The sequence below is a fragment of the Herbaspirillum sp. genome (assembly GCF_017744395.1).
Taxonomy (GTDB): domain Bacteria; phylum Pseudomonadota; class Gammaproteobacteria; order Burkholderiales; family Burkholderiaceae_D; genus Herbaspirillum.
The window spans coordinates 861,966-919,636 of sequence record NZ_JAGIBI010000001.1; the positions used below are offsets into that span (position 1 = coordinate 861,966).

General features: G+C 62.9%; 53 protein-coding genes (1 of these 53 only partly in view). 27 read left to right on the plus strand and 26 right to left on the minus strand.

Features of this window, described 5'->3' with window-relative positions; all coding sequences use genetic code 11:
* Positions 1-29 precede the first annotated feature (29 nt).
* Positions 30-665 (plus strand): hypothetical protein, encoded by a 636-nt coding sequence (locus tag J7548_RS03835; protein WP_290970551.1) that lies wholly within the window; start codon positions 30-32, stop codon positions 663-665.
* Between the two features lie 81 nt (positions 666-746).
* On the opposite strand, the gene J7548_RS03840 is transcribed toward J7548_RS03835, so the two are convergent.
* The 4 genes from J7548_RS03840 to J7548_RS03855 form a co-directional block, all read right to left on the minus strand.
* On the minus strand, positions 747-2,096 hold the full coding sequence (locus J7548_RS03840) for an EAL domain-containing protein (RefSeq protein ID WP_290970554.1): 1,350 nt from the start codon (positions 2,094-2,096) through the stop codon (positions 747-749).
* A gap of 153 nt (positions 2,097-2,249) precedes the next feature.
* The gene (rlmJ, locus tag J7548_RS03845) at positions 2,250-3,137 is read right to left on the minus strand and encodes a 23S rRNA (adenine(2030)-N(6))-methyltransferase RlmJ (RefSeq protein ID WP_290970557.1); all 888 of its coding nucleotides are present in this window, start codon (positions 3,135-3,137) and stop codon (positions 2,250-2,252) included.
* A 267-nt stretch (positions 3,138-3,404) separates the two neighbouring features.
* Positions 3,405-5,141 carry a ClcB-like voltage-gated chloride channel protein gene (locus tag J7548_RS03850; protein ID WP_290970559.1) on the minus strand — a complete coding sequence of 579 codons (1,737 nt, stop codon included), beginning with the start codon at positions 5,139-5,141 and terminating at the stop codon, positions 3,405-3,407.
* 9 nt (positions 5,142-5,150) lie between these two features.
* Positions 5,151-5,504 (minus strand): LysR family transcriptional regulator, encoded by a 354-nt coding sequence (locus J7548_RS03855; protein ID WP_290970562.1) that lies wholly within the window; start codon positions 5,502-5,504, stop codon positions 5,151-5,153.
* 282 nt (positions 5,505-5,786) lie between these two features.
* On the opposite strand from J7548_RS03855, the gene modA reads away from it, so the two are divergent.
* From modA to J7548_RS03870, 3 genes are read left to right on the plus strand one after another with little or no spacing between them, the layout of a single operon-like run.
* On the plus strand, positions 5,787-6,545 hold the full coding sequence (gene modA, locus J7548_RS03860) for a molybdate ABC transporter substrate-binding protein (protein WP_290970565.1): 759 nt from the start codon (positions 5,787-5,789) through the stop codon (positions 6,543-6,545).
* Positions 6,546-6,570: 25 nt separating this feature from the next.
* Entirely contained in the window at positions 6,571-7,245 is a 675-nt protein-coding gene (modB, locus tag J7548_RS03865; protein WP_290970568.1) for a molybdate ABC transporter permease subunit, read from the plus strand.
* Between the two features lie 52 nt (positions 7,246-7,297).
* On the plus strand, positions 7,298-7,975 hold the full coding sequence (locus J7548_RS03870) for an ATP-binding cassette domain-containing protein (protein WP_290970571.1): 678 nt from the start codon (positions 7,298-7,300) through the stop codon (positions 7,973-7,975).
* A gap of 142 nt (positions 7,976-8,117) precedes the next feature.
* On the opposite strand, the gene aceA is transcribed toward J7548_RS03870, so the two are convergent.
* On the minus strand, positions 8,118-9,425 hold the full coding sequence (aceA, locus tag J7548_RS03875) for an isocitrate lyase (protein ID WP_290970574.1): 1,308 nt from the start codon (positions 9,423-9,425) through the stop codon (positions 8,118-8,120).
* A gap of 422 nt (positions 9,426-9,847) precedes the next feature.
* Here aceA and J7548_RS03880 point away from each other — a divergent pair, with 422 nt between their 5' ends.
* Positions 9,848-10,378 carry a PaaI family thioesterase gene (locus J7548_RS03880; protein WP_290970577.1) on the plus strand — a complete coding sequence of 177 codons (531 nt, stop codon included), beginning with the start codon at positions 9,848-9,850 and terminating at the stop codon, positions 10,376-10,378.
* 140 nt (positions 10,379-10,518) lie between these two features.
* Positions 10,519-12,747 carry an FUSC family membrane protein gene (locus J7548_RS03885; RefSeq protein WP_290970580.1) on the plus strand — a complete coding sequence of 743 codons (2,229 nt, stop codon included), beginning with the start codon at positions 10,519-10,521 and terminating at the stop codon, positions 12,745-12,747.
* Between the two features lie 4 nt (positions 12,748-12,751).
* Here J7548_RS03885 and rraA read toward each other — a convergent pair whose 3' ends face one another.
* From rraA to J7548_RS03910, 5 genes are all read right to left on the minus strand, one after another.
* Positions 12,752-13,243 carry a ribonuclease E activity regulator RraA gene (gene rraA, locus J7548_RS03890; RefSeq protein ID WP_290970583.1) on the minus strand — a complete coding sequence of 164 codons (492 nt, stop codon included), beginning with the start codon at positions 13,241-13,243 and terminating at the stop codon, positions 12,752-12,754.
* Between the two features lie 34 nt (positions 13,244-13,277).
* Positions 13,278-14,954 (minus strand): diguanylate cyclase, encoded by a 1,677-nt coding sequence (locus tag J7548_RS03895; RefSeq protein ID WP_290971606.1) that lies wholly within the window; start codon positions 14,952-14,954, stop codon positions 13,278-13,280.
* A 383-nt stretch (positions 14,955-15,337) separates the two neighbouring features.
* Entirely contained in the window at positions 15,338-17,923 is a 2,586-nt protein-coding gene (clpB, locus tag J7548_RS03900; RefSeq protein ID WP_290970585.1) for an ATP-dependent chaperone ClpB, read from the minus strand.
* 119 nt (positions 17,924-18,042) lie between these two features.
* Entirely contained in the window at positions 18,043-18,417 is a 375-nt protein-coding gene (crcB, locus tag J7548_RS03905) for a fluoride efflux transporter CrcB (protein ID WP_290970588.1), read from the minus strand.
* A gap of 63 nt (positions 18,418-18,480) precedes the next feature.
* Positions 18,481-19,461, minus strand: coding sequence for a LysR family transcriptional regulator (locus J7548_RS03910; RefSeq protein WP_290970591.1), 981 nt, complete (start codon positions 19,459-19,461; stop codon positions 18,481-18,483).
* A 225-nt stretch (positions 19,462-19,686) separates the two neighbouring features.
* On the opposite strand from J7548_RS03910, the gene J7548_RS03915 reads away from it, so the two are divergent.
* From J7548_RS03915 to J7548_RS03930, 4 genes are read left to right on the plus strand one after another with little or no spacing between them, the layout of a single operon-like run.
* Positions 19,687-21,183 (plus strand): efflux transporter outer membrane subunit, encoded by a 1,497-nt coding sequence (locus tag J7548_RS03915; protein WP_290970595.1) that lies wholly within the window; start codon positions 19,687-19,689, stop codon positions 21,181-21,183.
* On the plus strand, positions 21,180-23,405 hold the full coding sequence (locus J7548_RS03920; protein ID WP_290970597.1) for an FUSC family protein: 2,226 nt from the start codon (positions 21,180-21,182) through the stop codon (positions 23,403-23,405). The genes J7548_RS03915 and J7548_RS03920 overlap by 4 nt, the downstream gene beginning before the upstream one ends.
* A complete protein-coding gene (locus J7548_RS03925; RefSeq protein WP_290970599.1) occupies positions 23,395-23,595 on the plus strand; it encodes a DUF1656 domain-containing protein in 201 nt (66 codons plus the stop codon). The genes J7548_RS03920 and J7548_RS03925 overlap by 11 nt, the downstream gene beginning before the upstream one ends.
* A 58-nt stretch (positions 23,596-23,653) precedes the next feature.
* Entirely contained in the window at positions 23,654-24,640 is a 987-nt protein-coding gene (locus J7548_RS03930) for an HlyD family secretion protein (RefSeq protein ID WP_290970601.1), read from the plus strand.
* An 83-nt stretch (positions 24,641-24,723) separates the two neighbouring features.
* Here the strand turns inward: J7548_RS03930 and J7548_RS03935 are convergent, their stop codons facing one another.
* The 7 genes from J7548_RS03935 to J7548_RS03965 form a co-directional block, all read right to left on the minus strand.
* Positions 24,724-26,070 (minus strand): Nramp family divalent metal transporter, encoded by a 1,347-nt coding sequence (locus J7548_RS03935; protein ID WP_290970603.1) that lies wholly within the window; start codon positions 26,068-26,070, stop codon positions 24,724-24,726.
* A 35-nt stretch (positions 26,071-26,105) separates the two neighbouring features.
* Positions 26,106-26,558 (minus strand): molybdopterin synthase catalytic subunit MoaE, encoded by a 453-nt coding sequence (gene moaE, locus J7548_RS03940; protein ID WP_290970605.1) that lies wholly within the window; start codon positions 26,556-26,558, stop codon positions 26,106-26,108.
* 31 nt (positions 26,559-26,589) lie between these two features.
* Entirely contained in the window at positions 26,590-27,225 is a 636-nt protein-coding gene (locus J7548_RS03945; RefSeq protein ID WP_290970607.1) for a class I SAM-dependent methyltransferase, read from the minus strand.
* A gap of 1 nt (position 27,226) precedes the next feature.
* The gene (gene moaD / locus J7548_RS03950; RefSeq protein ID WP_290970609.1) at positions 27,227-27,484 is read right to left on the minus strand and encodes a molybdopterin converting factor subunit 1; all 258 of its coding nucleotides are present in this window, start codon (positions 27,482-27,484) and stop codon (positions 27,227-27,229) included.
* Positions 27,481-28,764: a gephyrin-like molybdotransferase Glp gene (gene glp, locus J7548_RS03955; RefSeq protein ID WP_290970611.1), complete on the minus strand. Its 1,284-nt coding sequence runs from the start codon at positions 28,762-28,764 to the stop codon at positions 27,481-27,483. Before glp ends, moaD begins: the two co-directional genes overlap by 4 nt.
* A gap of 161 nt (positions 28,765-28,925) precedes the next feature.
* Positions 28,926-30,386, minus strand: a complete 1,461-nt coding sequence (thrC, locus tag J7548_RS03960; RefSeq protein WP_290970613.1) for a threonine synthase — start codon at positions 30,384-30,386, stop codon at positions 28,926-28,928.
* A gap of 125 nt (positions 30,387-30,511) precedes the next feature.
* Positions 30,512-31,651, minus strand: a complete 1,140-nt coding sequence (locus J7548_RS03965; protein WP_290970615.1) for a helix-turn-helix transcriptional regulator — start codon at positions 31,649-31,651, stop codon at positions 30,512-30,514.
* A 294-nt stretch (positions 31,652-31,945) separates the two neighbouring features.
* Here J7548_RS03965 and J7548_RS03970 point away from each other — a divergent pair, with 294 nt between their 5' ends.
* The 5 genes from J7548_RS03970 to J7548_RS03990 all read left to right on the plus strand — a co-directional run bounded on the left by J7548_RS03970 (position 31,946) and on the right by J7548_RS03990 (position 36,145).
* Positions 31,946-33,487 (plus strand): hypothetical protein, encoded by a 1,542-nt coding sequence (locus tag J7548_RS03970; RefSeq protein WP_290970617.1) that lies wholly within the window; start codon positions 31,946-31,948, stop codon positions 33,485-33,487.
* Between the two features lie 32 nt (positions 33,488-33,519).
* A complete protein-coding gene (locus J7548_RS03975; RefSeq protein ID WP_290970619.1) occupies positions 33,520-33,933 on the plus strand; it encodes a YcfL family protein in 414 nt (137 codons plus the stop codon).
* Between the two features lie 70 nt (positions 33,934-34,003).
* Positions 34,004-34,615: a penicillin-binding protein activator LpoB gene (lpoB, locus tag J7548_RS03980; RefSeq protein WP_290970621.1), complete on the plus strand. Its 612-nt coding sequence runs from the start codon at positions 34,004-34,006 to the stop codon at positions 34,613-34,615.
* Positions 34,616-34,646: 31 nt separating this feature from the next.
* The gene (locus tag J7548_RS03985; RefSeq protein WP_290970623.1) at positions 34,647-35,504 is read left to right on the plus strand and encodes a hypothetical protein; all 858 of its coding nucleotides are present in this window, start codon (positions 34,647-34,649) and stop codon (positions 35,502-35,504) included.
* Positions 35,505-35,704: 200 nt separating this feature from the next.
* Complete coding sequence (locus J7548_RS03990; RefSeq protein WP_290970625.1) at positions 35,705-36,145, plus strand: surface-adhesin E family protein; 441 nt, start codon at positions 35,705-35,707, stop codon at positions 36,143-36,145.
* A gap of 76 nt (positions 36,146-36,221) precedes the next feature.
* On the opposite strand, the gene J7548_RS03995 is transcribed toward J7548_RS03990, so the two are convergent.
* Both J7548_RS03995 and J7548_RS04000 read right to left on the minus strand, forming a co-directional pair.
* On the minus strand, positions 36,222-37,532 hold the full coding sequence (locus tag J7548_RS03995) for a homoserine dehydrogenase (protein ID WP_290970627.1): 1,311 nt from the start codon (positions 37,530-37,532) through the stop codon (positions 36,222-36,224).
* Between the two features lie 65 nt (positions 37,533-37,597).
* The gene (locus J7548_RS04000; RefSeq protein WP_290970630.1) at positions 37,598-38,827 is read right to left on the minus strand and encodes a pyridoxal phosphate-dependent aminotransferase; all 1,230 of its coding nucleotides are present in this window, start codon (positions 38,825-38,827) and stop codon (positions 37,598-37,600) included.
* A 400-nt stretch (positions 38,828-39,227) separates the two neighbouring features.
* Between J7548_RS04000 and J7548_RS04005 the strand changes: the two genes are divergently transcribed.
* From J7548_RS04005 to J7548_RS04050, 10 genes are all read left to right on the plus strand, one after another.
* Positions 39,228-39,608, plus strand: coding sequence for an Mth938-like domain-containing protein (locus J7548_RS04005; RefSeq protein ID WP_290970631.1), 381 nt, complete (start codon positions 39,228-39,230; stop codon positions 39,606-39,608).
* 63 nt (positions 39,609-39,671) lie between these two features.
* Positions 39,672-41,396 (plus strand): glycosyltransferase family 39 protein, encoded by a 1,725-nt coding sequence (locus tag J7548_RS04010; protein WP_290970633.1) that lies wholly within the window; start codon positions 39,672-39,674, stop codon positions 41,394-41,396.
* Entirely contained in the window at positions 41,393-41,764 is a 372-nt protein-coding gene (locus J7548_RS04015) for an EamA family transporter (RefSeq protein ID WP_290970635.1), read from the plus strand. Before J7548_RS04010 ends, J7548_RS04015 begins: the two co-directional genes overlap by 4 nt.
* 67 nt (positions 41,765-41,831) lie before the next feature.
* Positions 41,832-42,953 (plus strand): DegT/DnrJ/EryC1/StrS aminotransferase family protein, encoded by a 1,122-nt coding sequence (locus tag J7548_RS04020; RefSeq protein ID WP_290970638.1) that lies wholly within the window; start codon positions 41,832-41,834, stop codon positions 42,951-42,953.
* Positions 42,954-43,081: 128 nt separating this feature from the next.
* The gene (locus J7548_RS04025) at positions 43,082-44,038 is read left to right on the plus strand and encodes a glycosyltransferase (RefSeq protein ID WP_290970642.1); all 957 of its coding nucleotides are present in this window, start codon (positions 43,082-43,084) and stop codon (positions 44,036-44,038) included.
* Positions 44,035-44,952, plus strand: coding sequence for a formyltransferase (locus J7548_RS04030; protein ID WP_290970645.1), 918 nt, complete (start codon positions 44,035-44,037; stop codon positions 44,950-44,952). The genes J7548_RS04025 and J7548_RS04030 overlap by 4 nt, the downstream gene beginning before the upstream one ends.
* A 26-nt stretch (positions 44,953-44,978) precedes the next feature.
* Positions 44,979-46,034 carry a bifunctional UDP-4-keto-pentose/UDP-xylose synthase gene (locus J7548_RS04035; RefSeq protein ID WP_290970648.1) on the plus strand — a complete coding sequence of 352 codons (1,056 nt, stop codon included), beginning with the start codon at positions 44,979-44,981 and terminating at the stop codon, positions 46,032-46,034.
* A 178-nt stretch (positions 46,035-46,212) separates the two neighbouring features.
* Positions 46,213-47,154: a polysaccharide deacetylase family protein gene (locus J7548_RS04040; protein ID WP_290970651.1), complete on the plus strand. Its 942-nt coding sequence runs from the start codon at positions 46,213-46,215 to the stop codon at positions 47,152-47,154.
* An 87-nt stretch (positions 47,155-47,241) separates the two neighbouring features.
* Positions 47,242-47,718: a peroxiredoxin gene (locus J7548_RS04045; RefSeq protein ID WP_290970655.1), complete on the plus strand. Its 477-nt coding sequence runs from the start codon at positions 47,242-47,244 to the stop codon at positions 47,716-47,718.
* Positions 47,719-48,109: 391 nt separating this feature from the next.
* Positions 48,110-49,786 carry a PhoH family protein gene (locus tag J7548_RS04050; protein ID WP_290970658.1) on the plus strand — a complete coding sequence of 559 codons (1,677 nt, stop codon included), beginning with the start codon at positions 48,110-48,112 and terminating at the stop codon, positions 49,784-49,786.
* Between the two features lie 76 nt (positions 49,787-49,862).
* Here the strand turns inward: J7548_RS04050 and J7548_RS04055 are convergent, their stop codons facing one another.
* The 7 genes from J7548_RS04055 to rpsF all read right to left on the minus strand — a co-directional run bounded on the left by J7548_RS04055 (position 49,863) and on the right by rpsF (position 54,888).
* The gene (locus J7548_RS04055) at positions 49,863-50,876 is read right to left on the minus strand and encodes an inorganic phosphate transporter (protein ID WP_290970661.1); all 1,014 of its coding nucleotides are present in this window, start codon (positions 50,874-50,876) and stop codon (positions 49,863-49,865) included.
* An 85-nt stretch (positions 50,877-50,961) separates the two neighbouring features.
* Positions 50,962-51,588, minus strand: a complete 627-nt coding sequence (locus J7548_RS04060) for a DUF47 domain-containing protein (protein ID WP_290970663.1) — start codon at positions 51,586-51,588, stop codon at positions 50,962-50,964.
* 213 nt (positions 51,589-51,801) lie between these two features.
* The gene (locus tag J7548_RS04065; RefSeq protein ID WP_290970665.1) at positions 51,802-53,256 is read right to left on the minus strand and encodes a replicative DNA helicase; all 1,455 of its coding nucleotides are present in this window, start codon (positions 53,254-53,256) and stop codon (positions 51,802-51,804) included.
* 135 nt (positions 53,257-53,391) lie between these two features.
* On the minus strand, positions 53,392-53,844 hold the full coding sequence (rplI, locus tag J7548_RS04070; RefSeq protein WP_290970668.1) for a 50S ribosomal protein L9: 453 nt from the start codon (positions 53,842-53,844) through the stop codon (positions 53,392-53,394).
* Between the two features lie 25 nt (positions 53,845-53,869).
* Positions 53,870-54,154 (minus strand): 30S ribosomal protein S18, encoded by a 285-nt coding sequence (gene rpsR, locus J7548_RS04075; RefSeq protein WP_006462643.1) that lies wholly within the window; start codon positions 54,152-54,154, stop codon positions 53,870-53,872.
* Positions 54,155-54,200: 46 nt separating this feature from the next.
* Positions 54,201-54,500: a primosomal replication protein N gene (gene priB / locus J7548_RS04080; protein ID WP_290970690.1), complete on the minus strand. Its 300-nt coding sequence runs from the start codon at positions 54,498-54,500 to the stop codon at positions 54,201-54,203.
* 22 nt (positions 54,501-54,522) lie between these two features.
* Positions 54,523-54,888 carry a 30S ribosomal protein S6 gene (gene rpsF / locus J7548_RS04085; RefSeq protein ID WP_290970694.1) on the minus strand — a complete coding sequence of 122 codons (366 nt, stop codon included), beginning with the start codon at positions 54,886-54,888 and terminating at the stop codon, positions 54,523-54,525.
* Positions 54,889-55,193: 305 nt separating this feature from the next.
* Here rpsF and lexA point away from each other — a divergent pair, with 305 nt between their 5' ends.
* Positions 55,194-55,853, plus strand: coding sequence for a transcriptional repressor LexA (gene lexA, locus J7548_RS04090; RefSeq protein WP_290970698.1), 660 nt, complete (start codon positions 55,194-55,196; stop codon positions 55,851-55,853).
* A 224-nt stretch (positions 55,854-56,077) separates the two neighbouring features.
* Positions 56,078-57,671, plus strand: partial view of a tetratricopeptide repeat protein gene (locus J7548_RS04095; RefSeq protein WP_290970701.1) — the 5' portion only. 383 nt of this gene lie beyond the right edge of the window; 1,594 of the gene's 1,977 nt are visible here — the first part of the coding sequence; its start codon is at positions 56,078-56,080; the stop codon falls past the right edge of the window.

Below are 57,671 nucleotides of genomic sequence, written 5' to 3' on the forward strand. Positions count from 1 at the left end.
CGGCGTCCTGGCCTGTCCCCCGCAATACCATGCCCATCTCCCCACCGCCTGCGCCCCGCCGCCCGCCAAGATGGCGACGGCGGCTGCTGGCGCCGCTGATCTACCTGGCGGCCTTGCTGCTGATCCTGGAAGAATGGCTGTGGGATGCCACCCAGGCGGTGCTCAGACGCATCCCCTCCTGGCCGGTGTGGATGCTGCTGCAGCGCTGGATCGGGCGGCTTCCGCCCTATGCCGCGCTGGTGGCGTTCCTGGCGCCGACCCTGCTGCTGTTGCCGGTGAAGATACTCGCCCTGCTCTCCATCGCCCACGGCCATCCGGCGCTGGGCCTGGCGATCGTCCTCACGGCCAAGGTCCTGGGCACGGCGCTGGTCGCCCACATCTACGCGCTCACCCGCCGCAGCCTGTTGTCGCTGGCCTGGTTCCAACGCGCCCATGACGCGGTCCTGGCGTTCAAGGACAGGATGATCGCCCACCTGCACGCCAGTCCCGGCTGGCAGCAAGTCCAGAAGCTGATGGCGAATCTGCGGAGCAAAGCGCGCGGCGTCGTCGACAGCGTGAAGGCGCGCCTGGCAGGATCGCCGCGCTCCGAAGGCGGACGGCTGCTGCGCCTGTTCCGGCGCCTGGCGGCGCGTATGAAGAAATGGCGCGATTCCGGTTCCCGCTGAGGCAGCCAAGCCAAGTGCACGGAAAAGAAAAGGCCGCCATGCTGATGCATTGGCGGCCTTTTCTATTGCTCCCGGAGACGATCAATCGTCGTCGTCATCGTCGATATAGCCGTTCGGCGGCGGCGCCATCTGCACGCCCGCGGCCTGGCCGACATTGTTGGTCGAGATGCTGTTGCCCCATTCGAAGGCGTATTTTTCCGCTTCGAAGAAATCGTCTGCGGACAGTTGCAGCTCATCGAGCAGGCGCTGCATCTCTTCCTGGTCCTGCTCGCGCTGCTCGGTGCACTCGACCAGCTTCAGCGCCATCCCGTAGAAGCCAGTACGGCGCAGCAGCGCTTCGCGGATCTCGGTGCTGACCGTGATCTGGCGCAAGACGCTTTCCATGCTCATGCCGAACAGCGCATCCACCAGCGACATGATGCCGACCGTAAACGCCATTTCCGACATCTTGCGGCGTCCCGGGCGGATCTTCGCGGTGACCAGTTCCAGCATCTTGCCGCGGGTGGCCGCCAGGATCATCAGCGGCGACAGGGTGTGGGTCTTGCCCTTGTCGGTATTGGCGAACAGCAGGATCTGCAGCCAGCGCTTGAGTTGGCGGCGGCCGAGCACGATCAGCGCCTGCCCCAGCGAATCGATGAATTTCTGGAAGCCGTAGACCGGGGTGTTCACCAGGCGCAGCAACGTCAGGCTCAGCGCCACGTCGCGCTTGATGTAGCGCACGATCTCGCCGTTGTCGACATTGCGCACCAGGAGCGTCAACAGGTGCATGATCACTACCTTCGAAGCCTCCAGCTTCTTGCCCTGAAGGACCATCGGCTTGGCGAAGTAATAGCCCTGGAAGTAATCGAAACCGAACGTGACGCAATCGTTGAACTGCTGCAGGGTCTCGACCTTCTCGGCCAGCAGTTCCTTGCCGGCGCGCTTGAAATGCACGGACAGCTTGAGCAGCTTGCTGGGATCGACTTCCATGACGTCGATCTTGATGATCTTGACCAGGGGCAGCAGCTCTTCGATTTCTCCCGATTCGGCCACCACGTCATCCAGCGCGAACACATAGCCCGCCTTGACCAGTTCGCGCACGCGCGCCACCAGCTCGGGGGTGACCCTGACGGTTTCCAGGATCTCCAGCACCACCTTGTCGGTAGGCAGGAAGTAGATGAAATCGCTCATCAGCACCGCGGCATCGACGTTGATGAAACCTTGCAGGTTGCCGATGACGTTGGACAGGCCCAGCTCCGAGGCGTGCGCGATCACCGCTGCCGTCGCGGTGACGTCATCCTTCACGTTGGCGGGACCGAAGGCGGCGCTGCGGAACAGCAGCTCGTAGCCGATCAGGTCCTGCTCACGGTTCAGGATAGGCTGGCGGGCCAGGAAGAAATCCAGGGCGAGATGCTGCGCAGGGTTGGATTGGTCGGATGGCTGGTCGGACATGGTTGTTATTTTAGGTGCCCCAAGCTTGGTGATGACGCTTCATTTCCGGCGATGCCGGACATTGTATGCCGGTTCGGCCTTGCCCCGGCCGGCTGATGCAAGGCCATCGAAATAAAATCACAAAAACTCACGAACAGGGAAGATGCCAGCATATCATCCCTCTCCGGATTCGAGGACGAAACCGGCGCTGTCGTCGGTGCCAAGCACATCGACCAGGTAAGGCATGACTTCCCGCAGCATCGGCTCCAGCGTCCAGGGCGGATTGAGGATGAACATCCCGCTGTTGTGCAGGCCGAAGCCATCGGGCGCCGGGCCATGGATGGCCAGCGTCACGTTCAGCCAGCTCTTGGCGCCCAGGCGCTTGAGCCGCTCCGGCAACTGGCGCGACTCATTCCGCTGCAGCACCGGGTACCAGACGGCATACATGCCGGTCGGGAAACGGGTCAGCGCATCGGCCAGCACCTGCGCCACCTGCGCGTAGTCGCGCTTGTCTTCATAAGGGGGATCGATCAGCACCAGGCCGCGGCGCGAAGGCGGCGGCAGCAGCGCCTTGAGCCCGGCGAAACCGTCGGCGCGATGCACCATCACGCGCTTGCCGCGCGCGGCGGGACGCTGGCCCTGCGCCAGGGCATGGGCTTCCAGCTTGCGAAAATTCTCTTCCAGCACCTTGCCCTCGGTGGGATGCAGTTCGAACAGGCGCAGGCGATCCTGCTCGCGCATCACCTTCTCGGCGCAATAAGGCGAACCGGGGTAGTAGCGCATCTTGCCGCTGGGGTTGAGCGACTTCACCAGGTCGACGTATTCCTGGACGACCGGCGGCAGGTCCTTGCGGTTCCACAGCGGCGCGATGCCGGTCTCGTACTCGGCGTTCTTGCTGGCGTAATCGCCATCGAGCGCGTAGACGCCGGCGCCGGCGTGCGTATCGATGACCATGTAGGCAGTGTCTTTCTGCCCGAGATAGCGCATCAGTTGAATCGTCACCATGTGCTTCAGGACGTCGGCGTGGTTGCCGGCATGAAAAGCGTGGCGATAACTCAGCATGGGAAATTGTGCTCTTTATAAAAAATGAAAATCGTACGAGTTGCCAAGCGGCTATCGCACGATGGAAGAAATCTTTGGCATTCTAACAAGGATACGATATCCGTAAACTGCGCGGGCTGTATTTGTTACAAAGAAACAGCGCTGCGCGGCAGCCGGATTGTCCATCCTTTCACCGATGCCGGCATCGTTTTCCGCCATGTCCGGCAAGGTGCAAGCACCGACGGCAAGACATCATGCGTGTTAATGCTTAACAAGAACTTACACGGTTCAATTTCCGGAACGATCGAGGCGGAAATAGGCATCGAGCAACGATGTCTTGTAAACAACCCCCAGCAGCCGGCGGTCTTCGGCATGCGCGATCACCGGCAAGCGTTCCCCCTGGTGGTCCAGGAAAAGCTGCAGCGCCTCGCCCAGCGACATGTCCGGCGTCACCTCATGCAGGAAATGGCTGCGCAGGAAATCCCGCGCCTGGCGGCCGGCATGGTCTTTCTTGTCCAGCAGCCAGGAGGTCAGGTCCTGCAGCGCCACCACGCCTTGGTAGCGCTCGTCGGCATCGACGATATAGATGTACTTGACCGGATACTTCAGGAACACCGCGCTCATCTCTTCCATCCCCGCGTCTTCCCGCAACACCGTCTGGGCCGGGCGGATCAGTTCGCTCATGTGGGTGCCGCGCAGGCGCAGGCGCTCTTCGGCATCGCGGTGGCGCTTGAGGGTGATTTCATACATCGAGCGGCCATCCAGGCCGCGGGCGACGACATAGGCCACCACGCAGGACAGCATCAGCGGCAGCACCACCTGATAGCTCAGGGTCATCTCGAAAATCATCAGGATCGCCATCAACGGCGCATTCGAGGCCGCCGCCAGGAAAGCGCCCATGCCCACCATCGCATAGGCGAACGGCTGCGACATATGGAAAGGCAGCAACGCCTGCGCCGCATCGCCGAACAGCAGGCCGACCGCCGCTCCGACGAACAGCACCGGCGTGAAGATGCCGCCCACCGCCCCCGATCCCACCGTGATCGCCGTCGCCAGTATCTTCACCAGCAGCAGCGTCAGCGCCGCCTGCCACATCCAATCGGTATGCAGCAGCGAATTGACCAGGCTATAGCCGTTGCCCCAGACCTCCGGCACCCGCACCGAGATCAGGCCCACCAGCAAACCGCCCAAGCCCATGCGCAGCGGCAACGGCAGGCGCAGCTTGCCGAATGCGGCGCGGCCGAACTCCAGTGCGCGCAGGAATTGCGGCGCCAGCAAACCGGCCAGCACGCCCAGCACGACGAACAGCAGGACTTCCCATCCCGCCACTTCCGGGAAGAAAGGCATTTCATAGGCCGGCTTGTAGCCCGGCAGCTCGCGCATGGTGATATTGGCCACCACCGAGGCCACCACCACCGGGCCGAAGCTCTCCATCACCAGCGAACCGAGCACGATCTCGGTGATGAAAAAAGCGCCTGCGATCGGCGCATTGTAGGCCGACGTGATGCCGGCGGCGGCGCCGCAAGCCACCAGCAGGCGCAACCTCGATGCCGGGAAATGCGAGAACTTGCCCACCAGCGAAGCGCACAGCGCCGCCAGTTGCACCATCGGCCCTTCGCGGCCGATGGAACCGCCCGAGCCGATGGTCGCCAGCGAGGAGATGCTGCGCAACAGCGTATGCCGCACCGGAATGGCGCCGTCGCCGATGGCCACCGCCTCCATGTAATCGCCGCCGGCGCCGGCCGGCACGCGCCGGGCCCAGACCAGGAACAGCCCGGCCACGATGCCGCCGGCCGTGGGCAGCAGCACGCGCATGTGCCAGGGCAAGCCCTTGGCGATCTCGACGAAACTGCCGCTATGGCCGGTCAGCAGCAATTGCAGCAACGCGATGCTTTCGCGGAAGGCGATGGTCGCCAGCGCCCCGACGAAGCCGGCCAGGGCGCCCCACAGCAGCATCGAATGATTTTCCGAGACGCGGCATGCGTTGAGCACCCGCAGACGGTATTTGAGCCAGATTTCCCGCATCGCCCGCGCCTATCCGTGATCGGCCATCAGCGACTGCAGGTAGCCGAGGTCGGCGGCAATGCTGGTTTCGGCCTTCTTCTGCATGCGCTGGTAGCGCGCCAACACCTCGCGCCCCAGTTCGGTCACCACCGCGCCGCCGCCGCGCGCGCCGCCGGTGGCGGTGCTCACCAGCGGGCTGGCAAAGCAGCGGTTCATTTCCTCGACCAGCAGCCAGGCGCGCCGGTAGGACATGTCCATCTCGCGCGCGGCGCCGGAGATCGATCCGGCACGCTCGATGGCTTGCAAAAGATCGGCCTTCCCCGGGCCGAAGGCGATGGTGTCGCCCTGCATCACGCGCAATCTGATGGTCTTGGAATAAGTCATGCGCGTGATTGTACAAGGGCCTCCCGGCGCGTCCAACACCGCAGTGCCGCAACGGCGCCGGCCAGGCAGGCAGAAGCTGCAGGCGGCCGACGGGACAGTCGCCCGCCTCCGGAGGCAGTACAGTTTTGCCCGCGGTTGACTGTCGCTATATCCTTGCGTATATTTCGACTCATCCACCAAGCGCGCGTCGGCCGTCGGTCCGCGCGCTTTTGCTTGCCTGCGGCAGCGTGAGGCGCCGATGCCACGCAGGCCATTCGATACCAGAACCGAGAGGAACCGCAGATGTTCAAGCGTACCCGCCTGAAAACCGCCCTTGCCGCCGCCCTGCTGCTGTGCGCCGGCGCCGCCCACGCCGCGGAGCTGGTGGTTTCTGCCGCGGCCAGCCTGACCAATGCCTTCAAGGAACTGGCGCATTCGTTCGAGCAGCAGAACCCAGGCGTGCAGGTGATCACCAACTTCGGCGCCTCCGACATCCTGATGCAGCAGATCGTGCGCGGCGCCCCGGCCGACGTGTTCGCCTCGGCAGACCAGGCCGCGATGGACAAGGCGGTCGCCGAAAAGGCCGTCAACCCGGCCACCCGCAAGAATTTCGCCGCCAACCAGATCGTGCTGATCGTGCCGCATGACGGCAAGCTGCAGCCGGCCGGGCTGGCCGACCTCAGCCAGCCCGGCTACCGGCGCATCGCCCTGGGCAACCCGGCCTCGGTGCCGTTCGGCCGCTACACCAAGGCCGCGCTGGAAAGCGCCGGCCTGTGGCAGCAGGTATCGGCCAAGGCCGTGATGGCGGAGAACGTGCGCACCAGCCTGGACTACGTGGCGCGCGGCGAGGTCGACGCCGGTTTCGTCTTCGCCACCGACGCCGCCGTGATACCGGACAAGGTCAAGGTCGCCGTCCGTATCCCGTCCGCCGCGCCGGCCACCTATCCGATCGCCGTCACTGCCGGCTCCCGGCAGAAGGAACTGGCCGACAAGTTCATCGGCCATGTGCTCTCGCCCGCCGGCCAGGCGGTGCTGGCGCGCTACGGTTTCCTCAAGCCCTGATCCGCCCCATCCGCGCGCACACGCCATGCATCCCGTCTGGACTCCGCTGCTGCTCTCGCTCAAGGTCGCCGGGCTGGCGACCTTGCTCAACATGGTGCTGGGCGTGGCCGCGGCCTACGGCTTGTCGCGCTGGCGCTCGCCGCTGCGCGACTTCATCGATTCCATCCTGACCTTGCCGCTGGTGCTGCCGCCGACCGTGCTGGGCTATTACCTGCTGGTGCTGTTCGGCCGCCGCGGCGCCTTCGGCGCCTGGCTCGACAGCATCGGCATCCAACTGGTGTTCACCTGGCAGGGCGCCGTGGTGGCCTCCACCATCGTCGCCTTCCCGCTGGTGCTGAAGGCTTCCCGCGCCGCTTTCGAAAACGTCGACCACCAGCTGGAAAATGCCGCCCGCGTGCTGGGCGTGTCGGAGGCCGGGGTATTCTTCCGCGTCAGCCTGCCGCTGGCGGCCAGGGGCATCGCCGCCGGCGTACTGCTGGCCTTCGCCCGCGCGCTGGGCGAATTCGGCGCCACGCTGATGGTGGCCGGCAACCTGCCCGGCCGCACCCAGACCTTGTCGGTCGCTATCTATGAAGCGGTGCAGGCCGGCGACGACGGCGCCGCCACGATGCTGGTGGCGATCACCTCCATCACCTGCGTCGTGATCCTGATGCTGGCCGGGCGGCTGCTGCCGGACCGCAAGCAGTTCACTTTGCGTTAAGCTTCTCCTGTCCCGCCATGCGCCCCGATTCCCTCATCCATCCCTACCTGCCGTGAGCGTCGAACTCCAGATCCGGAAGACATTGCGCGCCAGCGGCCGCGTGTTCGACCTCGACATCGCCTTTGCCTCCGACAGCGAGCGCATCGTGCTGTACGGCCCCTCCGGCTCGGGCAAGAGCCTGACCCTGAAAGCCATCGCCGGCCTGATGACGCCCGACAGCGGCCATATCCGGCTGGACGGCCGCACGCTGTTCGATGCCGGGCAAGGAATCAACCTGCGTCCGCAGGAGCGCAACGTCGCCTACCTGTTCCAGGACTACGCACTGTTCCCGCACCTGACGGTGGCGCAGAACATCGCCTTCGGCCTGGCCCGCGGCTGCTTCAACCTGCGCCATCCGGCATCGCATCCGGCGGTGCAGAAATGGATCGCCGCCTTCGGCCTGCAGGCGATCGCCGGCAGCCATCCGGAGCAGATTTCCGGCGGCCAGCGGCAGCGTGTGGCGCTGGCACGCGCGCTGGCGTCGGAACCGGACATCCTGCTGCTGGACGAACCGTTCGCGGCGCTCGATCCGTCGCTGCGCCAGCACATGCGGCGCGAACTGGCGGAGTTGCAGCGCGAACTCGGCGTGCATATGTTGCTGATCACGCACGACCCGGCCGACGCCGATGCCCTGGGCGACGCCGTGTTCGAAGTGCGCGACGGGCGCATCGGCGCGCGACGTTCGCCGTAATTCCCTTCTTCGCTCCCACCGCGAAAAAAAACCGCACCCTTTTGAGGTGCGGTTCCAAGATCGGGGGGTACCCCGTCCGGCTTGAACAAGCAAGCCGGTTTTACACAACACACAGTCAACTCAAGTCTATTTTCAAGCGGGCTCAGGCAGCCTTCTTTTCCTTCTGCTCCTCGAAGAACTGTTCATCTTCGGTCGAGCCGTGCAGCGCGGTGGTCGACGACTGGCCTTGCTGGATCGCCTGGGTCACGGCGTCGAAGTAGCCGGTGCCGACTTCGCGCTGGTGCTTGACCGCGGTGAAGCCCTTGGTGGCGGCGGCGAATTCGGCTTCCTGCAGTTCCACGAAGGCCGACATCTGGTTGCGGGCATAGCCGTGCGCCAGGTTGAACATCGAGTAGTTCAGCGCGTGGAAGCCGGCCAGCGTGATGAACTGGAACTTGTAGCCCATCGCGCCCAGCTCGCGCTGGAACTTGGCGATGGTGGCGTCGTCCAGGTTCTTCTTCCAGTTGAACGACGGCGAACAGTTGTAGGCCAGCAGCTTGCCCGGGAACTTGGCGTGGATGGCTTCGGCGAAGGTCTTGGCGAAGGCCAGGTCCGGCTTGCCGGTTTCGCACCAGACCATATCGGCGTATTCCGCATAGGCCAGGCCGCGCGAGACAGCCTGGTCGATGCCCGGATGGGTCTTGAAGAAGCCTTCGACAGTGCGTTCGCCCGACAGGAACGGCTTGTCGTTGGCATCCACGTCCGAAGTCAGCAGGTCGGCCGCCTCGGCGTCGGTACGGGCGATCACCAGGGTCTTGGTGCCCATGACGTCGGCCGCCAGGCGTGCCGCGTTGAGCTTCTCGACCGCTTCGCGGGTCGGCACCAGCACCTTGCCGCCCATGTGGCCGCACTTCTTCACCGATGCCAGCTGGTCCTCGAAGTGCACGCCGGCGGCGCCCGCCTCGATCATCGACTTCATCAGTTCGAAGGCGTTGAGCACGCCGCCGAAACCGGCTTCGGCGTCAGCCACGATGGGCGCGAAGAAGTCGATGTCGTTCTTGCCTTCGGACCACTGGATCTGGTCGGCGCGCTGGAAGGTGTTGTTGATGCGCTTGACCACCATCGGCACCGAGTTGGCCGGATACAGCGACTGGTCGGGATACATTTCGCCGGCCAGGTTGGCGTCGCCCGCCACTTGCCAGCCGGACAGGTAGATCGCCTTCAGGCCGGCCTTGACCTGTTGCATGGCCTGGTTGCCGGTCAGGGCGCCCAGCGCGTTGACGAAGGGTTCGTTGTTGACCAGGTGCCACAGCTTGTCGGCGCCGCGCTTGGCCAGCGAATGTTCGATCTGCACCGAGCCGCGCAGGCGGACCACGTCTTCAGCCGAATAGTTGCGCTTGATGCCCTTCCAGCGGGGGTTTTCCGCCCAATCCTTTTCCAGTGCCTGGATTTGCTGTTCACGTGTGCTCATGGTGATCTCCTTTTTCGTCAGTGTGGATGTGTTTAAAAACCGGGTGAAATCGCGAATTCCATGACTTCATAGTAGCCATCCATGTGCAGAGCAACAATGTCTTGTATAAGACATAGGTAAATTTTTTATATTAATAAAATCAAATACTTATTCTTCATATTTTGCGATACGGAACGAAATTTCTGGGAATGAAAAATACTTTTGATGCTGCGCACCCGCACTTTTCACAATACGAAATGAAAAATTCTCATCGTGAAATATCGCGGCTTTTCACAAGCCCTGCCGTGGCGGCGCCTCCGGCTCATCCATAATTAAAACGATCGTTCGAAATTTTTTGACGCCATATCTCTTCTCTTTCATAATAAAAGTAACTTGCCCAGGCAAGGCTTTCACTGACACCAGAGACGACAACCGGAGGAAACATGACGACAAGAGAAGAAACGCTCGCGCTGTGGCGCAAACAGGAAGAAGCGGTACGGGCCAAGCTGGCGCCGCCCGGGGTAGCCACCCTGGACGACCTGAAGGCCGGCAGCGGCATGGATTTCCTGCAGAAGATCTGGGACGGCCTGCTGCCCTCGGTGCCGATCGGCCAGACGCTGGACTTCATCCCGGTCGAAGGCGAACCCGGCCGCATCGTCTTCCAGGGCACGCCCGACAAGCGCCATTACAACCCGCTGGGCAGCGTGCATGGCGGCTATTTCTGTACGCTGCTGGATTCGGCCGTGGGCTGCGCCGTGCATTCGATGCTGCCGCAAGGCATGGGCTATACCACGCTGGAACTGAAAGTTAACCTGGTGCGCGCGCTGACCGAGAAAACCGGGCCGGTGCGCGCAGAAGGCAAAGTGGTCCAGGTCGGCAAGCAAGTGGGCATCGCCGAAGGACGCATCATCGATGCCGACGGCCGCCTGTACGCCCACGCCACCACTACCTGCCTGGTGTTTCCCCTGCCCTGAAGCGCCGGCCGCCGCAACGCATGACCGGCCGCCCGATTTCTTTTTTGCGGCAACGGGCCGGCTCGGTTGTTTAATCGCCGAAGAAAGCACAAAATAAACGCCTACCAAAATTGAACGGCGATTCAACGCCGATAGTCTTCATGCATTACGCCCTGGACATCCGCACATTTCTATTCAGTCATTATTTCTATACTGGGGTGCGGATCGCGATCGGGGTAGTCGGCCTCACCATGCTGGTGTACAACGTGGCCGACATGCAGACCACCATGACGGTGTTCCTGGGCGCGCTGTGCACCAGCCTGATGGACCTGCCCAGCCCCTTGCGGCACAAGTTCAACGAAATGCTGGCCGGCGTGCTGCTGTGCACCGTGGTGATGCTGGTCATCAGCCTGTGCGCCCCGGTACCCTGGCTGGTCAGCGCGATGATGGTGCTGGTCAGCTTCTTCGCCAGCATGATGGTGGTGTACGGCAAAAAGACCATGCCGCTGCAATTCGCCGCGCTGATGGTGATGACGCTGTCGATGGAAAACCAGGTGCCGATCGCGGACGCCTTCCTGCACGCGGGCCTGTTCCTGGGCGGCGGCCTGGGCTACCTGGCCTATTCGATGGCGGTGTCGTGGTTCCTGCGCCGCCGCATCAAGCAGCAGGTGCTGGCCGAAGCCTTGTTCGAGCTGGCGCGCTACCTGCGCATCAAGGCCGACTTCTATGATGTGCGGCATGACCTGGCCAGCCAGTTCAACCAGCTGGTGCGCCAGCAGATCGTCGTGGCCGACAAGCTGCAAGCCTCGCGCGACCTGATCCTGCGCGACCTGCACACCAAGCAGGACGGCCTGCTGGTGCAGGTGCACCTGTCCATGCTGGAACTCTATGAGCAGGTGCTGTCCACCCACGCCGACTACAGCTTCCTGCGCAACCACTTCGGCAGCGACGACGTGATGATCTTCCTGCGCGACCTGGCCAACAAGGCGGCCGAAGACATCGAATCGATCGCCTATGCCATCACGCGCAAGAAAGCCTCCGCGCCCAGCGTCAACTACAAGGCCGAACTGCGCGCCATCCAGTACGAAATGCAGCAGATGCAAGAGGCCGAGCCGAAACCCGGCTCGGAGGAAGCGCTGACGGTCCTGCGCGTGACCTACAACAAGATCCGCGACATCAGCGAACTGATCGGCCAGTTGCACCAGGCCACGCACAACCCGGTCGATCCGCTGCCCATCCTGCCCGGCTCGGACATGACGCCGTTCCTGACCCAGCAGAAGTTCAAGTTCAACATGCTGCTGGTCAACCTGCGCTGGCAGTCGCCGATCTTCCGCTTCGCCATCCGCGTGGCGCTGGCGGTGACCACCGGCCTGTGGATTTCCAGCCACCTGCCCTACATGGCGCACAGCTACTGGATCGTGCTGACCATCGTCATCATCCTCAAACCCAATTTCAGCGCCACCAAGCAGCGCATGGCCGACCGCCTGATCGGCACCGTCATCGGCTGCCTGATCACGGCGCTGATCCTGCGCTTCGTCCATAATCCGATGGGCCTGCTGGCGGTGCTGTTCGCCGCCAGCGTCGCCGCGCCGGCGTTCACCTATGTGAAATACCGCTACACCGCCATCGCCGCCTCGGTGCAGATCCTGATGCTGCTCAACCTGCTGCTGCCGGCCGGCCACCAGGGCGTGGTCAGCGAGCGCCTGATCGACACCGTGATCGGGGTGGTCATCGCCACCGCCTTCAGCTACCTGCTGCCGGCCTGGGAATACCGCGACCTGCCCAAGCTGCTGCGCAACGTGTTGAAGGCCAGCCAGCGCTACCTCACCGCCAGCCGCGATATGCTCGAAGGCAAGGTCAAGGACGATTTCTTCTACCGGGTATGCCGCAAGGGCTTCATGGACAGCCTGGCGGCGCTGGTCTCGGCGCTGGTGCGCATGATGGATGAACCGGTGACCAAGCACCGCGCGGTCAAGGAGCTGAACCGCTTCATCGTGCAAAACTACCTGGTGGCGGCGCACATTGCCGCGCTGCGCCTGATGCTGCGGCGCCACCAGGAAAACATGCCGCAAGGGCCGGTCAACAAGCTGATCGAAGACACTTACCTGGAAGCCAGCGAGCAATTGGCCGAAGCCCAGCGCATCCTGGCGCCGAAGTCGAAAAAACGGGGAGGCGCGGTCACGGTGTCGCCGCAGGCGCCGCAAGACAAGGCGCTTTCGGCCAAGATCGAACTGGTCGGTCCCGTTACGCCCGAGCCGGTGCCGGCCGAGGCCAGTTCATGGTCGGGCTGGGGCACGCTGCAGCGGCGCGCCAACCTGCTCAACCAGGACTTGCGCGAAATCGTCGCCCAGACCACCGCCATCGACGACATCCTGCGCCGCCAGGACTAGGGCCTCACAATGGTGTGCGCGATACCAGCACGCCATCCACATCCGCATAAATCCAGTCGCCCGGATGCACCGCCACGCCGGCGATGGTGACCTTCAGATCGGTGTCACCCGCCCCCTTGCGGAAGCTGCGCTGCGGATGCGCGGCCAGCGCGCGGATGCCGACGTCGCAGGCATTGAGCTCGGCGGTATCGCGCACGCAGCCGTTGACCAGGATGCCGGTCCAGCCGTTGTTCTGCGCCAGCAGGCCGAGGTTGCCGCCCACCAGCGCGCAGCGCAGGCTGCCGCCGCCGTCCACCACCAGCACATGGCCGTTGCCCGGGGTCTCCAAGGCGGCGCGCACCAGCACGTTGTCTTCGAACACTTTGAGCGTCCTGGCCGGGCCGGCAAAGGCATTGCGTTTGCCGAACGCGGCGAAGATGGGCGGCAGCACATGCAAGGCGCCGGTGGCCAGCTTGTCTTCATTGGCGTCGCACAGGTCGCAGGTGGAAAAGCTCATGGTGGTCTCCGTAATCAGGTTCCTGCCCGCATCGTCACACCGACAGAATGCGGTGCAGGCGCTTCTGGTCGAACATGCGCGAGTCTGCCATGCGCAACAGGGTTTCCACATCGAGGCCGTCTTCGGGATAAAGCGAGACGCCCACCGAGGCGTCCACGATGTATTGGTTGCCGTCGCGCCCGTCGATAGGCTTGTTGACGGCATGGCGGATCTTGTCGGCGAGGGTGCGCGCGACTTCGATCTCATTGACGCCATGCAGGTAGACCACGAACTCGTCGCCGCCAAAGCGCGCGACCGAATCGTCATGGCGCAGCGCATGCTGCAGGCGCGCGGCAATGGTGACCAGCACCTTGTCGCCTTCGTCGTGGCCGTATTCGTCATTGACCGCCTTGAAGCGGTCGAGGTCGATGAACAGCAGCGCGAAATGCAGCGGATTGGCTTGCGACGAATTGCGGCGGCGGAACTCGATCTGCGCGATCAGCGAATCGCGGTTGAGCACGTTGGTCAGGCGGTCGGTGCGCAGGTTGCGTTCCATTTCCTGGAAGCTTTGCGCCAGTTGCCCGATCTCGTCGTTGCGGTCGATGTTCAGGGCCGGGAACGGGCTGCCGTTGCCGATGCTCTTGGCCGCCAGCGTCAGCTTGCGGATGTCGCGCAGTACCCAGCGCAACAGCATGAAGCCGATGATGAACGTCAGGCACACCGCCACCAGTCCCAGCATCAGGGTCTGGTAGATGCCACCGGCCACCGGCCCGAGAAAATCGGAACGCGGCGCGGCGCTGACGGCCAGCCAGTCCAGCCCGGCCTCGTCATGGTGCAGGCGGAAGACGACCTCGGCCTTGCCATTCTCCCCGCTTGCGTTGAGCAGCATCAGCTGGCCCGGCACGGGACGATGGTCAACCAGGTATTTCTGCACCTCGGCGAAGGCCTGCCGCACCAGCGGCGACTTGCTTTGCAGGGCGTTCAGGCGTGTGAATTCCGTACCCTTGGCCTCATACACAGGTTCATTGAGCGAAGTGGCGACCATGCCGCCATTGAGTTCAGTCACGAAGGCCACGCCATTGCGGCTCATCGGCAACTGCTGCAGGAAGGTGGTGAGTTGTCCCAGGCCGATATTGCTGTTGACCACGCCCAGGAATGCGCCGTCGGTATCGTAGACCGGCTTGGAGAGGTTGATGGCCAGGAATTTCAACCGGAAATCGGTATAGACCGACGACCAGGTCTCGCGCCCGCGCTCCACCGTCTGGATATACCAGGGACGCTGGCGAGGCTCGTAGTCCTGCACCGCGGTCAGCTTCATTTCGGTGCCGGGGCCGCGCAGGTAGTAGACGTAATTCTTGTCCTCCGGCTCGCGGACGCTGTACATGAACACGCTGGCGCTTTCCTGCCTGATGCCCAGGAAGCTGCCATCGGCGCCGCCGAAATAGACATAGCTGGGATCGCTGAACAGGGCATTGGCCACCCACAGCCGCTCCTCCAGTTGCTTGCGGTCCTTGGGGAAAGGCAGCATGGCCGGCTTCTCGCCGGGATTGACCGGCGGCACCGGCGGCGGCGCGACCGCGTTGAGGCTTTCGCGCGCATTCATGGTCTGGCGGTCGATCGCCTGGCCGACGCGCCCCATGGTCTCCATCAGCGCATTGCGCGTGAGGATCTCGGTGGCGTCATCCCCGGCGCGATACAGGAACCAGCCTATCGTCAGCGCCAGGCAAACCATCAGGAAGATGAACGGCAAGATGAACAGCCGCTGCAAAGATGATTGCCTCAGAATCTCCCCCTTTGCGGACGTTCGCCGCCAGCTGCCTTTAGCATGGTTCCCCCTGCCGGTGCATGCCGCCAACTGCGACGGATGGCCTTGCTGGCCTTGCAGCGCGCCGCACCGGTTCTTTCGATTGGGCAACCATTGTATGCCAAAAGCGCAGCGGAGAGAATTTCACAAAAGGCAACAAACCGCTTGCGGAGGGCGCCTTCCGCCATCAAGGCACGGCAGCCCATGCCGTCGGCGAAGCTATGAAAAAAGCCGGTTGCACCTTGCGGTACAACCGGCTTTGACACGAGTGGCGGAGCGCGGCAAAAAACTGCCCTGCTCCGTTACCGGCGTTACTTCCTGAACACCAGCTGGCCGTTGCTCACTTCCACGTGAACCACATCCTTCGGCCCGAACTTGCCGGCCAGGATTTCCTTGGACAGCGGGTTTTCGATCTCCTGCTGGATCGCGCGCTTCAACGGCCGCGCGCCATACACCGGGTCGAAACCGGCTTCGGCGATCTTCTGCAGGCCGGCCTCGCTGATCTGCAAGCCGATCTCCAGCTTGGCCAGGCGCTGCTCCAGGATGCGCAACTGGATCCTGGCGATGGCGCCGATGTTCTTCTCATCGAGCGCGTGGAACACCACGATCTCATCCACCCGGTTGATGAACTCCGGGCGGAAGTGCGTGCGCACCTCGGCCATCACCGCCAGCTTCACCAGCGCCGGATCGCTCTCTTCCATCGACTGGATCCGGTGCGAACCCAGGTTCGATGTCATCACGATCACCGTGTTCTTGAAGTCCACGGTACGGCCCTGGCCATCGGTCATGCGGCCGTCGTCCAACACCTGCAGCAGCACGTTGAAGACGTCCGGATGCGCCTTCTCGATCTCGTCGAGCAGGATCACGCTGTAAGGCTTGCGGCGCACGGCTTCGGTCAGGTAGCCGCCCTCCTCGTAACCCACGTAGCCCGGCGGCGCGCCGATCAGGCGGGCCACCGAATGCTTCTCCATGAACTCGCTCATGTCGATGCGGATCATCGCCTCTTCGGTATCGAACAGGTAAGACGCCAGCGCCTTGCACAGCTCGGTCTTGCCCACGCCGGTGGGGCCCAGGAACATGAACGAGCCATACGGCTTGCTGGGGTCGCCCAGGCCGGCGCGCGAACGGCGGATGGCGTCGGACACGGCCACGATCGCCTCATCCTGCCCCACCACGCGCTGGTGCAGCACTTCTTCCATGTGCAGCAATTTCTCGCGCTCGCCCTGCATCATGCGCGAGACCGGGATGCCGGTGGCGCGCGCCACGATCTCGGCGATTTCCTCGGCGCCCACTTGCGTACGCACCAGTTTCGGCTTTTCAGCGGCGACACCGGCGGCATCCTTCTTGTTCTGCACTTCCAGCGCGGCTTCCAGTTCTGCCAGCTTGCCGTACTTCAACTCGGACACCTTCTGCCAGTCGCTCTTGCGGGTAGCCTCTTCCATCTGCAGGCGGACCTTCTCGATCTCTTCCTTCAGCTGCTGGCCGCCCTGCGCGGTCGACTTCTCAGCCTTCCAGACTTCTTCCAGGTCGGCATACTCGCGCTCCAGCTTCAGGATTTCCTCCTCGATCAGCTGCAGGCGCTTTTGCGAGGCTTCATCCTTCTCGCGCTTGACCGCTTCGCGTTCGATCTTCAGCTGGATCAGGCGGCGGTCGAGCTTGTCCATGACTTCCGGCTTGGAGTCGATCTCGATCTTGATCTTGGCGGCAGCCTCGTCGATCAGGTCGATCGCCTTGTCCGGCAGGAAGCGGTCGGTGATGTAGCGGTGCGACAACTCGGCCGCGGCCACGATGGCCGGGTCGGTGATGTCCACGCCGTGGTGCACCTCATACTTTTCCTGCAGGCCGCGCAGGATGGCGATGGTCGCCTCCACGCTCGGCTCATCGACCAGGATCTTCTGGAAGCGGCGCTCCAGCGCGGCATCCTTCTCGATGTACTGGCGGTATTCGTCCAGCGTGGTGGCGCCCACGCAATGCAGCTCGCCGCGCGCCAGCGCAGGCTTGAGCATGTTGCCGGCATCCATCGCGCCTTCGGCCTTGCCGGCGCCGACCATGGTGTGCAGCTCGTCGATGAAGACGATGGTCTGGCCTTCGTCCTGGGCGATTTCCTTCAGCACCGCTTTCAGGCGCTCCTCGAACTCGCCGCGGTACTTGGCACCGGCCAGCAGCGCCGCCATATCCAGCGACAGCACGCGCTTGGACTTCAGGCTGTCCGGCACTTCGCCGTTGACGATGCGCTGCGCCAGGCCTTCGACGATGGCGGTCTTGCCCACGCCCGGTTCGCCGATCAGCACAGGGTTGTTCTTGCTGCGGCGCTGCAAAACCTGGATCGCGCGGCGGATTTCATCGTCGCGGCCGATCACCGGATCGAGCTTGCCGGCGCGGGCGCGCTCGGTCAGGTCCAGCGTATATTTCTTCAATGCTTCGCGCTGGCCTTCGTCCTGCTGCGACGATACCGAGGCGCCGCCGCGCACCGCCTTGATGGCGGCTTCCAGCGACTTGCGGGTGAGGCCGTTCTCGCGCGCGGCGCGACCGGCGTCGGACTTGTCGTCCACCAGCCCGAGCAGCACCATTTCACTGGCGACGAACTGGTCGCCATGCTTTTGCGCTTCCTTGTCGGCCAGGTTCAGCAAGGCCACCAGCTCGCGGCCGATCTGCACCTCGCCGCCGTTGCCGGAGACTTGCGGCAAACGCTGCAAGGCGCCCTGCAAGGCCGAGGACAGGCCGTTCACGTTCACGCCCGCGCGCTGCAGCAGCGAGCGCGCGCCGCCGTCGTCCTGGTTCAACAGGGCGATGACGAGGTGTACCGGTTCAATGTATTGATTGTCGTGGCCGACCGCCTGGGATTGCGCGTCGGCCAGCGCTTCCTGCAATTTTGTAGTGAGTTTGTCGAGTCGCATGGTTCGCTCCAATTTTTCAATGTGATGAAAATTGGGCCTGAGGCTTGATTTTCAAGCAAACCGCCGGCGCAAAAACTTGATTTGTATCACACCCGCAACACCCGATGCCCGATACCGCCCTAGCCGGCCAACGCCCGGTACGTTGCGAAACCGGCAATGCACAATACGATGGAACCGAACAGATGCAGCGCGGAATGGCCGATGGCCCAAAGATAATCGCCCCGTTGCAGCAGGATCATGGCCTCGGCCGAGAAGGTGGAAAAGGTGGTGAGCCCACCCAGGAAACCTGTAATGGCAAACAGGCGCCACTCCGGCGACAGGCCCGGATGGTGCTCGAAGTAAGCCACCAGGAAGCCGATCACATAGCCGCCGACCCAGTTGGCCGCCAGCGTGCCTACCGGCACGAAGTGGCCGCCGATGTTGTACACCACCGAAAGCCGCCAGCGCAGCCACGCTCCCAGTGCCGCCCCCACTCCCACCGCCAGCCATCCCATGCCGCCTCCCCCTGTCGTGTCCGTCGCCTCGATGATGCCAGAAACCGCAATAGTCGCGCCGCCTCAGGAAGCGTGTTCCTGCGCGGTAACAATCCCCTGCATTTCTTCGCGCAGCGAACCGATGCGTTCCAGCGCCTGGTGGTCTTCCCGCAGCGCCTTGTCCACGCTCTCGTGCATCCAGTCGACCCAGGTGCTGATCTTGGCGTCCAGGTACTGGCGCGACGGATACAGCGCATACACGCCCATCTGCTGCATGCGGTGCTGCGGCAGCACGCGCACGATGGTGCCGGCGCGCAGCGGATCCACCGCCGAATAGATCGGCAGCACGCCGATCCCCATGCCTTCGCGGATGCTGGCCAGCATCGCCTCGGCCACGTTGACCTGGAAATTGCTCTTGACGGCGATCGTGTCCATGCCGTCCGGCCCTTCGATCACCCATTCGTCCAGCGGCGACACTGGGCTCACCAGCTGCAGGCAGGTGTAGTTGGCCAGGTCGGCCGGCTTTTGCGGCATGCCGTGCTTGTCGACATAGGCCGGCGAGGCGCACAGCATGCTGAACGTGCTGCCCAACTGGCGGAAAATCAGGCCGGAATCCGGCAGTTCGCGCGCCAGCACCAGCGAGACGTCGTAGCCCTCTTCCAGCATGTCCGGAATACGCTGGGCCAGGGTCAGCTCCACCGCCACGTCGGGATAGCGCTTCTGGTAGCCGGAAATGGCCGGAATCACGTAGCGCTGGCCGAAACTGGTCATCGCGTGGATGCGCAAGCGCCCGGACGGCTTCACATAGGCGGCGCCGGCCTCGGCTTCGGCCTCTTCGACATAAGAGATGATCTGCTGGCAACGCAGCAGGTAGCGCTCGCCGGCCTCGGTCAAGGCGATGCGGCGGGTGGTGCGGTTCAACAGGCGAGTGCGCAGGTGCCGCTCCAGGTCGGCCACGGCGCGCGAGACATGGGCGGTGGTCAGCCCCATTTGCTGGGCCGCGGAAGTAAAACTGCCGGCCTCGACCACGCGCTCGAACACGCGCATGTTTTGCAGGGTATCCATACTCTTTCCTATGCTGCCGCCAGTTTCCTCAGGTAAGCTCTGCACGAATGGCGCATGTGGAAGCTCGCGTTTGCCGGACTGGCGGATGACAGCATTGTTACCCAAAACAGCCCTAGAATTATTGCAATTTAAAGGATAAACAATTGCAAATTGGCGAATTTTTCCCAAGATAATTACAAAATACAATACATATCATCTGATATTTACATATTTTGGGGTAATCTCATGAAGCGCCGTTCCTCCCCTCGTTGGTCTGCCCTGACCGTCATTGCGCTATCGCTGACAGTCCTGGCAATCGCCGGCTGCGCCGACCAGGGAGGCATCAAACCGCAAGCGCAAGTACGCGAGGCTTCCACCCTCGATGCCGGCCAGGCCATCCGCCAGGCCGGCGCCGAAGCCGGCTGGCCGCAGCGCGCCTGGTGGCTGGCCTACAACGACCCGCAACTCGACGCGCTGGTACGGAAAGCCGTGGCCGGCAACCCCAGCATGGCCATTGCCGCCGCCCGCGTGCGGCAGGCGCAATCGATGGCGGTGGTCGCGCATGCCGGCGAATTGCCCAGCGCGCAACTGGACGCCGCCATCGGCCGCAAGGACTGGTCCGACAACGTCTATTACGGCGCCAGCTTCCGCGACAAGCTGACCTGGAACAACACCGCCACCCTGAGCCTGGCCTACAACGTCGACCTGTGGGACCGCAACAAGAACACGACCGAGCGCGCCCAGGATGAACTGCATGCGGTCGCCGCCGATGCCCGCGCCGCCCAGCTCGATCTGGAAAGCAATGTGGTGCGCACCTATGTGCAATTGGCGCTGCAATACGGCCTGCTGGACAACACCGAAGCCATGCTCAAGGAAGAAGAGAAAATCCTCGACCTGGCGCACCGCCGCTTCAACGGCGGCCTCGGCACCCAGCTGGACATCACCCAGGCCGAAGCCCCGTTGCCGGAAACCCGCCGCCAGATCGAAGCCTTGCATGAGAGCATCGCGCTGGTGCGCAACCAGTTGGCCGCCCTGCTGGGTGAAGGCCCGGGTGCCGGCGACAACATCGCACGACCGGTACTGGCGCTGCAGTCTCCCATCGGCCTGCCCAGCGCGCTGCCGGCCGAACTGGTCGGCCGCCGCCCCGACATCAGCGCCGCGCGCTGGCGCGTGGAAGCCGCCGCCCGCGGCATCGCGGTGGCCAAGACGGCCTTCTACCCCAACCTCAACCTGCTGGCCGGCATCGGCCCGGCCGCCGCCGGCGGCGGCATGCTGTCCTTCCTCAGCATGAAGAACTGGCAAACCACCTACGGGCCGGCGGTCTCGCTGCCGATCTTCGAAGGCGGCCGCCTGCGCGGCCAACTGGGCGCCGCCGCCGCCGGCTACGACATCGAGGTCGAGCATTACAACGCCCTGCTGTCGCAAGCCCTGAAGACGATTTCCGACCAGGTGGTGACGCTGCAATCGGTAGCCCGCCAGCAACAGCAGGCGCATGAATCGATCGCCGCCGCGCAAAAGAACGTCGACATCGCCACCCACGCTTACCAGCGCGGCCTGACCGACTACCTCAACGTGCTGCATGCGCAAACCCAGTGGCTGCGCCAGCAACAGATCGAGCAGCAGTTGCAGGCCCAGCACCTGGCCGCCTATGCCACGCTGACCGCGGCCCTGGGCGGCGGACTGGAACCGGCCGCCGCACCTGAAGCCGCCGCCGACGGCACTATCCGGACCGCCGCGCAATGAACCAGCCCGCCACAACCACCGCGACGCGCACACCCTTCGGTGCACAACTGCGCGAAGCCGCCGGCGACTGGTGGCAGAACGAGCGGCCGACCTGGATCTACGTCTTCAAGATGGTCTTCGCCGGCCTGCTGGCGCTGGGCATCGGTTATACTCTCGACCTCGAATCGCCGCGCTCGGCGCTGATCACGGTCTTCATCGTGATGCAGCCGCAAAGCGGCATGATTCTGGCCAAGAGTTTCTACCGCGTGATCGGCACCCTGGTCGGCTCGGTCGCCGTGGTGGTGCTTGTAGGCCTGTTCGCGCAGACGCCGGAACTGTTCCTGATCGCCTCCGCCCTGTGGATCGGCCTGTGCACCATGGGGTCGGCGTACAACCGCAATTTCCGCTCCTACGGCTTCGTACTGTCGGGCTATACGGTGGCCCTGGTCGGCCTGCCGGCCGCGCTCCACCCCGGCATCACCTTCGATTCGATGATGACGCGCGTGACCGAGATCACAGTGGGCATCGTCTGCGCCGGCGTGGTCAGTGCACTGGTGTTCCCGCAAGCCAGCGCGCCGGGCCTGGTGCGCATCATCCGCGGCCGCTTCACCGCCTTCGTCGACCTGATCGGCGCCACCCTGGGCGGCACCACCGACCGCAAGAAACTCGATGCCGCCAACGCCCGCTTCATCGGCGACATCATCGGCCTGGAAGCGCTGCGCAGTTCGGCCATCTTCGAAGACCCCGAAATCCGTCTGCGCAGCGGCCGCCTGACGCGCATGAACAGCGAGTTCATGGCGCTGTCGACGCGCGTGCATGCGCTGCACCAGTTGATGAACCGGCTGCATGCCAGCCCTGCGCCAAGCGCGCGAATCGTCATCGACGCCATCTCCCCCTACTTCAAGGAAGTCCAGCCGCTGTTGACCCGCGACAGCGGCGAACCGGTCATGAGCGCGGTCGACGCCGCCGATGCCGCCCTCAAGCTGGAAGCCTACAAGCGCGAACTGCCGCGCCGCGTGCGCGCTACCCGCGGCGAGTTGCGCTTGGACAGCGATAGCGCCATGCTGGACTTCGACACCGCCTCCGAACTGCTGTACCGCGTCATCGAAGAGCTGCACGCCTACACGCTGACCTACGCCTCGCTGCCCCAGCGCCGCCATGAGCGCGAGCAATGGGAACACGCCTACACGCCCAAGACCAGCATGACCACCGCGCTGATCGCCGGCGCCCGCGCCGCCGTCACGCTACTGCTGCTGTCGGCGTTCTGGCTGGCCAGCGGCTGGCCCAGCGGCGACGTGGCCGCGCTCAACGCCGCCGCCTTCTGCGCCATCACCTCGGCCGCGCCCGATCCGGCCAAAGCCACACGCACGGTCGCCATCGGCGTCGCCTTCGCCACCGTTGCCGGCTACTTCTACACCTTCCATCTGCTGCCGCGCGCCGACGGTTACTGGATGCTGGCGGCGATGCTCACGCCGATGCTGATGCTGGCCGTGCTGCTGACCACCAAGCCGAAATGGGCCGGCTACGGCCTGGGCATTTGCATCTTCTTCCCGTTCCTGGCGGTGCCCGACAACTTCGCGCGCTTCAACGCCGCCGGCTATCTCAATGAAGCGGTGGCACTGATGGTGTCGCTGACCGTGACCGCCATCTCTTTCATGGTGCTGCTGCCGCCGACCACCGACTGGATCGTGCGCGTGCTGGAGAAGCAACTGCGCAAGCAAGTGGTGGACGCCTGCTTCGGCAAGCTAGGGCACCTGGCGCTGAAGTTCGAAAGCGGCACCCGCGACCTGATGCACCAGATCACCATGCTCACCAGCAGCCGCCCGACGCTGCGCCAGATCGCCTTCGGCTGGACCTTCGCCACGCTGGAAGTGGGCCATGCCATCATCGAACTGCGCACCGAACTCAACGGCATCCGCACCGAACGCCCCGACCTGCTGCCGGCCGGCGCCTACGCCGCGCTGAACCGCCTGCGCGAAACCATTCCGGCCTTGTTCAATACCCCCAATCGCGACACCTTCGCCAACGCCCTGGCCGCCAACGACCATGCCATCGCCCAGGTGCAGCAAGCCATCGGCCCGCATTACCGCGAACGCAGCGAACGCCATCGGCTGCAACGCACGCTGAGCTACCTGCACTTCATCCGCACTGCCCTGCTGGATCCGCAGTCACCGCTGCATACCATGCGCGACGGCGCCGCCGACGCCAACCCTACGAATTCCGGAGCCCGCCATGCCACGTGAGATTTCCTTCTTCGACGCCTATATTCCCACCCTGCTGTTGCTGGCGGTCGCGGCCGGCGCGCTGGCCTTCGCGGCTGACCGCCTGCTGGTGCGCATCGGCCTGTACAACATGGTGTGGCACCCGGCGCTGTTCCGCGTAAGCATGTTCGTCTGCTTCGCCTCGCTGATGGGCCTGTACGTGTATGCCTAACCTGCCGCGCCAAACACGCAATACGAAAAAACAAAGAAACATTCAGGAGTAGTTCATCATGTCGGTCAAATCGATTTTTCGCCCAGCCATCACCCTGCTGATTTTCCTGCTGGCCATCTTCCTCGCCTGGACGCTGTGGCAGCACTACATGGTCTCGCCGTGGACCCGCGACGGCCGCGTGCGCGCCGATGTGGTCAACATCGCGCCGGACGTCTCCGGCCAGGTGGTCGAACTGCCGGTGCGCGATAACCAGCTGGTCAAGAAAGGCGACCTCCTGATGGAAATCGACCCGGCGCGCTACCAGTTGGCGCTGCAGCAGGCCGATGCCGCCGTGGCCGCGCGCAAGTCCGACCTCGACGTGCGCCGCGCCGATGTCGACGTGCGCCGCGCCGACCTCAACATGCGCCGCGCCCAGGCCCGCCGCCGCGCCGACATGGATGCCTTGGTGGTCTCGCGCGAAGCCCGCGAAGACGCAGGCACCCAGGTCACCGCCGCCGAGGCCCAGTTCCAGGCCGCGCAGGCGCAGCTGCAGTCGGCCCAGGCCCAATACCAGGCCGCCGTATCCCAGCGCGACACCGCCAAGCTGAACCTGGAACGCACCAAGGTGTTCTCGCCGGTGGACGGCTACGTCACCAACCTGAACGTGCGCCGCGGCGACTATGCGGCCGCCGGCGCGGCCAAGATCGCGGTGATCGACAGCCATTCGTTCTGGGTCTACGCCTACTTTGAAGAAACCAAGCTGCCGCTGCTGTCGGTGGGCGACAAGGCCAAGATCCAGCTGATCAACGGCGCCACCCTGTCCGGCCACGTCGACAGCATCGCGCGCGGCATCTACGACCGCGACAATCCGCAAAGCCGCGAACTGATCGCCGACGTCAACCCGACCTTCAACTGGGTGCGCCTGGCCCAGCGCATCCCGGTCCGCATCCACCTGGACGACGTGCCCAAGGACGTGCTGCTGGCCTCCGGCCTGACCTGCACCGTGGTGCTGGAGCCGGGCAGCGGCAAGGAGCAGAAGCAGGCTGCGCCGTCAGCCAAGAGCTGAATTACGGTATTTCAGGGCAATAAAAAAGCGGGCGGATGAAAATCATCCGCCCGCTTTTTTTTATCAATACCGAAACCGGTTATTCAACCAGCAAACACCTGCACCACCAGCCAGACATTGGCCGCCGATATCGCCGCAAACAATACCCACGCCGCCAGCGCCACCCACCACGGGTTAGCCAATTCCCCCATCAAATCACGCCTGCCGGTCAGCCGGATCAGCGGATACATGGCGAACGGCAATTGCAGCGACAGCACCACCTGGCTGGCCACCAGCAGCTTGCCCACCGAATGCGGCCCCAGCGTCAGCACCCCGGCCAGCGCCGGGATCAGCGCCAGCCCGCGCGTGATGACGCGGCGCTGCCAGCACGGGATCTTCATCTTCAGGAAACCTTCCATGATCACCTGGCCGGCGATGGTGCCGGTGAAGGTCGAACTTTGCCCGGCAGCGAACAGGCCGACGCCGAACAGGATCGCAGCCGCCGCCGAGCCGGTGATCGGGTCCAGCAAATGGTAGGCTTCATCCAGTTCCGCCACCTGCGTGTTGCCGCTCTGGTGGAAGGCCGAGGCCGCCAGGATCAGGATGGCGGCATTGATGACCATGGCCAGCAACAAGGAGATGGTGGTGTCGATGCGGGTATAGCGCACCGCATCCTGCAAGGAAGCGGGATCGCGCCGCACCGTGCGCGTCTGCACGATGGAAGAATGCAAGTACAGGTTGTGCGGCATCACGGTGGCGCCGATGATGCCAATGGCCAGGTACAGCGGTTCGCGGCTGGAAACCGCCTGCAATGATGGCACGAAACCCAGCGCCACCGCATGCCAGTCAGCCTTGACGAAGGCCAGTTGCGCCAGCAGGCACGCGGCAATGGTCAGCACCAGCCCGAGGATAATCGCCTCCACTTGGCGAAAGCCCCTGCCCTTCAGGCCCAGCACGATCAAGGTATCCAGCGCGGTCAGCATGACCCCGACCGGCAGCGACACGCCCAGCAGCAGGTTGAACGCCAATGCGCAGCCCAGCACTTCAGCCAGGTCGCAGGCGATGATGGATAGTTCGGCCAGCACCCACATGCCGCGCCCCACGATGGGCGGGTAATGCTCGCGCGAATGGACCGCCAGGTCCTTGCCGGTGGCGATGCCCAAGCGTGCGCACAGGCATTGCAGCACGATCGCCGCCAGGCTCGACAACATCACCACGAACAGCAAGCGGTAGCCGAACTGGGCGCCGGATTGTATCGAGGTGGCCCAGTTGCCAGGGTCCATATAACCGATCGACACCAGCAAACCCGGGCCGACATAGAGCTTGAGCTTTTGCCAGGCCGAGGCGGTGGCCGGCACTTCCACGGTGCCGGCAACTTCAGAGGGGCAGAAAGGCGCCGTCGCAGTGGTCGGCAAACCCGGAATGCGCGGCAATCGAAATGTGAATGGCAAGAGCGGGCTTCCCCTCTGTTCTTATCGGCGTGGCGTTATTTGTTCCACTTGTTCAAGGCCGCATCATCGCTCTCGCGCGCATCGACCCAGCGCGCGCCTTCGGGCGTCTGCTCCTTCTTCCAGAACGGTGCCTGGGTCTTGAGGTAATCCATGATGAATTCACAGGCGGCAAAAGCCTCGCCGCGATGGCGCGAAGTCACGGCCACCAGCACGATCTGCTCCAGCGGCAGCAAGGGACCGACGCGATGGATCACCAGCGCGTCGAAGATGGGCCAGCGTGCCTTGGCATCGGCCACGATCTGTTCCAGGGCGCGCTCGGTCATTTCGGGATAATGTTCCAGCTCCATTTCCGACACCGCCGCGCCTTCATTGAGGTCGCGCACGGTACCGACGAAAGCGGCCACCGCGCCGACCAGGGGATTGGACAGGCGCAGTTGCGCCACTTCGGTGGAGAGGTCGAAATCAGCAGTCTGGACGCGGATGGGCATGGTCGGAAAAGGGGAAAATCGTCAAATCGGTTCAGGCCGTCTTGCGCCACACACTGGCCAGCCAGGGTTGCTGCTCACGGGGCAAGCCATCAGGCCGATAATAATGGCGCAATTCGGCAAATCCCGCATCCTGCAGATAGCGCCGCCATCCTTCCAGGCTATGCCACACGCCATAGCGCTCGCCGCTCCAGCCTTCCACATCGTCACCGCGCGGATTGGAGCTGAACAAAATGCCCCCTTCCTTCAGTGCTTCGCGCAGTTGCGCCAGCACACGCGGCAGGTCGGCGGATGGCACATGGAACAGCGAGGCATTGGCGAAAATGCCGTCGAAGCGCTGCGCCGGCAAATCGAGCCTCACGAAATCCTGGCACAAGACCTCGCAGCCGGAAGCCTCGCGCGCCATGCGCACGAATTCTTCGGTGCCGTCCAGGCCTACCGCTTCATGTCCCAGCTTCGACAGGGTGAGCAAATCGCGCCCCGGGCCGCAACCGAAATCGAGGATGGAAAACGGCCCACGGCCGGCGATGCCGGGACGCATCTCCAGCGCATCCAGCAAGGCGCCGATGTTCTGGCTGACGTCGTGGTCCCAGGTGCCTGCGCGAAACCCTTCGGCATTGCGGCTGTAATGTTCGAGCGTGCCGGCCGAGGCATCGTCCTTCGTGGGCATGTCAGCCGCCCGTGACCGGCGGGAAGAAGGCCACCTCGCCGCCGTCGGCGATCTCGGTATCGGCCTCGGTCATCACATGGTCGTAAGCCATGCGCAGGTTCTTCTCCGGTCCCAATACCTGGGCCCAGATGCCGCCGCGGCCGATCAGGAAGGCGCGCACGTCGCCCACGGTCTTGACGCTGGCCGGCAGCTCAATCACCTCTTGCGTGGTGTTGAGCGCCTCGCGCACGCTGGCGAAGAAACGCAATTCGATTTTCATGAGAGCAAATCCTGGAAAGAGATGAAGGAAACGGTATCGCCCGCGGCAATCGTCTTGCCCGCCGGGTTGTCGACCAGGCCATCGGCCCACACGGTCGAGGTCAGCACGTTGGAGCCCTGGCTGGGGAACAGGTCGAGCCCGCCGTTGGCATTTCGGCGCACACGCAGGAATTCCTGGCGCTTGTCGGCCTTGGTCCAGTCGAAGTCGGCGCGCATGGTCACCGCTTGCGGCAGTACTGCTTCACGCGGCCAACCTTGCAGGCGCAGCAGGAAGGGCCGCACGAACACCAGGAAAGTGACGAACGACGACACCGGGTTGCCCGGCAAACCGATGAAAAAGGCGCGTCCCTCCTGCGCCGTCGGACGATTGACTTCGCCGAAGGCCAGCGGCTTGCCCGGCTTCATGGCGATCTGCCACATGTTGATGCGCCCTTCGGCTTCCACCGCCGGCTTGACGTGGTCTTCCTCCCCCACCGATACGCCGCCGCTGGTGATGATCAGGTCGTGCTGTTGCGCGGCCTCGCGCAGCGTCTTGCGGGTGGCGTCCAAGTTGTCGGGAACGATGCCGTAGTCGGTGATTTCACAGCCCAGTTTTTCCAGCAAGCCGCGCAGCAGGAAGCGGTTGGAGTTGTAGATGGCGCCCGGCTTCAGGGGCTGGCCCGGCATCGTCAATTCATCGCCGGTGAAAAACACCGCCACGCGCACGCGGCGGCGCACCGATAGTTCGGCCTGCCCCACCGAGGCCGCCAGTCCCAGCTCCTGCGGCCGCAGGCGGGTGCCGTCGGCCAGGATGGTGCTGCCCTGGCGGATGTCTTCGCCGACATAGCGCACCCATTCACCCGGCTTAGGAAGATGGCGCACGATGACATCTTCGCCATCGGCTTCGCAGGCTTCCTGCATGACCACCGCATCGGCGCCTTCGGGCATCATCGCGCCGGTGAAGATGCGCGCGGCGGTGCCGGCCTGCAGCGGCTGGCCCACATGGCCGGCGGGAATACGCTGCGACACGCGCAGGCGCGCCTGGCCCGAGGCGCAATCGGCGGCGCGCACGGCATAGCCATCCATCTGCGAATTGTCCATGCCCGGCACATTGATGTGCGCTTGCACCGACGCCGCCAGCACGCGGCCGCAGGCGTCCAGGGTGGAGACGGTTTCGACGCCTGCGACCGGCGCGGCGGCGTCGAGCAAGGTGTTCAATGCCTGCGCCACGCTTTGCAGCGGCGGGCGCGACGGCGGCACCGCTTTGTCGCTCGGATTCGGTAGAGGAGTATTGGCTTGCATGTCTGGCCTGTTATCTGGTTTCCGCTGATTCCACTCGGATATAGCGATCTGCCATTTTAATGCAATCGGCACGGCGGATCAGCATTGCCTCCTGCGCATGGCGCATGAAAAACGCCGCGCGGGCTTGCGGGCCCGGGCGGCGTCTGGCATGCCAAAGAAACTTACAGGCCGGTGTGCTGCGCCACGAAATTCTTCACATTGGCGGCGTCGGCCGGCATCACTTCGAAGCGCTGCGGCAGCGCCTCGATGTTCTCGAACCCGGCCGGGCGGTCGGCGTCGCGGCCCAGCGCCTCGCGGATGGTTTCGTTGAACTTGGCCGGCAAGGCGGTTTCCAGCACGATCATGGTCACACCCGGCGCCAGGTTCTCGCGCGCCACCTTGATGCCGTCGGCGGTGTGGGTGTCGACGGTGATGCCGTAGTTCTTTTCGGCGAAACGGATGGTCTCCAGGCGGTCGGCATGGGTCGACTTGCCGGAAGCGAAACCGTACTTGAGTACGCTGTCGAACTCGTTGCCGTCGCTGCCGGGCTTGCCGGTCAGGTCGAAGCCGCCGGCGGTCTCGACCTTATGGAACAGCGCCTTGACGCGTTCGGCGTCGCGGCCCAGCAGGTCGTAGACGAAGCGCTCGAAGTTGGAGGCCTTGCTGATGTCCATGCTGGGGCTGCTGGTGTGGTAGGTCTCGGCCGACTTGCGCACGCGGTAGACGCCGGTGCGGAAGAATTCGTCGAGCACGTCGTTCTCGTTGGTGGCGACCACCAGCTTGTCGATCGGCAGGCCCATCATGCGGGCGATGTGGCCGGCGCAGATGTTGCCGAAGTTGCCGGACGGCACGGTGAACGACACCTTCTGCTCATTGGAGGTGGTCGCCGCCAGGTAGCCGCGGAAGTAGTACACCACCTGCGCCACCACGCGCGCCCAGTTGATCGAATTGACGGTGCCGATCTTCTTGGCGGCCTTGTACTCCAGGTCGTTGGAGACGGCCTTGACGATGTCCTGGCAATCGTCGAACACGCCTTCGATGGCGATATTGAAGATGTTGGGGTCCTGCAGGCTGAACATCTGCGCGGTCTGGAAGGCGCTCATCTTCTTGTGCGGCGACAGCATGAACACGCGGATGCCGCGCTTGCCGCGCATGGCGTATTCGGCGGCGCTGCCGGTGTCGCCCGAGGTGGCGCCGACGATGTTGAGTTCGGCGCCCTTCTTGGCCAGCGCGTATTCGAACAGGTTGCCCAGCAATTGCATGGCCATGTCCTTGAAGGCCAGGGTCGGGCCGTTGGACAGGCCTTGCAGCACCAGCTTCTTGCCGTCCTTGTCTTCCAGCGTGCGCAGCGGGGTGATCTGCGCGGCATCCTCACCGGCGCGAGTGTTGCGGTAGACGTCGGCGGTATAGGTCTTGTGCGCCAGCGCCTTCAGGTCGGCCTCGGGAATGTCGGTGGCGAACTTCTTCAGCACCTCGAAGGCCAGGTCGGCATAGGACAGCTTGCGCCATTGGTCCAGTTCGGCGCCGCTCACCTGCGGATATTGCGACGGCAGGTACAGGCCGCCGTCCGGCGCCAGGCCGCCCAGCAGGATTTCGGAAAAGGAAGGAGTGGCAGAATGACCGCGGGTGGAGACGTATTGCATGACGTGTAGTGGCTGCAGGATGCGTGAATACGAGGGAATCGGTGAAGTCCGACATTATAGCGCCCCGCCGCCACCGCGCTCACTTTCTCCCCTTGGCCAGCCGTCCGCAGCCAGGATACGGATTTTCAGCTGTGGATCGGCGGCTCGGCCATCATCAGGATGCGCAAGAGCTCCGCCTGGCGCCGCGTGCCGGTCTTGGAAAACAGGCTGGCCATATGGGTGCGCACCGTATTGCGGCTCACGTCGGCTTTCTGCGCGTAGCTTTCGATGGTCTCGTTGTCGAGCAGCGCCTCGGCCAGGCGGGCCTCGGCCGGCGTCAGCGCGAACATCTTGCGCAGGACGGCGCTGCGCGGCAGGCGCTGCCGGTTCATGTCCTGCAGGATCACCAGCGCCAGCGGCGCGCTGCCATCGACCAGTTCGGCCTGCTGCTCCGCCTGCGCCGGGATGACCGATACCACCAGCGGCGGCGCCTCGCGCTCGCGGCGGGCCGCAAACCATTGCCCCCGTCGGCCCTCGCCGCCGGTGGCCTGCCTGACGGCGGCGGCCAGCATGCCGTCGGCGCCCGAATCCGCCATGCACAAGCGCTGCGCCTTCACGCAGATGCCGTCGGCGCCGGCCAGGATATCCGCCGCCACGTTGTTGAACGACACCACGCGGCAAGCGGCGTCGACCCATACCGTGCCGTAGGGCAAGTATTTCAATAATGTCTGGTCGGCCTGCTGCTGGCGCTCCAGGCCGCGCAGACGCCGCCGCAGTACCGAGGAACGGACCAGGTGACCGGTCGTGCGCTCCAGGAACTGCAGATCTTGCGCATCGTAGTGCTTGGCGCCTAGCGGGCGCAAAAACGACAAGCCTTCATTTTCCAGCGCTTCGCCGCCGATACGGCCGACGATCAGGTGGCGCACGCCGTACTTGAACAGGAAGTCGTTGTAGATCTCGCTGCGGCGTACCGAACGTTCGTCGAAACGCTCGTAGTCGGTGCGCCATTCGCCGATGGCGCCGGTGGCAACCCATTGCAGGCGTTCGTCGATGCTGCTGTAGTAATTCCGGTATTCGGCGTCGCCCGCGCTGAAAGCGGGGTCGCTGATGAGGGAGCTGAATACTTCCCGGCTCGCCACGTCCATATGGATGTAATGCCCCGCCAGCGCGCCGATCTCATTGCACATCAGCGCCATGGCCGGCACCAGTTGCCCGATATCCTGAACCGACTCGTAAATCAATCCGACCAGGCGGTCGAATTGCTGTTCCCGATCGATGGTTCTCATTGTTATCCCCGTGCCGCTCATGATGGCGGCTTGATTGGCCTTCCCTGCCGCGAGCATAGAACATTTCACTTTCTCATTCAAATGGATGAGGTTTTTTCTGTTGCGTTTATCTAGAATTTCCTTGTGCACAACACCCATCCTGCTCGCTTTTCGCCAACGCCAAAGCAATTGTCAGGGGACATGCAGGTTGAGGATGCTGGCCATTTCGGGGAGAAATTCATGATGCAAAGCAATTCGAATTGCCGCAGGGCAAATGCCGTCCTCTTGCTGGGCAAACGGCTATGTGTGGGAACCATGGCGGCAGGACTGATAGCCGGTTGCGCCACGGGTTACGCCAACAAGGCCAACAGCACCGTGGGCGCCATGCAAGGCGGCAACCCCGATCTGGCGCTGCAAGCGCTGGAACAGCAGAATCCCGATAAGGACAAGGACCTGCTCTACTTCCTGGAGAAGGGCGAGCTGCTGCGCATGAAAGGCTCCTACGAGGCCAGCAAGGAAAGCTGGCTGGCCGCCGACGAGAAGGTGCGCGGCTGGGAAGAACAGGCCAAGACGGATCCGTCCAAGCTGATGGGCGACATCGGCTCCTTCGTGCTCAACGACACGACCCGCCGCTACGATGGCCGCGATTACGAAAAGACCTTCATCAACCTGCGCCTGGCGCTGGACCACCTGGCCATCGGCGACTGGGATTCGGCCCGCACCGAGATCAAGAAGATGCACGAGCGCGAGGCCATCATCGCCGAGTTTCGCAGCAAGGAACTGGAAGGCGCCAAGAGCAGCGCGGAAGCCAAGGGGCTGAAGACGACCTCGTTCAAGGAACTCAACGGCTACCCGGTCGAGACCCTGACCGATCCGCAAGTGCAGGCACTGAAGAATTCCTACGAATCGGCCGTGGCCAACTACCTGGCCGGCTTCGTCTATGAAAGCCTGGGCGAACCTTCGCTGGCCGCTGCCGGCTACCGCAAGGCGATCGAGATGCGTCCCGGCGAACCGGTGCTGGAAGATGGTCTCAAAGGCCTGGACGGCCGCGTGCGCGCCCGCTCGCCCAAGCTGGTCGACACGCTGATCGTGATCGAATCCGGCAGCGCCCCGGCCATCACGTCGATGACCTTGCCGATCATGCTGCCGATCCCCAGCACCAGCGGCTTGTCGATCATCGCCACGCCGATTTCCTGGCCGGTGATCCGCCCCGCCGACAGTTCGGCGGTGCCGTCGAGCATCACTATCGACGGCAAGGCCACGCCGGTAGCCCTGCTGACCAGCGTCGACCAGATGGCGCGCAAGGCGCTCTCCGACGAAATGCCCGGCATCATCGCGCGCTCCTCGGTGCGCGCCATCACCCGCGGCGTTGCGCAAAAGGCGCTCGACGACAACTCCGGCTCGATGGGCGCCTTCGGCTCCTTGCTGAGCCTGGCCGTCAAGGTCGGTTCGGTGGTGACGGAAGTGGCCGACGAACGCGCCTGGCGCACCCTGCCCGGCTTCTTCTCGGTGGCGCGGGTGAAACTGCCGGTCGGCGCCCACACCATCACCCTGCCGTCCGGCGCCGCGCCGTTGACGCGTGAAGTGAAGCTCTCCGGCAATTACGCCGTGGTGACCATGCGCACCTCGGGACCGTCGCTCTACCTCGCGCAAACCCCATACGACGAACAAAAGGCCGCATTGGCCCTGGCCGCCCCGGACGTGCCGCCGCCCGCAACCAAGGTCGCCAAGGCCGGCAAGAAAGCGGCGCCCAACAATGCCGTCAAGGCGGCGGCTGCGGCCAAGGATAAAGCCCAGGCCAATGCTGCCGATAAGAAGAAAGCCATCGTGCCGGTATCGGCCTCGGCCAACCAGTAACGCAACACCACATCGAAAACCGGAGAACCCAGATGCAAGCCTTCTTACGCCAGATCGTGCTGGCCACATCCTGCGCGCTGGCTTTGGCGCAGCCAGCCGTGGGGCAGACCATCGCTTCCAAGATCGAAACCATGGGCGAGCCCGCCTCGCTGCAATTCACCGGCTTGCGCATGCGTGAACAGAACGGCCTGCTGCGGGTGCAGGCCGAATTGACCAACCAGGACACCGCCCCGCAAAGCGCCTATTACCGGGTGCAGTGGCTCGATGACGCCGGCTTCCAGGTATGGGACGACGAGGCGTGGAAACCGGTGCTGCTGCACGGCGCGCAAAAACTGACGCTGCAGATCGTCGCGCCGACCACCAAGGCGCGCGACTTCAAGATCCAGTTCAGCGCCACCAACAACCGCCCGCTGAGCCAGCCCAACGGCTCCATGAACAGCCCCTGACCGATTGAAATAACCGGGGCCGCCCGCGCGCCCCGCTCTCCCATATCCGCCATCCGAAAAAGGAAACACCATGTACGCCATCGCCCATTCCAAGCAACTCCGCTTCACCGCCCTGTGCGCCTTGTGCGCCACCCTGTTCGGCTGCGCCACGCCCGGTACCCCGACCGTCGGCGGCAACGTCCAGTACGGCGACGCCAAGGCGGTGGAACAGGTGACCAACGAATTCGGCTCGACCGACCTGCAAAGCATCGCCGAATCGATGGCGCGCTCGCTGGCGCAATCGGCCAGCGGCTACAAGAGCAAGCCGCTGGTCACCATCGCCGACGTCAAGAACAAGACCAGCGAATACATCGACACGCGCTCCATCACCGACTCGATCCGCGTGCAGCTGGTCAAGAGCGGCACCATGCGCTTCGCCACCGACATCGATGCCATGCAGAACCAGACCGATGAACTGACCCGCCAGAACAACAGCGGCCTGTACAAGAAATCGGCCACCGCCAAGGTCGGCAAGATGCAGGGCGCGCAATACCGCATCGAAGGCAACATCACTTCCATCGTCAAGCGCGGCGGCGACGTCAAGGACGTCTACTACAAATTCAGCCTGATCATGACCGATATCGAAGCCGGCACCATCGAATGGGCCGACGAGAAGGAAATCCGCAAGACCTCGCGCCGCTAAGCCGCTACGGCCATCGCTTCAGGGAACCATCATGAACGCATCCATCCTGCGCGCTTTGCGCGCCGCCTCCGCGATCGGCTGCCTGGCCGGCGCGATGCTGGCCGCCGCTCCGGCGGCGGCCCAGAACCTGCCCAAGATCGCCGTGACCGACTTGTCGTACGAAGAGAAGGTAAAGGAATATTTCCAATACTTCGAAGCGCGCGAGAAGCACAACAACAGCTCCTCTTCCAGCGCCCGCTTCCGCGATTCGGCCAACAGCTCGTCGGGTTCGGAGTCCGAGCGCTCCTCCAGCCGCGGCGAAAGCTCGGTGGTGGCGGCGTCGGGCAGCATCACCGTGATCAGCCGCGGCGAACTGCGCAAATTCACCGCCGACATCAAAGGCGAGCTGCTCAAGTCCGGCTCGTACCGCCTGGTGCAAGGCAAGCCGTGGACGCAACAGAACACGGAAAAGCTGTACGACATCATCGCCCGCATCAAGCAAGGCTATTACCCTGGCGCCGACTATGTGCTGTTCGGCAGCATCAACAATGTCGAATTCCGCGAGGAAGCCAATCCGATCCAGGGTTCCAACGCGGTGTCGTACTCGCTGGCGCTGGAGCTGGTGGGCGAGTTCTCGCTGATCAATACCAGGACCTATGAGATCAAGGCCGCCTTCTCGGCCATGGGCGAAGGTTCCGACACCCGCCTGGCCAATGCCCCCGGCACCCGGATCGTGCTCAACAAGAGCCGCGTAATGCAAGAGGTTTCACGCTCGCTGGGCGATGCCGTGGCCAGCGAAATGGAAGCGCAGTTCAATCCGGCCGCCTCCACGCGCGCCTCCCGCGCCGCGCGCAATGCGGGACCGGCCAATGCGCCGGCGCAAGAAGAGCGCACCGTGGTCTTCAAGTGAACCGGCATCCGGATCGCGCCCGGATTTGTTTCCATAAAGAAAACAAATCCGGGCCGGCCGGATGAAATAAAACGTTACCACCCTTGAAAGCCCGGCGGCGCCGGGCTATGCTGCCGCACTTCGCACATCCGCTGTGGCGGAAACTCCCGCACCGCAGCCACATCAAAGACGGCATACAACTCAAGAAGGATGGAAACGGCATGAAACAAAAGTTCAAGACCCTGCTGGCGATTTCCGGCGCATGCGGCGCCTTGCTGGCGCTCGCCCCGGCCCACGCCGAGAACTGGCAATCGCTGGGCGGCACCGACAAATCCGAACTGCAGATCGACACCGATTCCATCGTCGAATCCGGCGGCTTGCGCGAAGCATGGTCGATGTGGAATTTCAAGGAAGCCCGCACCAATACCGGCGACAGCAGTTTCCCCGCGCTCAAGTCGTACAAGGACCTGCACCAGTACAACTGCAAGGCCGGCAGCGTGAAGCTGGTGCGCGAAATCATCTTCGCCGAGAACGACGGCAAGGGCGACAAGCGCGACCACACCGACGCACTGAAGAACATGCAGTTCGAGAAACCGAAGCCATTGTCGGTGGGCGACGCCATGCTGCAGGCCGTGTGCAGCTACGAGATCAAGAAGAAATAAGCTGCCTGCGCAGGCATAAAAAAACGGAGCCATGCGGCTCCGTTTTTCATTGGCGGAAAAGAATTTCCGCCGCCGCTCAGTTCAGCTCTTCCAGACGGATCTTGGTGGTCTTGCCTACCACCGTCTCCAGCGCTTCGATCTTGGCGATGGCCGCCTCGACGTTCTTTTCCTGGGTCTGGTGGGTCAGCATGATGATGTCGGTCTGCTGTTCGCCTTCAGCCGGCTCCTTCTGCAGCATGGCGTCGATCGAGATCGACGAATCCGCCAGGATGCGGGTGACGTCGGCCAGCACGCCCGGCTTGTCTGCCACGCGCATGCGCAGGTAGTAGCTGGTGGTGACTTCGGCCATCGGCAGCACCGGCGTATCGACCATGGCGCCGGGCTGGAACGCCAGGTATGGCACGCGGTGCTCCGGATCGGCGGTGGCCAGGCGAGTGATGTCGACCAGGTCGGCGATCACGGCCGAGGCGGTCGGCTCGGAGCCGGCGCCCTTGCCGTAGTACAGGGTCTCGCCGACGGCGTCGCCGCGCACCACCACCGCGTTCATCGCGCCTTCCACGTTGGCGATCAGGCGCGCGGCCGGGATCAGCGTCGGGTGCACGCGCAGCTCGATGCCCTTCGCGGTCTGGCGCGTGATGCCCAGCAGCTTGATGCGGTAGCCCAGTTGCTCGGCGTAGGTGATGTCGCTGGCCTGCAGCTTGGTGATGCCTTCCACGTGCGCGCGGTCGAATTGCACCGGGATGCCGAAGGCGATCGAGGCCATGATGGTCAGCTTGTGGGCCGCGTCCACGCCTTCGATGTCGAAGGTCGGGTCGGCTTCGGCGTAGCCCAGGCGTTGCGCTTCCTTGAGCACGACGTCGAAGTCCAGGCCCTTGTCGCGCATCTCGGAGAGGATGAAGTTGGTGGTGCCGTTGATGATGCCGGCGATCCACTGGATACGGTTGGCGGTCAGGCCTTCGCGCAGCGCCTTGATGATGGGGATGCCGCCGGCCACGGCCGCTTCGAACGCGACCATCACGCCCTTCTCCTGCGCCGCCTTGAAGATCTCGTTGCCGTGCGTGGCGATCAGCGCCTTGTTGGCGGTGACCACGTGCTTGCCGTTGGCGATGGCCTTGAGCACCAGGTCCTTGGCGATGCCGTAGCCGCCGATCAGCTCGATGACGATGTCGATGTCAGGGTCGTTCACCACCAGGTTGGCGTCGTTGACAACCTTGACTTCTCCATTGGTCAGTTCGGTGGCGCGCTCGGTGTTGAGATCGGCCACCATGGTAATTTCAATGCCCCGGCCGGCGCGGCCCGCAATCTCTTCCTGGTTGCGCTTGAGAACATTGAAAGTACCGGAACCCACGGTGCCGATGCCGAGCAAACCTACTTTGATGGATTTCATATTGTCTTCGTGGTTGGTGAAAAATGCCGCCACGTCCAAACCCGGAACATGGCGGGTACTGCAAATTACGCGGTGCCGTGGCGACGGCGATAGCCTTCGAGGAAGTGGGCGATGCGGCCCATCGACTCGGTCAGGTCGTCGGTATTGGGCAGGAACACGACGCGGAAGTGGTCCGGCGTCGGGCAATTGAAGCCGGTGCCCTGCACGATCAGCACCTTCTCCTCGGCCAGCAGTTCGTAGGCGAATTCCTGGTCGTCCTTGATCGGATAGATTTCCGGATCCAGGCGCGGGAACATGTACAGCGCCGATTTCGGCTTGACACAGGTCACACCGGGAATCTCAGTCAGCAGCTTGTGCGCCAGGTCGCGCTGCTTGGTCAGGCGGCCGTTGGGCGCGACCAGGTCGTTGATGCTCTGGTAGCCGCCCAGCGCGGTCTGGATCGCGAACTGGCCCGGCGCGTTGGCGCACAGGCGCATCGAGGCCAGCATGTTGAGGCCCTCGATGTAATCCTTGGCGTGCTTCTTCTCGCCCGAAACCACCATCCAGCCGGCGCGGTAGCCGCAGGAACGGTAGTTCTTGGACAGGCCGTTGAAGGTGATGAACAGTACGTCGTCGGCCAGCGAGGCCAGCGAGGTATGGGTGTTGCCGTCGTACAGCACCTTGTCGTAGATCTCGTCGGCCAGGATGATCAACTGGTGCTGGCGCGCCAGCTCGATGATTTCCTTCAGCACCTCGACCGAATACAGCGCGCCGGTCGGATTGTTGGGGTTGATGACCACGATGGCGCGGGTGTTGGACGTGATCTTCTTCTTGATGTCGGCAATGTCGGGCTGCCAGCCTTGCTGCTCGTCGCAGACGTAGTGCACCGGCGTACCGCCGGACAGGCTGACCGCGGCAGTCCACAGCGGATAGTCGGGCGACGGCACCAGCACTTCGTCGCCGGTGTTCAACAGCGCGTTGACGCTCATGACGATCAGCTCGGAAGCGCCGTTGCCGAGGTAGACGTCATCGATGGTGACGCCCTGGACATTCTTCTGCTGGGTGTAGTGCACAACCGACCTGCGCGGTGCGAACAGGCCCTTGGAATCGGTATAGCCGGAGGCGTTGCCCATGTTGCGGATCATGTCCTGGACGATCTCGTCCGGGGCGTCGAAGCCGAAGGCGGCCAGGTTGCCGATGTTGAGCTTGATGATCTTGTGGCCCTCTTCCTCCATCTGACGCGCTTTTTCCAGCACGGGACCACGAATGTCGTAACACACATCTGCCAGCTTCTTGGATTTCTGAATCGGTCGCACAGCCATTCCTCTACTCGTTCTGAAGCGGGACGCCGCGGCATGCCTGCCCGGCCGGTCCCGTTCCGCCTGGCGCCGGGAGGGCCAGGAACCTTTCGGGCTCCCGCGTCTCCATCACGGCGCATCCTTTGATTTACTTCCGATACCTTATGGCAACTCCTGCAATTCCTGCGGCGCAACGAAAAGCGGCGGAAAACACGCTTGCCGACACGCATCGCCCCAGCGGGCGGGAACCGGCCATTTTGCCCAAAGCTGTCCATTTTATCAATCAAATAGGCGTGCGCCCGGTGAGGAAACGGCTACAATGCAGCACTTTACGACCAGATTGCTGCAATGCATGTCGGAATGACATCCCGGCGTTCCCGCCGGACGGTGCTCCGCCTGCCTTCCAGCCCATCTTGCGATGAAGCTCCATTCAACCGAAACCAAGCAATACCAGACCGTCACCGCCTACGACGAGGACGGCGTCGAGCTCAATGCGATCCGCTTCGACCACAGCCTGGTGGTACTGCCCGAAACCGAACCGGCGCCGTGGCCGGTGACCAGCTTCGAGGCGCTGACCGCGGCGGATTTCGAGCAGATCGACGCCACCCGGCCTGACGTGGTCATCCTCGGCACCGGCGAACGCCAGCGTTTCATCCATCCCAAGCTGATCGCAGCCCTGACCGCGCGCCGCATCGGCGTCGAATGCATGGACAACCAGGCCGCCTGCCGCACCTACAACATCCTGATGGCCGAAGGCCGCAAGGTGGCGCTGGCGCTGGTCATTCCCCAAAAGAACTGAGCTGAGCGGCGTTTACCTGCCGCGACAAGAAACCTAACAAATACGCACAAGGAACCGCTCTCAATGCGCGAACTGTACAAATCGAAGGCGTTCGTCTGGACGTTGCTTATCCTGTTTTTGCTGGTGTGGTTCTGGATGCTGGGCGCCCGCACCCTGGTGCCCACCGATGAAGGCCGCTATGCGGAAATGGCGCGCGAGATGGTCGCCACCCAGGACTGGATCACCACCCGCCTGAACGGCATCAAGTACTTCGAAAAGCCGCCGCTGCAGACCTGGATGAATGCCCTCACCTTCGAGTTGTTCGGCCTGGGCGAATGGCAGGCGCGGCTGTGGACCGGCCTGTGCGGCCTGCTGGGCATCGGCCTGGCGGCCTATACCGGCGCCCGCGTGTTCAACGGCCGCGTCGGTTTCTATGCCGCGCTGGTGCTGGCGTCGAGCTTCTTCTGGGCCGGCATGGGCCACATCAATACGCTGGACATGGGCCTGTCGGGCATGATGACCATCTCGCTGTGCGCGCTGCTGATGGCCCAGCGCAACGAGGCCTCGCGTGAAAGCCAGCGCAACTGGATGCTGTTGTGCTGGGCCGGCATGGCGCTGGCGGTGCTGTCCAAGGGCTTGATCGGCATCGTGCTGCCAGGCGCGGTGCTGGTGCTGTACACGCTGTTCTCGCGCGACTGGGCGATCTGGAAACGGCTGCACCTGGTCAAAGGCCTGCTCCTGTTCTTCGCCATCACCACGCCGTGGTTCGTGGCGGTCTCGCTGAAGAATCCCGAATTCCCGCAGTTCTTCTTCATCCACGAGCATTTCCAGCGCTTCACCACCAAGATCCATAGCCGCACCGGCCCGTGGTACTACTTCATTCCCATCCTGTTGCTGGGCATCGTCCCGTGGCTGGGGGTGTTCTTCCAGGGCCTGTGGCAAGGCGTGCGCGAGCAGCGCGACACCGGCGGCTACAACACCCTCAACGGCGGCCGCTTCCAGCCGAAGAAGCTGCTGCTGATCTGGGCCGTGTTCATCTTCGTGTTCTTCAGCATCTCGGATTCGAAGCTGCCCTCCTACATCCTGCCGGTCTTCCCGGCGCTGGCCCTGCTGATCGCCTGCTACCTGGAACAAGCCGACCACAAGGCGCTGGCCTGGGCCGGCTCCCTGGTGGCGGTGCCGTGCGCCATCGGGCTGGCCTTCATCCCGCGCGTTCCCTCGCTGGCCAAGGATGCCTTCTCGCAACCGCTGGTCGAGGCGCACGTGCCGTATATCTATGCCGCCACGCTGGCCTTCTTCATCGGCGGCATCGCCGCTATCCGCCTGGCGCGCCAGCACAAGGATGCGGCCGTCACCGTCCTGGCGGCCACCGCCTTCGTCGCCGGCCAGGCGCTGATGCTGGGACACGAGCCGCAAGGCCGCTACTCCGCCGGCGTCGACTACGTGCCGGTGCTGCAGGCCGAGTTGAAGCCGGATACCCCGATTTACCTGGTGGGCCGCTATGAGCAGGCGCTGCCGTTCTACCTGCGCCGCACGATGACGCTGGTGCAGCACGCCGATGAGATGGAATTCGGACTGAAACAGGAACCGCAGCTCTGGCTGCCGACCGTGGACGCCTTCGTCGCCCAATGGGTGGCCGACCATGCCGCCGGCAAGAAGGATATCGCCATCGTCGATCCGACCATCTATAAGCAATTGGAAGAACGCAAGCTGCCGATGCGCCTGATCGGCCAGGACCCGCGCCGCGTGATCGTGGCCAACGATCCGGCGGCCGCTGCCGCCGGCAACGGAAAGAAGGTGGCGCCATGAATCTGGCCACGTTCGGCTTCATCTTCGCCGGCATCTGCCTCAACGCCGTGGCGCAACTGCTGCTCAAGGCCGGCACCAACGCCGTGGGCGCGATCCACCTGACCGCGGAGAACTGGTTCTCCACCGGCCTCAAGCTGGCCACGCAACTGCCGATCATCGGCGGCCTGTCGTGCTATGTGATTTCGGTGGTGGTATGGATCATCGGCCTGTCGCGGGTGGACGTGACCATCGCCTATCCGATGCTGTCGCTGGGCTACATCATCAACGCCGTCGGCGCCTGGTATTTCCTCGGGGAAGCGGTGTCGGCCCAGCGCCTGCTGGCCATCGGTGTCATCATCATCGGCGTGGTTTTGCTGACCAGAAGCTGATTTACAATAAGCGCCCTGCCATGCGCCCGGGGCGCATCAACGTGATTGCCTGACGAGAAACGAATTCATGAGCCTGCCCTTCCTCCCGTTCGCCAAACCCACCATCGACGAACCCACCATCGCCGCCGTCGCCGACGTGCTGCGTTCCGGCTGGATCACCAGCGGCCCCAAGGTGCAGGCCTTTGAAAAGGCGCTGTCCGAGTACCTGGGCGGACGCATCGTGCGCACCTTCAATTCCGGCACCTGCACGATGGAAATCGCGCTGCGCATCGCCGGCGTGGGTCCGGGCGACGAAGTCATCACCACCCCGATCTCGTGGGTGGCGACCGCCAACGTGATCATCGAAACCGGCGCCACGCCGGTATTCGCCGATATCGACCCGGTCACCCGCAACATCGACCTGGACAAGCTGGAAGCCGCCATCACCCCACGCACCAAGGCGGTGATCCCGGTTTACCTGTCCGGCCTGCCGGTGGACATGGACCGCCTGTACGCCATCGCCAAGAAACACAACCTGCGCGTGGTGGAAGACGCCGCCCAGGCGCTGGGCTCGACCTGGAACGGCAAGCGTATCGGCGCCTTCGGCGACTTCGTCTCGTTCAGCCTGCAGGCAAACAAGAACATCACCAGTTCCGAAGGCGGCTTCCTGGTGCTCAACAACGCCGATGAAGCCAAACTGGCCGAAAAGTACCGCCTGCAGGGCGTAACCCGCAGCGGCTTCGACGGCCTTGAAGTGGACGTGCTGGGCGGCAAGTTCAACATGACCGATGTGGCCGCCGCCATCGGCCTGGGCCAGTTCGCCCATGTCGACGCCATCACCGCCCACCGCAAGGAACTGGCCAGGCATTACTTCGCCACCTTCGGCGACAACTTCGAAGCCGAGTACGGCGCCCAGTTGCCGGTGGCCGATTTCGAGAACTCCAACTGGCACATGTTCCAGCTGGTGCTGCCGGAGCGCATCACGCGCGCGGCCTTCATGGAAAAGATGATGGAAAAGCAAGTCGGCATCGGCTACCACTACCCGGCCATCCACCTGCTCAAGCTTTACCGCGAGCGCGGTTTCAAGGAAGGCATGTTCCCGGTGGCCGAGCGCGTGGGGCAGCGCATCGTCTCCTTGCCGATGTTCAATGCGATGAGTAAAGATGACGTGGAACGCGCAGTCGACACGGTAAAATCGGTCTTGCGTTGATTTTGCGGCAATTTTCCGTTTAAATTTCGCACCACTTGCATTTTCAGTTCCAAAGCGGGCCTGAATGCCGCGACGCCTGACGGTCGCCGCGGCTTCGGGCCTTTGACATATTCCAGTACCAGCCATTGATGAAACCAGAACTGTCCGTCGTCATCCCGGTTTATAACGAGGAATCCGGCCTCGCCAAGCTGTTCGAACGCCTCTACCCGGCGTTGGACGCCTTGGGCTACAGCTATGAAATCCTCTTCGTCAACGACGGCAGCCGCGACCGTTCGGCCGGCATCCTGGCCGAACAATTCCGCCTGCGCCCCGACGTGACTCGCGTTGTGCTGTTCAACGGCAACTACGGCCAGCACATGGCCATCATGGCCGGCTTCGAAGCCACCCGCGGCAACATCGTGGTCACGCTGGACGCCGACCTGCAGAACCCGCCCGAGGAAATCGGCAATCTGGTGGCCAAGATGCGCGAAGGCTACGACTACGTCGGCTCGATCCGCCGCAAACGCCAGGATTCGGCCTGGCGCACCTATGCCTCCAAGGCCATGAACCGCCTGCGCGAGAAGATCACCCGCATCAAGATGACCGACCAGGGCAACATGCTGCGCGCCTACAGCCGCAACGTGATCGACCTGGTCAACCAGTGCCGCGAGGTCAATACCTTCGTGCCGGCGCTGGCCTATACCTTCGCCCGCAATCCGACCGAGATCACGGTCGAGCACGAAGAGCGCTCGGCCGGCGAATCCAAGTATTCGTTCTACAGCCTGATCCGCCTGAATTTCGACCTGGTCACCGGCTTCTCGCTGGTGCCGCTGCAATTCTTCTCGCTGTTGGGCATCGGCCTGTCGTTCGCCTCGGCGGCGCTGTTCATCCTGATCGTGGTGCGGCGCCTGCTGATCGGCGCCGAAGTGGGCGGCGTGTTCACGCTGTTTGCGATCACCTTCTTCCTGATGGGCGTGATCCTGTTCTCCATCGGCCTGCTGGGCGAATACATCGGCCGCATCTACATGCAGGTGCGCGCGCGCCCGCGCTATGTGGTGCAGGCCATCCTTGAACAATCCTCCGAAGAGGACAAGCAGACATCATGAACGCCGTCGTATTCGCTTACCATGACGTGGGCGTGCGCTGCCTGAAGGTGCTGCTGGCGCGCGGCGTCCAGGTATCGCTGGTGGTCACGCACGAGGACAGCGCGACCGAAAACATCTGGTTCGGCTCGGTGGCCGGCGTATGCCGCGACAACGGCATCCCGTACATCACGCCGGCCGATCCCAAGACCCCGCAATTGCTGGCGCAGGTGCAGGCGGCGCAGCCGGACTTCATCTTCAGCTTCTACTACCGCCACATGCTGCCGGTGGAGCTGCTGTCAGTGGCAAGGCACGGCGCCTTCAACATGCACGGCTCGCTGCTGCCCAAGTACCGCGGCCGCGTGCCGATCAACTGGGCGGTGCTGCACGGCGAGACCGAAACCGGTGCCACCCTGCACGAGATGACCGCCAAGCCCGACGCCGGCGCCATCGTGGCGCAGACGGCCGTGCCGATCCTGCCGGAAGACACCGCCTACGAAGTCTTCGGCAAGGTGGTCGTGGCCGCCGAGCAGACGCTGTGGAACGCGCTGCCGGCGATGCTGGCGGGCCGCACGCCGCGCCTGCCCAACGACCTTTCCCAAGGCAGCTACTTCGGCGGGCGCAAGCCGGAAGACGGCCGCATCCGGTGGCAGCGGACCGCCCGCGAGGTGCATAATCTGGTGCGCGCGGTGGCGCCCCCCTATCCGGGCGCCTTCGAGGAAATCGCGGGTGATAGAATTACGGTCACGAAAACCCGGTTGGTCCCGCCGTCCGCCCATCCTGCCCTGCAGAAGGCGCATGGCATGCAAGACAAGTTCTTTGAGGGAGGCAAGCTGTACGCGCGTTGCGGCGACGGCAACTTCCTCCAGATCCTGGGCATCCAGATCAATGACCGGGATGCTTCGCTTAACAATTACCTGAAATACATGGCCTCCTGAAACCGGCCATCCACACTGCTCACATTATGAAAAAAGTCCTCATTCTCGGCGTCAACGGCTTTATCGGCCACCACCTGTCCAAGCGCATCCTGGAAACCACGGATTGGCACGTCTACGGCATGGACATGATGACCGACCGCATCACCGACATCCTGGAAAACGAGGCCTACAAGTCGCGCATGCACTTCTTCGAAGGCGACATCACGATCAACAAGGAATGGGTCGAGTACCACGTCAAGAAATGCGACGTGATCCTGCCGCTGGTGGCCATCGCCACGCCGTCGACCTACGTCAACAAGCCGCTGCGCGTGTTCGAACTGGACTTCGAAGCCAACCTGCCGATCGTGCGCGCCGCCGCCAAGTACGGCAAGCACCTGGTGTTCCCGTCGACCTCGGAAGTCTACGGCATGTGCCATGACGAGGAATTCGATCCGGAAGAGTCCGAACTGATCTGCGGCCCGATCAACAAGCCGCGCTGGATCTACTCCTGCTCCAAGCAGCTGATGGACCGCGTGATCTGGGGCTACGGCATGGAAGACAACCTGAACTTCACCCTGTTCCGCCCGTTCAACTGGATCGGCGCCGGCCTGGATTCGATCCACACCCCGAAGGAAGGCAGCTCACGCGTGGTGACCCAGTTCTTCGGCCACATCGTGCGCGGCGAGAACATCTCTCTGGTCGACGGCGGCCAGCAGAAGCGCGCCTTCACCTACATCGACGACGGCATCGACGCGCTGATGAAGATCATCGCCAACGAAGGCGGCGTGGCTTCGGGCAAGATCTACAACATCGGCAACCCGACCAACAACTACTCGATCAAGGACCTGGCCGACATGATGCTGAAGCTGGCCGCCGAGTACCCGGAATACGCCGACACCGCCAAGAAGGTGAAGCTGGTCGAAACCACCTCGGCCGCCTACTATGGCAAGGGCTACCAGGACGTGCAAAACCGCGTGCCCAAGATCACCAACACCTGTGACGAGCTGAAGTGGGCCCCCAAGACCACCATGGCCGACACCCTGCGCAACATCTTCGACGCCTACCGCAGCCAGGTGGCCGAAGCGCGCGCGCTGGTCGACTGATTCGCTGGCTCCTGCCTTACCGGAAAACCGCGCTACGGCGCGGTTTTCTTTTTCCCGGCTGCATTTTTCGTCTGTATATTGTTCTCCGCAGCATGGGATGCTAGTCTCCCATCCTGACCTGCATTGCAACAATTCCCGGGGCCGCATCGCTCCCCGCCACTTATCCGATTCGCCGACATTGCCCAAACTCACACTCAAGATCGACGCCGACACCTACCGCGGCACCCGCGTGGGCGTTCCCAACCTGATCGCCCAGCTGCGCCGGCACGGCGCCGGCGCCACCTTCCTGTTCTCACTCGGTCCCGACCATACCGGCTGGGCCCTGAAGCAGATCTTTCGCCCCGGTTTCTTCAGCAAGGTGTCGCGCACCTCGGTGGTCGAGCATTACGGCCTGAAGACGCTGATGTACGGCACCCTGCTGCCGGCGCCGGATATCGGCAAGACCTGCGCCGACTTCATGCGCGAAGCCTACGATGCCGGCTTCGAATGCGGCATCCATACCTGGGACCACCGCGTCTGGCAGGACAATGTCCGTACCGCCGATGCGCAGTGGACGCAAGAAACCATGCAGCGATCGTATGGCCGCTACCACGACATCTTCGGCCGTGCGCCGGTGACCCACGGCGCCGCCGGCTGGCAGATGAACGACCATGCCTTCGTGCAGCTCGACCAGTTCGGCATCGCCTATTCCTCCGACGGCCGCTCGCAGTTGCGCGAAGACGGCCGCCTGGCCGATCCGGATGCCGGGCCGCACCGCTTGTCGGCCTTCGGGAAACCTTTGTCCTGCGTGCAACTGCCGACCACGCTGCCCACGCTCGACGAGATCCTCGGCCGCACCATCCGCGGCAAGCTGATCGACGCCGGCAACGCCGCCGAGCTGCTGCTGGAACTGACCAGGCAACCGCGCGACCATGTCTTCACCCTGCATGCGGAACTTGAAGGGCAGAAACTCGCCCCCATCTTCGAGCAATTGCTGGCGGGCTGGCGCGCGCAAGGCTACGAGCTGGTCTCCATGGGCGATTATTATGAAAGCGTGAAAGACGACGTGCTGCCCATCCTGCCCATCAGCTGGGGCGAATTGCCGGGCCGCTCGGGCGACATGATCGTGCAGGCGATGTAAGGCCGTCCGCCCGGGCCATTGATTGCGGCCATCACCAATACCGACACACCTACGACAAACGACAGACACGACAGACGGGGCGCCATTTTGACCGACAGACCAACCATCCTGAACAAGACCGTTCCTGACTTCTCGGCCAGCATGACCGGCGGCCGGGACTTCCACCTGGCCGACTACAAGGGCCGCAACCTGGTACTCTATTTCTACCCGAAGGACAACACGCCGGGCTGTACCACCGAAGGCATGCAATTCCGCGATCTGCATGGGGAATTCCAGCGCCACAACACCGACATTTTCGGCATCAGCCGCGACAGCCTGAAGTCGCACGAGAACTTCAAGGGCAAGCTGGAAATGCCCTTCGAACTGATCTCCGATCCCGACGAAACGCTGTGTACCATGTTCGATGTCATGAAGATGAAAAACATGTATGGCAAGCAAGTTCGCGGCGTCGAACGCAGCACGTTTGTGATTGACGGATCGGGCAAAGTGGTGAAAGAATGGCGTGGAGTAAAGGTTCCAGCCCACGTGGATGAAGTGCTGGCCTTCATCAAAACCATTGCCTGAAAACCGCCTGTAAATCTCGCGGTGCCATCGGCAGGAACGATGGATGCAGGCCGTGTCAGGATCGCCTGGCAAGCGATGCTGCCGCGCTCGACGAATATGCGGTCAATCGATACAAGCCATTGAATTCAAATAGAAAAACGTTTTTTGAAAGCCGTTTCTGGTTTAGGCCGAGGGCCTGCCGAAACGGCTTTTTTACTTTTCAAATCGCCGTCGGCGCTAATCAAGCCCTCCTATCCCATGGCCCCGCCTATGCCGCACCCGGGCGCCAGAAGGTCTTCATTAGATCCCACGGTGCCATTGCCCAGCTGATGTTCCCTTCGCTGTTAGCAGTACCGCAACACCTGTTCGCTCTGACAAAGCGGTGTTTTCTTCATTTACTACCGAGGTCCTGATGCCCCTGCCCAAAATGCCGAGCAAACCGGCTGCGTTGTTGTCTCCCGAGGACTACCCCAAAGCCGAACGCAATAAGCCTGTCAAACCGAACATCACTCTCGTCGAAGCACCCGCTCCAAAACCAGCTGTTGCAGTCCCCGTAGCAAAGACCGTGGAACCGCGCGCGCGCATCGGCGGCAAGGCCCCGGTCGCGGAAAAACCGAAAGCCGCGCCCAAGAACCTGGAGTCGCGCGCCAAATCGGCCACCAGCCGCATCGCCGACAAGCTCGGCGTGACCAAGCTGTTCGTGCTGGACACCAACGTGCTGATGCATGACCCGACTTCGCTGTTCCGTTTCGAGGAACACGACGTCTACCTGCCGATGGTCACGCTGGAAGAGCTGGACAACCACAAGAAAGGCATGTCCGAAGTGGCGCGCAACGCACGCCAGATCTCGCGCTCGCTGGATGCGCTGGTATCCGACATCGCAGAAGACGCGATCGACGAAGGCATCCCGCTGTCCAAGCTGGGCAACAAGGACGCCAAGGGCCGCCTGTTCTTCCAGACCAAGCTGCAGAACGCCGCGCTGCCGGAAGGCCTGCCCGAAGGCAAGGCCGACAACCAGATCCTGGGCGTGGTGCGGGCGCTCGACCAGCAATACCCGGACCGCCCGGTGGTACTGGTGTCCAAGGACATCAACATGCGCCTGAAGGCGCGCGCCATCGGCCTGCCCGCCGAAGACTACTTCAACGACCATGTGCTGGAAGACACCGACCTGCTGTACTCGGGCATCCAGCAACTGCCGGACGACTTCTGGACCAAGCACGGCAAGGGCATGGAATCCTGGCAGGAAAACAAGCACGGCAGCAGCTTCACCTACTACCGTGTGACCGGCCCTTATGTGCCGTCGCTGCTGGTCAACCAGTTCGTGTTCATCGAGCCCAAGAACGGCGAACCGGCCTTCTACGGCCAGGTCACCCAGATCAACGGCAAGACCGCCGTGCTGCAGACCCTGCGCGACTACGGCCACGCCAAGAACAGCGTCTGGGGCATCACCGCGCGCAACCGCGAGCAGAACTTCGCGCTGAACCTGCTGATGAACCCGGAATGCGACTTCGTCACCCTGCTGGGCCAGGCCGGTACCGGCAAGACCCTGCTGGCGCTGGCGGCAGGCCTGGCGCAGGTGCTGGAAACCAAGCTCTATAACGAAATCATCGTCACCCGCGTGACGGTGCCGGTCGGCGAAGACATCGGTTTCCTGCCGGGCACGGAAGAAGAAAAGATGGGCCCCTGGATGGGCGCCTTCGACGACAACCTCGAAGTGCTCAACAAGTCCGATGGCGACGCCGGCGAATGGGGCCGCGCCGCGACCCAGGACCTGATCCGCTCGCGCATCAAGATCAAGTCGCTCAACTTCATGCGCGGCCGCACCTTCGTCAACAAGTTCCTGATCATCGACGAAGCGCAGAACCTCACGCCCAAGCAAATGAAGACGCTGGTCACCCGCGCCGGCCCCGGCACCAAGATCATCTGCCTGGGCAACATCGCGCAGATCGACACGCCTTACCTGACCGAGGGCTCGAGCGGCCTGACCTATGTGGTCGACCGTTTCAAGGGCTGGTCGCACAGCGGCCACGTGACCCTGGCGCGTGGCGAACGCTCGCGCCTGGCCGATCATGCCAGCGATGTGCTGTGATGTAGCAAGCAGTATTTGCTCCAACAAAAAAGCCACCGCAAGGTGGCTTTTTTGTTGATGCGGCAAAGCTGCCGGATTACAGGATTCGCACGCCCACCCACCATGCGATGGCGGCCACGAACGCCGACGCCGGGATCGTGAAGATCCATGCCCAGACGATGTTGCTGGCCACGCCCCAGCGCACCGCCGACATCTTCTGCGAAGCGCCCACGCCGACGATGGCGCCGGTAATGGTGTGGGTGGTCGACACCGGAATGCCCAGCGCGGTGGCGATGAACAGCGTGATGGCGCCGCCGGTCTCGGCGCAGAAGCCGCCCACCGGCTTCAGCTTGGTGATCTTCTGGCCCATGGTCTTGACGATGCGCCAGCCGCCGAACAGCGTGCCCAGGCTGATGGCGCAATAGCAGGAGATGATCACCCACATCGGCGGCGCTTCAGCAGTGGTGCTGGAATAGCCGGCGGCGATGAGCAGCATCCAGATGATGCCGATGGTCTTCTGCGCATCGTTGCCGCCGTGGCCCAGGCTGTACATCGAGGCCGACAGCAATTGCAGGCGGCGGAACCAGCCGTCGATCTTTCTCGGCGTGGAGCGGAAGAAGATCCATGACACCACGAGCATCATGAGCGAGCCGAAGATCAGGCCCAGCAAGGGCGACAGCACGATGAACAGGATCGTCTTGAGCAGGCCCGAGGAAATCAGCGCGCCGGTACCGGCCTTGGCCACGGCCGAACCGACCAGGCCGCCGATCAGCGCGTGCGAGGACGACGACGGGATGCCGTAGTACCAAGTGACCAGGTTCCAGAAAATGGCGCCGATCAGGGCGCCGAAGACCACGTAATGGTCGACCACCGCCGGCTCGATCGTGCCCTTGCCCACCGAGGCCGCCACATGCAGCTGGTGGAACACGAACACGGCGGCCAGGTTGAAGAACGCCGCCATGGCCACCGCCGTCTGCGGGCGCAGCACGCCGGTCGACACCACGGTGGCGATCGCGTTGGCCGCGTCATGGAAGCCGTTCATGAAATCGAACAGCAAGGCCAGGACGATCAGTAGCGCGAGGATATGTAAGCTGATTTGAACTGTATGCATGGATAAAACCGTTGTTTGAGGCCGTCCCGCAGCCGGGGCCGGGCGCCGGCAGGCGGCGCTTGCCGCAACTGCCGGAAAGCCCGCATCAGGCGTTTTCGACGATGATGCCTTCGATGATGTTGGCCACGTCTTCGCAGCGGTCGGTGACGGTTTCCAGGATCTCGTAGATGGCCTTGAGCTTGATCAGCGTACGCACGTCCGGCTCGTCGCGGAACAGCTTGGACATCGCCGCGCGCATCACGTGGTCGGCATCGGATTCCAGGCGGTCGATTTCCTCGCAGATCGTCAGGATCTGGCGCGAGTTGTCCATGTTGTGCAGCAGGCCGACGGCGGCCTGCACCTTCTCGGCACAGGCCAGGCACAGCTCCGCCAGGCGCTTGGCTTCAGGCGTGATGGATTTGATGTCGTAGAGGGAGATGGTTTGTGCCGCATCTTCGAGCAGGTCGAGGATGTCATCCATGCGGGTAATGAGTTGATGGATGTCGTCGCGGTCGAGCGGGGTGATGAAGGTTTTGTGCAGCAGGTCGATGGCGGTGTGGGTTACCTTGTCGGCCTGCTTCTCGACGGTTTCGATGGCGTGCACCCGGATTTCAAGGTCATCGAAATTGGTCATCAGCGCGACCATCTCCTTTGCGCATTTGACCCCCAATTCGGCATGCTGATTGAAAAGGTCAAAGAATTTGCCTTCAGTCGGCATCAGTCGTCCAAACATGTTTCACTCTCTCGTCAATGATTCGCGCTTGTCTCAAGCGCTGTTTCGGACCGGCGCTACGGCGGCTCGCTCCCATCCCTTGCGAACCGCCGCCCTGCCCGTCTTGCAGCGCGGAGCCGGCCGGCTCCGCGCCTTACACGACACGAGCGGCAAGAAGCCGCCCGTGGTTCCATCCTGGCCGCGGCAAAGCGCCCGCGGCCTGAAAACTCCCCGTCAATCGCCGCCGTAAGGCTGGGCCAGATTGCCGATGTAGTTGTCGTACTTGGTATACATGCCCAGGAATGCCAGGCGGATGCTGCCGATCGGACCGTTACGCTGCTTGCCGATGATGATTTCCGCGGTCCCCTTGTCAGGCGAGTCCGGATTGTAAACCTCATCCCGGTAAATGAACAAAATCACGTCGGCATCCTGCTCGATGGCGCCCGATTCGCGCAAGTCGGACATCACGGGACGCTTGTTGGGGCGTTGCTCCAGCGAGCGGTTCAACTGCGACAGCGCGATCACCGGGCAATTGAGCTCCTTGGCCAGGCCTTTCAGGCTTCGCGAGATTTCCGAGATTTCCGAGGCGCGGTTCTCCGAGGAGCTGCCGCCGTTGCCGGACATCAGCTGCAGGTAGTCGATGATGATCAGGCCCAGCTTGCCGCACTGGCGCGCCAGGCGGCGCGAACGCGCGCGCAATTCGATCGGGCTCAGGGCCGGTGTTTCGTCGATGTAGAACTGCGCGTCGTTCATCTTCTGGATGGCGTGCGTCAGGCGCGGCCAATCCTCGTCCAGCAGGCGGCCGGTGCGCAGGCGGTGCTGGTCCAGGCGGCCGACCGAACCCAGCATACGCATGGCGAGCTGGGCGCCGCCCATTTCCATCGAGAACACCGCCACCGGAAGGCCGCTGTCGATGGCAACGTTTTCGCCGATGTTGATGGAAAAGGCCGTCTTACCCATAGACGGACGCCCGGCGACGATGATCAGGTCGCCCGGCTGCAGGCCGGAGGTCATCTTGTCGAGGTCGATGAAGCCGGTGGGTACGCCGGTGATGTCGCTGGAAGCATCGCGGTTGTACAGTTCGTCGATGCGCTCGACCACTTGCGTCAGCAAAGGCTGGATTTCCATGAAGCCCTGCGAGCCGCGCGAACCTTCTTCGGCGATGGCGAAGATCTTGGACTCGGCCTCGTCCAGCATCTGCTTGACGTCCTTGCCCTGCGGATTGAAGGCGTCGCCGGAAATCTCATCGGCCACGGTGATCAGTTTGCGCAGGATGCCGCGGTCGCGCACGATTTCGGCGTAACGGCGGATATTAGCGGCCGACGGCGTGTTTTGCGCCAGCGCGTTGAGGTAGACCAGGCCGCCCACTTCCTCGGCCTTGCCGCTGGTCGACAGCGCCTCGTAGACGGTAATGACGTCGGCGGGCTTGGTGCTGTTGATCAGCTTGACGATGTGCTCGAAGATGATGCGGTGGTCGTAGCGATAGAAGTCTTCGGGACTGACGAAATCGGCGATACGGTCCCAGGCCGCGTTATCCAGCAGCAAACCGCCGAGGACCGACTGCTCGGACTCGATGGAATGCGGCGGCACGCGCAGCGAATCGACCTCGGGATCGGAGGCGTCTCTGGGGCCGCGGAACGATGGAAAGGAGTCTTTCTTGGCGCGGGATGATTCTTTCATGGCGCGCATTATAACCTGCTATGGGGGTTGGCCGTTTCAGGCCGAAGGCAAATTGCAGCCCGCGTCTTGCAGTGGCGGGCGCAATAAAAAAGCCAGGCGAACCCGGCTTTTTTATTGCAAAACGAATTGCAGAGAATGCAATGCTTACGCTTGCTCGCCCTTGACGGCGATGGTCACGTCGACCACCACGTCGGTGTGCAGGGCAACGGCAACCGGGTGCTCGCCAACGGTCTTCAGCGGACCGTTGGGCAGGCGAACCTGGGCCTTTTCGACGGCGAAGCCTTGCTTGCCCAGCGCTTCGGCGATGTCGAAGTTGGTGACCGAACCGAACAGACGGCCATCGACGCCCGCCTTTTGCGAGATTTCGATGGTGGCGCCGTTCAGCTTTTCGCCTTGGGCCTGGGCTGCTGCCAGCTTTTCAGCGGCGGCCTTTTCCAGGTCGGCGCGCTTGGCTTCGAATTCAGCGATCGCTGCATCGGTAGCGCGGCGGGCCTTGCGTTGCGGGATCAGGAAGTTACGTGCGAAACCGTCCTTGACGCGCACGACATCGCCCAGACCACCGAGATTAACGATTTTTTCCAACAGAATGACTTGCATGTTTTTCTCCTATTTCTCGGCGCGATTACGCGTTGTGCAGATCGGTGTACGGCAGCAGGGCCAGGTAACGGGCGCGCTTGATGGCGGTGTCAACCTGGCGCTGGTAGTGGGCCTTGGTACCGGTCAGGCGTGCCGGCATGATCTTGCCGTTTTCCTGGACGAAGTCCTTCAGGGTGTCCACGTCCTTGTAATCGACCTGTTCAACGCCGGCGGCGGTGAAACGGCAGAATTTCTTGCGCTTGAACAGCGGGTTTTGCTGTTGACGCTTGTTTTTCAGCTTGCTTTTATCGAACTTTTTACCGAATGCCATTTTTGGCTCCTGTATCTGTAAATTGGGGGAGATCTTGTCGGCCTAATCAGGCTTGAACGACTGGATCAAAATCAACGATGTGAAACACGACGCTCTTGCTGTTGCGATTCTTGCGGGCCAGAAATCCGGTGAATTGGAACATGGCTCCCAGTGCCGCCTTGTTGAGTCGACCGGAGATTTCCCCGGCGGCCATGGCCGCGATATCGAACTCCACCTGGCGCTTGATGCCGGCTTCCATCTGCTCCGACTGGTGCTGCAACCTGGCAGTCACAATCGGAATACCGGCCGGCGTATAACGCAACACATCACGTTCTGCCAGGCTGGCGATGACTTGAAGCTGGTTCACTCCGCTAGGAATCGCAGCGCAATCAGGCTGCCGGTGCTTCGGTGCGGCTCTTGGCTGCGTCTTCCTTCTGCACTGCCTTCAGGATCGGGGAAGGACCGGTTTCAGCCTTCTTCATCTTGACGGTCAGGTGGCGCAGGACAGCATCGTTGAACTTGAAGCCGGTTTCGATTTCGGCCAGCGTTTCGCTGTCGACTTCGATGTTCAGGCAGACGTAGTGAGCCTTGGCCAGCTTCTGGATCTGGTAGGCCAGTTGACGACGGCCCCAATCTTCGACACGGTGGATCTTGCCGCCGCGGGTGGTGACGATGCCCTTGTAACGCTCGATCATCGCCGGCACTTGCTCGCTCTGGTCCGGGTGGACGATAAATACGATTTCATAATGACGCATGTAGACTCCTTTTGGACTATTGACAAAACGCCCACCCCGGCGTCAAGACGAGTGTGGGAAGAGGAAAGCCGGCAATCATACAAGATATCCGGCCGCAGGGCAATCCCGGCAAGGAATTCGCGAGGCTTGGCAGCGACAGTCGGGGGCGCACCCGGCAATGGGACCCCCTGCGCCACCTAATTTATATATAGGTATTCATAGATAGCCCTGCCATCCCCCATGTTGCCGTTGACACAAAGATAGCAACTGTATAAAAATACAGACTGTTCATACAAACAGCCTTCCCTCGCAGAAAGGCAGCCCACATGCTCAAGCTCACCGCGCGCCAGGAACAGATCCTCAACCTGATCAAGAACGCCATCGAAAATACCGGCTTTCCTCCGACGCGGGCCGAGATTGCCTCGGAACTGGGCTTCCGCTCCGCCAACGCGGCGGAGGAGCACCTGCAGGCGCTGGCGCGCAAGGGCGCCATCGAAATCTCCCCGGGCACCTCGCGCGGCATCCGGCTGCGCGAGTCCGGCGTCGCCGCCGGACTGCCGAACGGCCATCAGATGGCACTCCCCCACCCGGCCCTGATGCAATTGAGCCTGCCGCTGGTCGGCCGCGTGGCAGCCGGCTCGCCCATTCTCGCCCAGGAACATGTGGAAAAAACCTACCAGGTCGACCCCGCCCTGTTTTCCGGCAAGCCCGACTATCTGCTGAAGGTGCGCGGGATGTCCATGCGTGACGCCGGCATTCTCGACGGCGACCTCCTGGCCGTCAAAAAAGCGGACCAGGCGCGCAACGGCCAGATTGTCGTGGCCCGCCTGGCGGACGACGTCACGGTCAAGCGTTACCAGAAATCCGGCAATGTCATCACCCTGTTTCCCGAAAACCCCGATTTCAGCCCCATCGTGATCGACAAGGACGAGGAGGATTTCGCTCTGGAAGGCCTCGCCGTCGGTTTGTTGCGCAGTTGGAACTGAACCGTACGGAACACAAGACAATCATCAAGCAAAACACCTTCCACAACACTCACGCAGAACTGCACATCAGCCCCTCCTCCCCCACGCCCCCTCAAAACCTTCGCCCAAAACGAAGGTTTTTTGCTTTCTGTTCGCGCATTCGCCAAGGACCGCACTCACCTATCATGCAAGCTGCATGATGACGTCCGGCGCGTACTGGCCGGCAACTCCAAAGGATTTTTTCGATGTCGACGCGCAAGAGCAGCAAAAACAGCAAGCCCGCAAATCCCAACCAGGCCTCAGGCAACCGACAACTCCAGGACCTCCTGGACGTCCGCCGCGCCCTGGATCTTCTGGATAACCGCAAATCGGACGAAGCCAAACTACTCTGCGACGCCGTACTGCGACGCTCGCCCAAGCTGGTGTTTGCCAATCATGCGCGGGGCCTGGTTGCCATGCACGACGGTGTTTATACCGAGGCGGAAACCTATCTGCGCAAGGCGGTGGCAGCCGACCCGGGAAATCCTGAATACATTACCAACCTGGCCGGCGCAGTGCTCCGACTGGATCGCATCGATGACGCGATCCGGCTGTACGAAGAAGCCATTTCCATCGACAAGGAAAACCGCGCGGCGCGCATCGGCTTGGCCAATGCCCTGCACGAAAAGAACGACCCCGATGCATCCATCGCCTATTTTGAAGATGCGGTCCGGCGCGAACCCAGCGCCCCCGGCCCACTATCGCACTTAGGGCGCGCACTGATCGATGCCAAGCGCTATAACGAAGCGGTATCGACCATCCTGAAATCGCTGGAACTGGATATAAGCTTCGCGCCATCCCATACCGCTCTAGGCGAAGCCTTCCATGCGATGAAAATGTACAAGGAAGCACTGGAGTCGCACAAAACCGCAATCCTGCTCGACCCGCAAGATATCTATGCACACAACAAGATCGCCGATACCTACCTGGAACTAAAGCAGCCCGATCAGGCGCACGAACATTACCGGCGCGTCATCGAAATCGCCCCCAAGGATCCGAACGGCTATATCAAACTGGCGTCAAGCCTGTTCTCGACCCAGGATCGCTTTGATGACGCCATGGCATTGTTCCACAAAGCCCTCGAACTGGATCCCAAACATTCACTGACCTATAACAACATCGGCGCGATCATGCACGACCATGGCGACACTGTGAATGCCATGGAGCAATTCCATCAGGCGCTAGCGTTACGCCCGACTTACGCCACCGCCAGGCACAATCTGGCCCTGTCGCAACTGCTTCACGAAAACCTGAAGGAAGGCTGGGAAAACCACGAGAGCCGCCTGACCGTCAAGGAGCGCATGCACGTTTACCAGGTGATCCATAAGCTGTTCAATATCATCCCCAAATGGGATGGCAAGTCGTCGCTGGCAGGCAAATATATCCTGTTGATGCATGAGCAGGGCTATGGCGACAGCATCCAGTTCCTGCGCTACGTACGCCAGTTACAAGTACAAGGAGCACGTGTGGCGGTACATGTCAAAAATGCCCTGTACCGCCTGTTTCAGTCATTCACTCCCGAAGTCACCTTGGTCCGGGAAAGCGACCCACTGCCACGATGCGATTGCTCTTATATACTGATGAGCCTGCCCTATGCGCTGGGCACGGACACCGTGGCGGACATTCCCTCCTACCCATCCTACCTAGCCGCAGACCCGCAACTTGCTGCGGCCTGGAAGGAAAAGATCGCGCACCTCGCTCGCAACCCGGACAACCTGCGCGTCGGCGTGGTATGGGGTGGCAACCCTGAACATGGCAATGACCGCCGGCGTTCGATTCCCCTTGAAAAAATGCAGCAAT

Coding starts and splice junctions, on each gene's coding strand:
- J7548_RS03835 (WP_290970551.1), top strand. CDS start 30: ATGCCCATCTCCCCACCGCCTGCGCCCCGCCGCCCGCCAAGATGGCGA.
- J7548_RS03840 (WP_290970554.1), bottom strand. CDS start 2,096: ATGTCCGACCAGCCATCCGACCAATCCAACCCTGCGCAGCATCTCGCC.
- rlmJ (WP_290970557.1), bottom strand. CDS start 3,137: ATGCTGAGTTATCGCCACGCTTTTCATGCCGGCAACCACGCCGACGTC.
- J7548_RS03850 (WP_290970559.1), bottom strand. CDS start 5,141: ATGCGGGAAATCTGGCTCAAATACCGTCTGCGGGTGCTCAACGCATGC.
- J7548_RS03855 (WP_290970562.1), bottom strand. CDS start 5,504: ATGACTTATTCCAAGACCATCAGATTGCGCGTGATGCAGGGCGACACC.
- modA (WP_290970565.1), top strand. CDS start 5,787: ATGTTCAAGCGTACCCGCCTGAAAACCGCCCTTGCCGCCGCCCTGCTG.
- modB (WP_290970568.1), top strand. CDS start 6,571: ATGCATCCCGTCTGGACTCCGCTGCTGCTCTCGCTCAAGGTCGCCGGG.
- aceA (WP_290970574.1), bottom strand. CDS start 9,425: ATGAGCACACGTGAACAGCAAATCCAGGCACTGGAAAAGGATTGGGCG.
- J7548_RS03880 (WP_290970577.1), top strand. CDS start 9,848: ATGACGACAAGAGAAGAAACGCTCGCGCTGTGGCGCAAACAGGAAGAA.
- J7548_RS03885 (WP_290970580.1), top strand. CDS start 10,519: ATGCATTACGCCCTGGACATCCGCACATTTCTATTCAGTCATTATTTC.
- rraA (WP_290970583.1), bottom strand. CDS start 13,243: ATGAGCTTTTCCACCTGCGACCTGTGCGACGCCAATGAAGACAAGCTG.
- J7548_RS03895 (WP_290971606.1), bottom strand. CDS start 14,954: ATGGTTTGCCTGGCGCTGACGATAGGCTGGTTCCTGTATCGCGCCGGG.
- clpB (WP_290970585.1), bottom strand. CDS start 17,923: ATGCGACTCGACAAACTCACTACAAAATTGCAGGAAGCGCTGGCCGAC.
- crcB (WP_290970588.1), bottom strand. CDS start 18,417: ATGGGATGGCTGGCGGTGGGAGTGGGGGCGGCACTGGGAGCGTGGCTG.
- J7548_RS03910 (WP_290970591.1), bottom strand. CDS start 19,461: ATGGATACCCTGCAAAACATGCGCGTGTTCGAGCGCGTGGTCGAGGCC.
- J7548_RS03915 (WP_290970595.1), top strand. CDS start 19,687: ATGAAGCGCCGTTCCTCCCCTCGTTGGTCTGCCCTGACCGTCATTGCG.
- J7548_RS03920 (WP_290970597.1), top strand. CDS start 21,180: ATGAACCAGCCCGCCACAACCACCGCGACGCGCACACCCTTCGGTGCA.
- J7548_RS03925 (WP_290970599.1), top strand. CDS start 23,395: ATGCCACGTGAGATTTCCTTCTTCGACGCCTATATTCCCACCCTGCTG.
- J7548_RS03930 (WP_290970601.1), top strand. CDS start 23,654: ATGTCGGTCAAATCGATTTTTCGCCCAGCCATCACCCTGCTGATTTTC.
- moaE (WP_290970605.1), bottom strand. CDS start 26,558: ATGCCCATCCGCGTCCAGACTGCTGATTTCGACCTCTCCACCGAAGTG.
- J7548_RS03945 (WP_290970607.1), bottom strand. CDS start 27,225: ATGCCCACGAAGGACGATGCCTCGGCCGGCACGCTCGAACATTACAGC.
- moaD (WP_290970609.1), bottom strand. CDS start 27,484: ATGAAAATCGAATTGCGTTTCTTCGCCAGCGTGCGCGAGGCGCTCAAC.
- glp (WP_290970611.1), bottom strand. CDS start 28,764: ATGCAAGCCAATACTCCTCTACCGAATCCGAGCGACAAAGCGGTGCCG.
- thrC (WP_290970613.1), bottom strand. CDS start 30,386: ATGCAATACGTCTCCACCCGCGGTCATTCTGCCACTCCTTCCTTTTCC.
- J7548_RS03965 (WP_290970615.1), bottom strand. CDS start 31,651: ATGAGAACCATCGATCGGGAACAGCAATTCGACCGCCTGGTCGGATTG.
- J7548_RS03970 (WP_290970617.1), top strand. CDS start 31,946: ATGGCGGCAGGACTGATAGCCGGTTGCGCCACGGGTTACGCCAACAAG.
- J7548_RS03975 (WP_290970619.1), top strand. CDS start 33,520: ATGCAAGCCTTCTTACGCCAGATCGTGCTGGCCACATCCTGCGCGCTG.
- lpoB (WP_290970621.1), top strand. CDS start 34,004: ATGTACGCCATCGCCCATTCCAAGCAACTCCGCTTCACCGCCCTGTGC.
- J7548_RS03985 (WP_290970623.1), top strand. CDS start 34,647: ATGAACGCATCCATCCTGCGCGCTTTGCGCGCCGCCTCCGCGATCGGC.
- J7548_RS03990 (WP_290970625.1), top strand. CDS start 35,705: ATGAAACAAAAGTTCAAGACCCTGCTGGCGATTTCCGGCGCATGCGGC.
- J7548_RS03995 (WP_290970627.1), bottom strand. CDS start 37,532: ATGAAATCCATCAAAGTAGGTTTGCTCGGCATCGGCACCGTGGGTTCC.
- J7548_RS04005 (WP_290970631.1), top strand. CDS start 39,228: ATGAAGCTCCATTCAACCGAAACCAAGCAATACCAGACCGTCACCGCC.
- J7548_RS04010 (WP_290970633.1), top strand. CDS start 39,672: ATGCGCGAACTGTACAAATCGAAGGCGTTCGTCTGGACGTTGCTTATC.
- J7548_RS04015 (WP_290970635.1), top strand. CDS start 41,393: ATGAATCTGGCCACGTTCGGCTTCATCTTCGCCGGCATCTGCCTCAAC.
- J7548_RS04020 (WP_290970638.1), top strand. CDS start 41,832: ATGAGCCTGCCCTTCCTCCCGTTCGCCAAACCCACCATCGACGAACCC.
- J7548_RS04025 (WP_290970642.1), top strand. CDS start 43,082: ATGAAACCAGAACTGTCCGTCGTCATCCCGGTTTATAACGAGGAATCC.
- J7548_RS04030 (WP_290970645.1), top strand. CDS start 44,035: ATGAACGCCGTCGTATTCGCTTACCATGACGTGGGCGTGCGCTGCCTG.
- J7548_RS04035 (WP_290970648.1), top strand. CDS start 44,979: ATGAAAAAAGTCCTCATTCTCGGCGTCAACGGCTTTATCGGCCACCAC.
- J7548_RS04050 (WP_290970658.1), top strand. CDS start 48,110: ATGCCCCTGCCCAAAATGCCGAGCAAACCGGCTGCGTTGTTGTCTCCC.
- J7548_RS04055 (WP_290970661.1), bottom strand. CDS start 50,876: ATGCATACAGTTCAAATCAGCTTACATATCCTCGCGCTACTGATCGTC.
- J7548_RS04060 (WP_290970663.1), bottom strand. CDS start 51,588: ATGTTTGGACGACTGATGCCGACTGAAGGCAAATTCTTTGACCTTTTC.
- J7548_RS04065 (WP_290970665.1), bottom strand. CDS start 53,256: ATGCGCGCCATGAAAGAATCATCCCGCGCCAAGAAAGACTCCTTTCCA.
- rplI (WP_290970668.1), bottom strand. CDS start 53,844: ATGCAAGTCATTCTGTTGGAAAAAATCGTTAATCTCGGTGGTCTGGGC.
- rpsR (WP_006462643.1), bottom strand. CDS start 54,154: ATGGCATTCGGTAAAAAGTTCGATAAAAGCAAGCTGAAAAACAAGCGT.
- rpsF (WP_290970694.1), bottom strand. CDS start 54,888: ATGCGTCATTATGAAATCGTATTTATCGTCCACCCGGACCAGAGCGAG.
- lexA (WP_290970698.1), top strand. CDS start 55,194: ATGCTCAAGCTCACCGCGCGCCAGGAACAGATCCTCAACCTGATCAAG.